The 54,392-nt window shown below is 71.3% G+C and carries 56 protein-coding genes, 1 pseudogene and 1 riboswitch (2 of these 58 only partly in view); of the genes and pseudogenes, 24 read left to right on the plus strand and 33 right to left on the minus strand.

What is annotated here, in order from left to right; genetic code table 11:
- Both ACH47Z_RS16200 and ACH47Z_RS16205 read right to left on the minus strand, forming a co-directional pair.
- On the minus strand, nt 1–85 hold the start of the coding sequence (locus tag ACH47Z_RS16200) for a M20 family metallopeptidase (protein ID WP_399073911.1). 1,151 nt of this gene lie to the left of the window's left edge; 85 of the gene's 1,236 nt are visible here — the first part of the coding sequence; the start codon lies at nt 83–85; its stop codon lies beyond the left edge, outside the window.
- Between the two features lie 775 nt (nt 86–860).
- A complete protein-coding gene (locus tag ACH47Z_RS16205) occupies nt 861–1,265 on the minus strand; it encodes an ATP-binding protein (protein ID WP_399073913.1) in 405 nt (134 codons plus the stop codon).
- A gap of 184 nt (nt 1,266–1,449) precedes the next feature.
- Between ACH47Z_RS16205 and ACH47Z_RS16210 the strand changes: the two genes are divergently transcribed.
- The 3 genes from ACH47Z_RS16210 to ACH47Z_RS16220 all read left to right on the plus strand — a co-directional run bounded on the left by ACH47Z_RS16210 (nt 1,450) and on the right by ACH47Z_RS16220 (nt 2,895).
- Entirely contained in the window at nt 1,450–2,301 is an 852-nt protein-coding gene (locus ACH47Z_RS16210; protein ID WP_399073915.1) for a helix-turn-helix domain-containing protein, read from the plus strand.
- A gap of 8 nt (nt 2,302–2,309) precedes the next feature.
- Entirely contained in the window at nt 2,310–2,507 is a 198-nt protein-coding gene (locus ACH47Z_RS16215; RefSeq protein WP_399073917.1) for a DUF397 domain-containing protein, read from the plus strand.
- Between the two features lie 142 nt (nt 2,508–2,649).
- On the plus strand, nt 2,650–2,895 hold the full coding sequence (locus tag ACH47Z_RS16220) for a GNAT family N-acetyltransferase (RefSeq protein ID WP_399073919.1): 246 nt from the start codon (nt 2,650–2,652) through the stop codon (nt 2,893–2,895).
- Here ACH47Z_RS16220 and ACH47Z_RS16225 read toward each other — a convergent pair.
- From ACH47Z_RS16225 to ACH47Z_RS16240, 4 genes are read right to left on the minus strand one after another with little or no spacing between them, the layout of a single operon-like run.
- Complete coding sequence (locus ACH47Z_RS16225) at nt 2,892–4,046, minus strand: hypothetical protein (RefSeq protein WP_399073921.1); 1,155 nt, start codon at nt 4,044–4,046, stop codon at nt 2,892–2,894. The two genes, ACH47Z_RS16220 and ACH47Z_RS16225, sit on opposite strands and share 4 nt — an antisense overlap.
- A 38-nt stretch (nt 4,047–4,084) precedes the next feature.
- On the minus strand, nt 4,085–5,023 hold the full coding sequence (locus ACH47Z_RS16230) for an N-acetylneuraminate synthase family protein (RefSeq protein ID WP_399073923.1): 939 nt from the start codon (nt 5,021–5,023) through the stop codon (nt 4,085–4,087).
- A gap of 14 nt (nt 5,024–5,037) precedes the next feature.
- Nucleotides 5,038–6,276, minus strand: a complete 1,239-nt coding sequence (locus ACH47Z_RS16235; protein WP_399073925.1) for a cytidylyltransferase domain-containing protein — start codon at nt 6,274–6,276, stop codon at nt 5,038–5,040.
- Nucleotides 6,277–6,293: 17 nt separating this feature from the next.
- Complete coding sequence (locus tag ACH47Z_RS16240) at nt 6,294–7,604, minus strand: DUF6716 putative glycosyltransferase (RefSeq protein WP_399073927.1); 1,311 nt, start codon at nt 7,602–7,604, stop codon at nt 6,294–6,296.
- 198 nt (nt 7,605–7,802) lie between these two features.
- Here ACH47Z_RS16240 and ACH47Z_RS16245 point away from each other — a divergent pair, with 198 nt between their 5' ends.
- Genes ACH47Z_RS16245 through ACH47Z_RS16255 form a run of 3 tightly spaced genes read left to right on the plus strand, consistent with a single transcriptional unit; the run spans nt 7,803 to nt 11,286 of the window.
- A complete protein-coding gene (locus ACH47Z_RS16245; protein WP_399073929.1) occupies nt 7,803–8,780 on the plus strand; it encodes a glycosyltransferase family 2 protein in 978 nt (325 codons plus the stop codon).
- On the plus strand, nt 8,777–10,114 hold the full coding sequence (locus ACH47Z_RS16250; RefSeq protein WP_399073931.1) for an alpha-2,8-polysialyltransferase family protein: 1,338 nt from the start codon (nt 8,777–8,779) through the stop codon (nt 10,112–10,114). The genes ACH47Z_RS16245 and ACH47Z_RS16250 overlap by 4 nt, the downstream gene beginning before the upstream one ends.
- A 26-nt stretch (nt 10,115–10,140) precedes the next feature.
- The gene (locus tag ACH47Z_RS16255) at nt 10,141–11,286 is read left to right on the plus strand and encodes an acyltransferase family protein (RefSeq protein WP_399073933.1); all 1,146 of its coding nucleotides are present in this window, start codon (nt 10,141–10,143) and stop codon (nt 11,284–11,286) included.
- 6 nt (nt 11,287–11,292) lie between these two features.
- On the opposite strand, the gene ACH47Z_RS16260 is transcribed toward ACH47Z_RS16255, so the two are convergent.
- A complete protein-coding gene (locus ACH47Z_RS16260) occupies nt 11,293–11,943 on the minus strand; it encodes a TetR/AcrR family transcriptional regulator C-terminal domain-containing protein (RefSeq protein ID WP_399074233.1) in 651 nt (216 codons plus the stop codon).
- A gap of 55 nt (nt 11,944–11,998) precedes the next feature.
- On the opposite strand from ACH47Z_RS16260, the gene ACH47Z_RS16265 reads away from it, so the two are divergent.
- Entirely contained in the window at nt 11,999–13,375 is a 1,377-nt protein-coding gene (locus tag ACH47Z_RS16265) for an FAD-dependent monooxygenase (protein ID WP_399074235.1), read from the plus strand.
- 10 nt (nt 13,376–13,385) lie between these two features.
- Here the strand turns inward: ACH47Z_RS16265 and leuE are convergent, their stop codons facing one another.
- Nucleotides 13,386–14,036, minus strand: a complete 651-nt coding sequence (leuE, locus tag ACH47Z_RS16270) for a leucine efflux protein LeuE (protein WP_399073935.1) — start codon at nt 14,034–14,036, stop codon at nt 13,386–13,388.
- Between the two features lie 48 nt (nt 14,037–14,084).
- Nucleotides 14,085–15,665: a methylmalonyl-CoA mutase gene (locus ACH47Z_RS16275; protein WP_399073937.1), complete on the minus strand. Its 1,581-nt coding sequence runs from the start codon at nt 15,663–15,665 to the stop codon at nt 14,085–14,087.
- 80 nt (nt 15,666–15,745) lie between these two features.
- On the opposite strand from ACH47Z_RS16275, the gene ACH47Z_RS16280 reads away from it, so the two are divergent.
- Nucleotides 15,746–16,579 (plus strand): L,D-transpeptidase family protein, encoded by an 834-nt coding sequence (locus ACH47Z_RS16280; protein WP_399073939.1) that lies wholly within the window; start codon nt 15,746–15,748, stop codon nt 16,577–16,579.
- A gap of 236 nt (nt 16,580–16,815) precedes the next feature.
- Here ACH47Z_RS16280 and ACH47Z_RS16285 read toward each other — a convergent pair whose 3' ends face one another.
- From ACH47Z_RS16285 to ACH47Z_RS16330, 10 genes and pseudogenes are all read right to left on the minus strand, one after another.
- Nucleotides 16,816–17,913 (minus strand): hypothetical protein, encoded by a 1,098-nt coding sequence (locus ACH47Z_RS16285; protein ID WP_399073941.1) that lies wholly within the window; start codon nt 17,911–17,913, stop codon nt 16,816–16,818.
- The gene (locus ACH47Z_RS16290) at nt 17,913–18,575 is read right to left on the minus strand and encodes an RNA polymerase sigma factor (RefSeq protein ID WP_399073943.1); all 663 of its coding nucleotides are present in this window, start codon (nt 18,573–18,575) and stop codon (nt 17,913–17,915) included. The genes ACH47Z_RS16285 and ACH47Z_RS16290 overlap by 1 nt, the downstream gene beginning before the upstream one ends.
- Before the next feature lie 267 nt (nt 18,576–18,842).
- Entirely contained in the window at nt 18,843–19,400 is a 558-nt protein-coding gene (locus tag ACH47Z_RS16295) for a hypothetical protein (RefSeq protein WP_399073945.1), read from the minus strand.
- 94 nt (nt 19,401–19,494) lie between these two features.
- Nucleotides 19,495–20,106 carry an RNA polymerase sigma factor gene (locus ACH47Z_RS16300; protein ID WP_399073947.1) on the minus strand — a complete coding sequence of 204 codons (612 nt, stop codon included), beginning with the start codon at nt 20,104–20,106 and terminating at the stop codon, nt 19,495–19,497.
- A gap of 185 nt (nt 20,107–20,291) precedes the next feature.
- Nucleotides 20,292–20,528 (minus strand): annotated as a pseudogene (locus ACH47Z_RS16305) (hypothetical protein); the annotation flags it as partial.
- Between the two features lie 202 nt (nt 20,529–20,730).
- The gene (locus tag ACH47Z_RS16310) at nt 20,731–21,234 is read right to left on the minus strand and encodes an SMI1/KNR4 family protein (protein ID WP_399073949.1); all 504 of its coding nucleotides are present in this window, start codon (nt 21,232–21,234) and stop codon (nt 20,731–20,733) included.
- 229 nt (nt 21,235–21,463) lie between these two features.
- Entirely contained in the window at nt 21,464–21,850 is a 387-nt protein-coding gene (locus tag ACH47Z_RS16315) for a hypothetical protein (RefSeq protein WP_399073951.1), read from the minus strand.
- 113 nt (nt 21,851–21,963) lie between these two features.
- Nucleotides 21,964–22,518 (minus strand): hypothetical protein, encoded by a 555-nt coding sequence (locus ACH47Z_RS16320; RefSeq protein WP_399073953.1) that lies wholly within the window; start codon nt 22,516–22,518, stop codon nt 21,964–21,966.
- 91 nt (nt 22,519–22,609) lie between these two features.
- Nucleotides 22,610–23,323: a DUF4328 domain-containing protein gene (locus ACH47Z_RS16325; protein WP_399073955.1), complete on the minus strand. Its 714-nt coding sequence runs from the start codon at nt 23,321–23,323 to the stop codon at nt 22,610–22,612.
- Between the two features lie 139 nt (nt 23,324–23,462).
- Nucleotides 23,463–25,085 carry a glycoside hydrolase family 20 protein gene (locus tag ACH47Z_RS16330; RefSeq protein ID WP_399073957.1) on the minus strand — a complete coding sequence of 541 codons (1,623 nt, stop codon included), beginning with the start codon at nt 25,083–25,085 and terminating at the stop codon, nt 23,463–23,465.
- Nucleotides 25,086–25,238: 153 nt separating this feature from the next.
- Between ACH47Z_RS16330 and ACH47Z_RS16335 the strand changes: the two genes are divergently transcribed.
- The 8 genes from ACH47Z_RS16335 (at nt 25,239) to ACH47Z_RS16370 (ending at nt 31,300) form a co-directional block, all read left to right on the plus strand.
- On the plus strand, nt 25,239–25,793 hold the full coding sequence (locus ACH47Z_RS16335) for a 2-oxo-4-hydroxy-4-carboxy-5-ureidoimidazoline decarboxylase (protein ID WP_399073959.1): 555 nt from the start codon (nt 25,239–25,241) through the stop codon (nt 25,791–25,793).
- 113 nt (nt 25,794–25,906) lie between these two features.
- Nucleotides 25,907–26,287, plus strand: coding sequence for a succinate dehydrogenase, cytochrome b556 subunit (gene sdhC / locus ACH47Z_RS16340; protein ID WP_399073961.1), 381 nt, complete (start codon nt 25,907–25,909; stop codon nt 26,285–26,287).
- A gap of 5 nt (nt 26,288–26,292) precedes the next feature.
- Nucleotides 26,293–26,775 carry a succinate dehydrogenase hydrophobic membrane anchor subunit gene (locus ACH47Z_RS16345; protein WP_399073965.1) on the plus strand — a complete coding sequence of 161 codons (483 nt, stop codon included), beginning with the start codon at nt 26,293–26,295 and terminating at the stop codon, nt 26,773–26,775.
- 19 nt (nt 26,776–26,794) lie between these two features.
- Nucleotides 26,795–28,549, plus strand: coding sequence for a succinate dehydrogenase flavoprotein subunit (gene sdhA, locus ACH47Z_RS16350; RefSeq protein WP_399073967.1), 1,755 nt, complete (start codon nt 26,795–26,797; stop codon nt 28,547–28,549).
- On the plus strand, nt 28,549–29,313 hold the full coding sequence (locus ACH47Z_RS16355; RefSeq protein WP_356030199.1) for a succinate dehydrogenase iron-sulfur subunit: 765 nt from the start codon (nt 28,549–28,551) through the stop codon (nt 29,311–29,313). Before sdhA ends, ACH47Z_RS16355 begins: the two co-directional genes overlap by 1 nt.
- 104 nt (nt 29,314–29,417) lie before the next feature.
- Nucleotides 29,418–29,828, plus strand: coding sequence for a VOC family protein (locus tag ACH47Z_RS16360; RefSeq protein ID WP_399073970.1), 411 nt, complete (start codon nt 29,418–29,420; stop codon nt 29,826–29,828).
- Nucleotides 29,829–29,875: 47 nt separating this feature from the next.
- Entirely contained in the window at nt 29,876–30,622 is a 747-nt protein-coding gene (locus ACH47Z_RS16365; RefSeq protein WP_399073972.1) for a TetR/AcrR family transcriptional regulator, read from the plus strand.
- Nucleotides 30,623–30,712: 90 nt separating this feature from the next.
- Nucleotides 30,713–31,300 carry a Uma2 family endonuclease gene (locus ACH47Z_RS16370; RefSeq protein WP_399073974.1) on the plus strand — a complete coding sequence of 196 codons (588 nt, stop codon included), beginning with the start codon at nt 30,713–30,715 and terminating at the stop codon, nt 31,298–31,300.
- 12 nt (nt 31,301–31,312) lie between these two features.
- On the opposite strand, the gene ACH47Z_RS16375 is transcribed toward ACH47Z_RS16370, so the two are convergent.
- Nucleotides 31,313–32,857 carry an ABC transporter substrate-binding protein gene (locus ACH47Z_RS16375; RefSeq protein ID WP_399073976.1) on the minus strand — a complete coding sequence of 515 codons (1,545 nt, stop codon included), beginning with the start codon at nt 32,855–32,857 and terminating at the stop codon, nt 31,313–31,315.
- A 237-nt stretch (nt 32,858–33,094) separates the two neighbouring features.
- Nucleotides 33,095–33,334: an SCO4848 family membrane protein gene (locus ACH47Z_RS16380; RefSeq protein WP_399073978.1), complete on the minus strand. Its 240-nt coding sequence runs from the start codon at nt 33,332–33,334 to the stop codon at nt 33,095–33,097.
- Nucleotides 33,335–33,425: 91 nt separating this feature from the next.
- Here ACH47Z_RS16380 and ACH47Z_RS16385 point away from each other — a divergent pair, with 91 nt between their 5' ends.
- Nucleotides 33,426–34,646 carry a D-alanyl-D-alanine carboxypeptidase family protein gene (locus ACH47Z_RS16385; RefSeq protein ID WP_399073980.1) on the plus strand — a complete coding sequence of 407 codons (1,221 nt, stop codon included), beginning with the start codon at nt 33,426–33,428 and terminating at the stop codon, nt 34,644–34,646.
- Here the strand turns inward: ACH47Z_RS16385 and ACH47Z_RS16390 are convergent.
- The gene (locus ACH47Z_RS16390) at nt 34,594–35,523 is read right to left on the minus strand and encodes a YihY/virulence factor BrkB family protein (RefSeq protein WP_399073982.1); all 930 of its coding nucleotides are present in this window, start codon (nt 35,521–35,523) and stop codon (nt 34,594–34,596) included. The genes ACH47Z_RS16385 and ACH47Z_RS16390 overlap by 53 nt on opposite strands.
- A gap of 116 nt (nt 35,524–35,639) precedes the next feature.
- Here ACH47Z_RS16390 and ACH47Z_RS16395 point away from each other — a divergent pair, with 116 nt between their 5' ends.
- Nucleotides 35,640–36,905 (plus strand): FAD-binding protein, encoded by a 1,266-nt coding sequence (locus tag ACH47Z_RS16395; protein ID WP_399073984.1) that lies wholly within the window; start codon nt 35,640–35,642, stop codon nt 36,903–36,905.
- A 15-nt stretch (nt 36,906–36,920) separates the two neighbouring features.
- On the plus strand, nt 36,921–37,658 hold the full coding sequence (locus ACH47Z_RS16400; protein ID WP_399073986.1) for a decaprenylphospho-beta-D-erythro-pentofuranosid-2-ulose 2-reductase: 738 nt from the start codon (nt 36,921–36,923) through the stop codon (nt 37,656–37,658).
- 6 nt (nt 37,659–37,664) lie between these two features.
- Here ACH47Z_RS16400 and ACH47Z_RS16405 read toward each other — a convergent pair whose 3' ends face one another.
- From ACH47Z_RS16405 to ACH47Z_RS16415, 3 genes are all read right to left on the minus strand, one after another.
- Entirely contained in the window at nt 37,665–38,249 is a 585-nt protein-coding gene (locus tag ACH47Z_RS16405; protein ID WP_399074237.1) for a 2'-5' RNA ligase family protein, read from the minus strand.
- A 127-nt stretch (nt 38,250–38,376) separates the two neighbouring features.
- Entirely contained in the window at nt 38,377–39,456 is a 1,080-nt protein-coding gene (gene trpS / locus ACH47Z_RS16410) for a tryptophan--tRNA ligase (RefSeq protein ID WP_399073988.1), read from the minus strand.
- Between the two features lie 540 nt (nt 39,457–39,996).
- Nucleotides 39,997–41,448 (minus strand): glycine hydroxymethyltransferase, encoded by a 1,452-nt coding sequence (locus ACH47Z_RS16415; protein WP_399073990.1) that lies wholly within the window; start codon nt 41,446–41,448, stop codon nt 39,997–39,999.
- Nucleotides 41,449–41,480: 32 nt separating this feature from the next.
- Nucleotides 41,481–41,569, minus strand: a riboswitch (ZMP/ZTP riboswitch).
- A gap of 92 nt (nt 41,570–41,661) precedes the next feature.
- On the opposite strand from ACH47Z_RS16415, the gene rocD reads away from it, so the two are divergent.
- Nucleotides 41,662–42,873: an ornithine--oxo-acid transaminase gene (rocD, locus tag ACH47Z_RS16420; protein WP_399073992.1), complete on the plus strand. Its 1,212-nt coding sequence runs from the start codon at nt 41,662–41,664 to the stop codon at nt 42,871–42,873.
- Here rocD and ACH47Z_RS16425 read toward each other — a convergent pair.
- The gene (locus ACH47Z_RS16425; RefSeq protein WP_399073994.1) at nt 42,870–44,054 is read right to left on the minus strand and encodes a glutathionylspermidine synthase family protein; all 1,185 of its coding nucleotides are present in this window, start codon (nt 44,052–44,054) and stop codon (nt 42,870–42,872) included. The genes rocD and ACH47Z_RS16425 overlap by 4 nt on opposite strands.
- A 14-nt stretch (nt 44,055–44,068) precedes the next feature.
- Nucleotides 44,069–44,419, minus strand: coding sequence for a hypothetical protein (locus tag ACH47Z_RS16430; RefSeq protein ID WP_399073996.1), 351 nt, complete (start codon nt 44,417–44,419; stop codon nt 44,069–44,071).
- A gap of 119 nt (nt 44,420–44,538) precedes the next feature.
- Between ACH47Z_RS16430 and ACH47Z_RS16435 the strand changes: the two genes are divergently transcribed.
- Complete coding sequence (locus tag ACH47Z_RS16435; RefSeq protein ID WP_399074239.1) at nt 44,539–45,369, plus strand: DMT family transporter; 831 nt, start codon at nt 44,539–44,541, stop codon at nt 45,367–45,369.
- 23 nt (nt 45,370–45,392) lie between these two features.
- Here the strand turns inward: ACH47Z_RS16435 and ACH47Z_RS16440 are convergent, their stop codons facing one another.
- Nucleotides 45,393–46,781 carry a PLP-dependent aminotransferase family protein gene (locus tag ACH47Z_RS16440; protein ID WP_399073998.1) on the minus strand — a complete coding sequence of 463 codons (1,389 nt, stop codon included), beginning with the start codon at nt 46,779–46,781 and terminating at the stop codon, nt 45,393–45,395.
- 47 nt (nt 46,782–46,828) lie between these two features.
- On the opposite strand from ACH47Z_RS16440, the gene ACH47Z_RS16445 reads away from it, so the two are divergent.
- From ACH47Z_RS16445 to ACH47Z_RS16455, 3 genes are read left to right on the plus strand one after another with little or no spacing between them, the layout of a single operon-like run.
- Nucleotides 46,829–47,329, plus strand: a complete 501-nt coding sequence (locus ACH47Z_RS16445) for a carboxymuconolactone decarboxylase family protein (protein ID WP_399074000.1) — start codon at nt 46,829–46,831, stop codon at nt 47,327–47,329.
- Complete coding sequence (locus tag ACH47Z_RS16450; RefSeq protein ID WP_399074002.1) at nt 47,326–47,766, plus strand: carboxymuconolactone decarboxylase family protein; 441 nt, start codon at nt 47,326–47,328, stop codon at nt 47,764–47,766. The genes ACH47Z_RS16445 and ACH47Z_RS16450 overlap by 4 nt, the downstream gene beginning before the upstream one ends.
- On the plus strand, nt 47,763–48,488 hold the full coding sequence (locus tag ACH47Z_RS16455) for an isocitrate lyase/phosphoenolpyruvate mutase family protein (RefSeq protein ID WP_399074004.1): 726 nt from the start codon (nt 47,763–47,765) through the stop codon (nt 48,486–48,488). The genes ACH47Z_RS16450 and ACH47Z_RS16455 overlap by 4 nt, the downstream gene beginning before the upstream one ends.
- 6 nt (nt 48,489–48,494) lie before the next feature.
- Here ACH47Z_RS16455 and ACH47Z_RS16460 read toward each other — a convergent pair whose 3' ends face one another.
- The 5 genes from ACH47Z_RS16460 to ACH47Z_RS16480 form a co-directional block, all read right to left on the minus strand.
- Nucleotides 48,495–49,448, minus strand: coding sequence for an ABC transporter substrate-binding protein (locus ACH47Z_RS16460; RefSeq protein ID WP_399074006.1), 954 nt, complete (start codon nt 49,446–49,448; stop codon nt 48,495–48,497).
- 1 nt (nt 49,449) lies between these two features.
- Entirely contained in the window at nt 49,450–51,378 is a 1,929-nt protein-coding gene (locus tag ACH47Z_RS16465; RefSeq protein ID WP_399074008.1) for an ABC transporter permease, read from the minus strand.
- Nucleotides 51,378–52,502, minus strand: coding sequence for a glycine betaine/L-proline ABC transporter ATP-binding protein (locus tag ACH47Z_RS16470; RefSeq protein ID WP_399074010.1), 1,125 nt, complete (start codon nt 52,500–52,502; stop codon nt 51,378–51,380). The genes ACH47Z_RS16465 and ACH47Z_RS16470 overlap by 1 nt, the downstream gene beginning before the upstream one ends.
- Complete coding sequence (locus tag ACH47Z_RS16475) at nt 52,499–54,055, minus strand: GMC family oxidoreductase (protein ID WP_399074012.1); 1,557 nt, start codon at nt 54,053–54,055, stop codon at nt 52,499–52,501. The genes ACH47Z_RS16470 and ACH47Z_RS16475 overlap by 4 nt, the downstream gene beginning before the upstream one ends.
- A gap of 62 nt (nt 54,056–54,117) precedes the next feature.
- Nucleotides 54,118–54,392: the end of an aldehyde dehydrogenase family protein gene (locus tag ACH47Z_RS16480; RefSeq protein WP_399074014.1), read on the minus strand. 1,246 nt of this gene lie beyond the right edge of the window; only the last 275 of its 1,521 coding nucleotides appear in the window; the start codon falls outside the window, past its right edge; its stop codon occupies nt 54,118–54,120.

The following is a 54,392-nucleotide window of genomic DNA, read 5'->3' on the forward strand; positions in this document are numbered from 1 at the left end:
ACGCGACGAGTTCGGCGTGCAGGGCTTTGCTCAGCGCGCCGGGGAGCACATCCCCCGCGAGGCCGGACTCGGACTCTAGGGACATCAATTGCTTCACCCTCTGAAGGGTAGGACGCCCGGGTGGTCAACTACCCCTCGATCAACAAAAGTTCAGCCCGTTAGGGGAAGAAAATCTGACCGGCGGACGCATGGCGGCGGACTCGGATGGGTAAAACCACTGTTTTCTCCTTCCACGGATACCATGCCCCACCACAGTCCTGCTCGACTTGTCCAAGAACCGGACCTCAGAGCACACCGCGACTACTGCCGGGTTACGGCGTCGTGCCAGAGGGTGATGACCGGCCCTTGGACAGCCGCATCGCGGGGATTCCCTCCCCCCGGGCCGGTTCCGTGCTGTAGCCCAGGAGGGTGCAGGTGCCGGTGTCGCACGGCAGGCAGAGGCCGCTGGTCGCATCCGCTGAGGTACGACGGCCCCCCGCAGAGCCCGGCGCCCGGCCCTGAGGCACCGGCGCCTGTGGCTCCCGGGCGCCCTGACCAACGTCGTCCGGCCAGGGGCGGGCGTCGGGGTTCTTGGCGAGGCAGCGCCGGACCCGGTCGGTCAGCCCCGTGGGCAGGCCGGTGAGGTCGGGCGGGCCCATGGTCCGGCCAGCAGCACGTTGGACGCGAAGCGGCGTGCCCGGCTTCGACGGCTCTCAACCGAAGGGATGGCACCCCCACCGTTGACCAGACCCCCGATTGGCCGATCCGTTCCAGACACCAGCACCAAACCCGCAGGTCAAAGGGCGGCGACAGGGAGGTGCCGCGGAACAGATCCGCCCATCAGCCGTCAGCCGCCGATCCCGCGGCCCAACAGCCACTGCTCAAGCCGTCATCAGCTCACACCACACGTACTTACCCCGGTTCCCGAACCGGGCCGACGGCTGCCACCCCCACACCTCCGCACACGCCACGACCAACCCCAGCCCCCGCCCGTCCTCCAACTCCGCGACCTCCTCCAGCGGACGCGGCGGGTCGGGCGGCGCCGGGTCGGTGTCCCATGCCCCGATCCACACCATGCCCTCCGGGGAGCGGCGGACCCTGAGCGCGGCCGGCCCTTTCGTATGCCGTACGGCGTTGGAGACCAGCTCCGTCGCCAGTAGCTCCGCCGTGTCCACCAGGCCGATCAGCCCGTGCAGGGTCAGGATCAGGCGCAGGGTGCGGCGGCAGACGGTGACCGCTCTGAGGTCGTTGGGGATGTACAGCGTGTAGTCCCAGGTTTCGGGCATGCGGCATCAACTCCGTTGAGATAAGGGGGATTTGATTTCACGCAGGGTGGCAACGCCGCAGACGCGGTGCACTTCCGCTGCGTGTGCGGTGCGTCACCGACGGTAGGGCCACAATTTGGGACCGCGCAAGTCGTTGCCGTAATCTGCCCCTCGAAAGAGGGCAGTTGAGCGCGGGGAGGAAGGCATGGCGCGCAGGAAAGAGCCCACCGCACGGCACGAGCGCCTGGGTGCCGAGCTACGGAAGCTGCGTGAAGCCGCAGGCCTCAAGGGGCGGGAAGCCGCTGCGCTGCTCGGGACGGACTCGGCGCAGGTGAGTCAGATCGAGTTCGGGACGGCGGGTGTCAGCGCGGAGCGCGTACGACGGCTCGCCGCTCATTACGCCTGCACGGACCACGAACTGGTCGATGCCCTGGCGGCGATGGCGACCGACCGGACAGAGGGCTGGTGGGAGGAGTACAGAGGCCGTCTGCCCACGTCGTTCCTGGACCTGTCGGAGCTGGAGTACCACGCCGCCTACCGGTGGGACGTGGACTTCCTGCACATCCCGGGCCTGCTCCAGACCGAGGACTACGCGCGGGCGATCTTCTCCCGTCGTGTTCCCGAACTCCCCGAGGGCGAAGTTGAATTGCGGGTCCGGCATCGAATGCAGCGGCGGATCATCCTCGAGCGGGCGGAGCCGGTCCCGTACGAGGTGCTGGTGCACGAGGCTGCCTTGCGGATCCGGGTAGGCGGCCGAATCGCCTCTCGGGCTCAGCTGGCCCGCATCCTGGAGCTCTCCGAAGCAGACCACGTGACCGTACGCGTCATCCCCTTCGAACTGGACGACTTCGCCGACATCACAGCGGCCATGGTGTACGCAGGGGGCCCCGTCACCAAGCTGGACACCGTGGTACGTGACGGCCCCCACGGCTCTCTCTTCATCGATTCCGAAGCACAACTCGGCGTCTTCCGAACACTTTTCCGTAGAGTTGAGGGTGTTTCACTCGACCCCCTGCGGTCGCGAGACCTCATCCACAGATTGGCCAAGGAACTGTGAGGCGCACGGTGACCACCCCGGACAACTGGCGGAAGTCTTCCTACTCCGGCAGCGGCGACGGCAACGCCTGCGTAGAGATCGCCACCGCCCCCTCCCACATATCCATCCGCGACTCCAAGGCCCCCACCCTCGGCACCCTCACCTTCCCCACTACCGCCTTCACCCCCTTCCTCCACGCCCTGAAAGACAGCACGGTGGAAGAATGACAAAAGGTGGACGCCGAATGGGCGGACCGCATTCGTCGGGCGTGCTCGCGCGAACGCAGCCTCGTGGTCACCGCGACGGTGCACCCTTCCCGAGCATCCGGTCGACCATGCCCCGGCCGGGTACTACCTGACCGGCGTCACCGTGGATCCCGGCTGGCGGCGCCGTGGCACAGGCGCGCTGCTGACCCGGTGGCGCATGGACTGGGTCGGGGAACGGGACCGGGCGGTCTGGTGCTTCATCGCCGCCGACAACCACGTCTCGCTCGACCTGCACCGGGACTTCGGATTCCAGCCTGTGCGGACCGGTGCGTCGTTCCACGGCATCGAGTTCGCCTGCGGTGAGGGCCGGCTGCTGCGAGCGGACCCGCCGCGAGGCCGGGAAGCCTAGGCCAGTCCCAGTCCCACCGTCTCCAGCCGGTGCACATCCCGGGCCGTCCCCGTGACCCCCGACAGAAATCCCTGCGCGCGCGGTGACGCCGTGTCCGTCAGCCAGGCCGGGTCGATGTCGCAGACCGCCACCTTCACTCCCGTGCCCCTCAGCGCGAGCGGCAGGGTGTGGACGACCGTCGACGGGAAGCTGAGAATCGTACGGCCGATCGGGCCTCGGCGGGCGGTCAGTTCCAGGGGGAGGTCCGGGCGGACTATCTCCAGGCCGGTCTCCGCCGCCAGGCGGTGGAGTTTGTCCGCGCTCTCCCTGCGGTGGGCGAAGTAGCGGGTCGCCCCATGGGTCTTCGCCAGGTTCCGGACCGCCTCCAGATAGCGGTCGCCGTCCACCACCCCCGTCTCCACCAGCGACGTGCCGACCAGGTCCGCGCTCTTCGTGATGCGCGGCGGGCCGAAGCGGGACCGGGTCCAGACGAAGTCGTTCGCCGTGACCGTCACGCCCTCCGGCGTCTCCGTCACCGGCATGGACGAGAAGACCTCCACCCTGCGGCCGGCACTCGGCGTCAGGCGACGCCGCGCCGACGACGACACCGGAGCGAACAACAAATCCCTCGCCCCCGGCCGGCCGCCCTTGCGGTGCCAGCGGACCAGGCGTTCGCCGCGCGCCAGTTGGGCCACGAACTCCATCGTCGCCGTGCCGTCGTCCACCACCACCAGGTCACGCGCCCTGGTGATCGTCAGCAGCAACTGCACGTACCGCGAGAACGGGTCCCCCATCACGATCCGGTCGGCCCGGCGGAGCGGACCCGCCAGGCCGCCGATCGTCGAGAAGGGCGCGGTCGTACCGCCCCGTGCCTCCTCCCAGCGCACCCGGTGTCCCTCGTCCCGGGCCAGGTCCGCCATGCGGCGCAGCTGACCCCGGGTCATCGGGTCGGTCGGGGCCAGGACGACCACCGTGAGTTCCGCGCCGGTCCGCGGTGGATCCTCGGCCACCGTCCGCCGTACCTGCGCGGGCACGGACGGCAGCGGGGCCGGGTCCTCCCCGCGCAGGCCGTGCAGATGCGCCCACTCCAGTACGTTCAGCAGCTGGACCGGGCTCTCCACGAAGGCGAGCGTGCGGGGAGGGTGGCCGGGCTGACCGGCGCGGGGGCTCATCGGCGTATGACCGTCCCGTCGTAAGGGGATCACAACACTCAGACGGAGACCGGCTCGCCGGCCGCCGCCGCGATCTCCGCCTCGGCCACCACACCGGCGACGCGGCGCAGCTTCTTCATCGGGGCGAGCTCGGAGTCGTAGACCTTCTTGACGCCGTCGCCGAGGGAGGCCTCGATGGTGCGGATGTCACGGACCAGGCGCGTGAGGCCCTGCGGCTCGACGGAGGCGGCCTGGTCGGAGCCCCACATCGCGCGGTCCAGGGTGATGTGGCGCTCGACGAAGGTCGCGCCCAGGGCGACGGCGGCCAGGGTGGTCTGCAGGCCCGTCTCGTGGCCGGAGTAGCCGATCGGGACGTTCGGGTACTCCTTCTCCAGCGTGTTGATCACGCGGAGGTTCAGCTCGTCGGCCTTCGCCGGGTAGGTCGAGGTGGCGTGGCACATGAGGATGTTGTCGGAGCCGAGGACCTCGACCGCGTGGCGGATCTGCTTCGGCGTCGACATGCCGGTCGACAGGATGACGGCCCGGCCCGTGGCGCGCAGGGCGCGGAGCAGCTCGTCGTCCGTCAGGGAGGCGGAGGCCACCTTGTGGGCCGGGACGTCGAACTTCTCCAGGAAGGCGACGGCCTCGGTGTCCCACGGGGAGGCGAACCAGGCGATCCCCTTCCCCTTGCAGTACTCGTCGATCTGGCGGTACTCGTCCTCACCGAACTCCACGCGGTGGCGGTAGTCGATGTAGGTCATCCGGCCCCAGGGGGTGTCGCGCTCGATGTCCCACTGGTCGCGCGGGGTGCAGATCTCCGGGGTGCGCTTCTGGAACTTGACGGCGTCACAGCCGGCCTCGGCGGCCACGTCGATCAGCTTGAAGGCGTTCTCCAGCTCACCGTTGTGGTTGATGCCGATCTCGCCGCAGATGTAGACGGGACGGCCGGGGCCGACCTCGCGCGAACCGAACGTACGCAGACGGGAGTTGGTGCTCATGGCAGGAGATGTCCTTACTTGGGGAGGGAGTCGAGAGAGGGGCCGAGGATCCAGCTGGCGATCTCTCGGATCGCGCCGTCACCGCCGGGGACGGTGGTGACCGCGCGTGCGGCGCCGCGTACGACGTCGTGGGCGCTCGCGACCGCCACGGGCCAGCCGACGAGGGCGAAGCACGGGAGGTCGTTGACGTCGTTGCCGACGTAGAGCACGCGCTCCGGCGCGATGCCCTGCTCCTCGCACCACTGCTTCAGCGCGAGGTCCTTGCGGTCGATGCCGTGCAGCACCGGGAGCTTGAGCTTCCGGGCGCGGGCGGCGACCACGGGGTTCTGTTCCGTGGACAGGATCAGCATCTTCAGGCCGCTTCTGCGCAGGGCCGCGATGCCGAGTCCGTCGCCGCGGTGCACGGTGACGAACTCCCGTCCTTCGGAGTCGATCAGCACCCGGTCGTCGGTCTGGGTGCCGTCGAAGTCGAGTACGACCGCGTCCACGTCCTCGGCGGTCGGGAGCGCGTCCGGGCGGTCCGCGTCGAACAGCGGGGCCAGGGCCCGCGCCCGCGCCAGGTCGTGCGGGTCGTCGATCTCCAGCACGCGTGCGGGGTCGGTGCGGACCAGTTCGGTGTGGCCGAAGAAGCGGTGCTGGTGCTTGCGGAAGCCGGCCGCGTCCATCGCGTAGGCGGCGCCGGTCTCCAGCAGGTCCTGGGGGCGGTCCTGGCGGCGGGGGCGGAAGGATTTGTCGTGGTTGACGCCGAAGCCGCCGGCCGGCGCGCCGGGAGTGTCCGCGCCGTCCCGCCAGATGAAGCCGTGGAAGGGGGCCACGGTCACCGCCGTGTCCGCGCCGTTCTCCACGACCGCGCCGGCCACGCCGTCGATGTCCTCGCGGACGAGGAACGGGCTGGTGCACTGCACGAGCAGGACCACGTCGACCGGTGCGCCGTGCAGCGTCTCGTGGGCGTCCATGGCGTGCAGGACCGCGGCCTCGGAGGTCGCCGTGTCCCCGGCGATCGCGGCCGGGCGCAGCACGACCTCGGCGCCGGCCTCCCGGGCGGCGGCGGCGATGGCCTGGTCGTCGGTGGAGACGACGACGTCGGTCACCAGCCGGGTCGCCCGGCACTCGCGCACCGCGCGCGCCACCAGCGGGACCCCGCCGACGGGGGCGAGGTTCTTCGCGGGCACGCCCTTGGAGCCGCCGCGCGCGGGGATCACCGCGAGCACCCGGCGCAGTGAAACGCCTTGGCCCGCCTGGGGGTTGGACATCGAGTCTCCTTGGAAGGTCACAGCTCCCCCATCCGCCGGATCACCGGGGCCACGCGCTGCACGCCGTGGCGGTACGCGCCGCGGGCCGCGCGGCGCACGATCTGGCGGACCGGTCCGGGTTCCTTGTCGGCGGCGGGCGCACCGGGCAGCGGGGCGCCGTCGGGGCCGAGGTGGTGGCGGGCGAGGATGCCGGGCAGGTATCCGGGCGCCGTCTCGGGGGTGTAGTAGGGGTTCAGCGGGGGCAGCCCGCCGGGCCGCTGAAGCAGCTTGGCGATGCGCTCGCGGGCGGTGTCGAACGCCGTGCCGTAGGAACCGTCGGCGGCGACACCCTGCCGGGACACCCACTCCTCGTCCGGCACCGGCCGGTGCCCGGCGTCGAGCTGGTCCCAGGAGGCGAGGCACCCGGAGCCGGTGAAGTGGTGGTTGCCGAGCACCTCGCGCACCCCGAGGTCGGTCAGGACGACCGTGGGGACACGGCGGTGCAGGGCCTCCAGAGCGGCCGTGGAGCTGACCGTGACCAGGAGGTCGGTGCGGTCGAGCACCTCGCCCATGTGGCCGTACACCAGACGGAAGTTGGCGGGTACGTCCTTGCCCTGAACCAGCTTCTGGTACGGCAACTCCTCGATGTGGGTGGTGTGTTCACCCGGCTTGGAGCGCAGTTTCAGCAGCACCTCGCGCTCGGGGTGCTTACGGGCGTGCTCGATGAGGCGGTCGAGGAGGTACGTACGGTCCTTGCGGCCGTCCGGGACGGACGGCTGGGCCGCGAACACCACGGTGTACGGCTCGTGTTCACCGGTGTACGGCGCCCCGCCGAGGAAGGGCAGCGCGACCTCGGTGACCCCGGAGGCGTCCGCGCCCACGCCCTCGTACACGGCCCGGAACCGGTCCGCGTCGTGCCGGGAGTTGGCGAGGACGAGGTCGGCGCCGTGCCGCAGCAGCAGCCCGTCGGCGAGCTTCTCGTAGACGACGCCGACGTAACCGGTCACGACCACCGGGCGCCTGCCGGAGCCCCAGGCGTTGCGCAGCCCGTGCAGCATCGCCTGCACCCCGCCGCCGACCAGCGCGAGGACGAGGATGTCGTACGGCTCCCGCGTCATCGCGCGCAGGAACTCGACGCCGGTGACCTCGCGCAGGGAGTCCGCGCGGACGCCGACCTCCCTCAACTGGCGGGCCGTCGGGGTGGCGCGCCCCCGCAGGAGGTAGCCGTCGAGGCCGATCTCGGCGTCGGCGGGAGCGAGGCGCTGCGCGGTGAGGGCGCCCCATTTCCACCGGGTGTCGGAATCGGCGAGGACGGCGACCCGCAGGGACTTCGTAGCACTTGCTGGCACGCCGAAGACGCTAGGAAGCCATTCCGAGGTTCCGCCCAACCAGAATGCAACAAACGGTTAACAGCACGCCGCCGAATGGGGAATCGGCTCGTCAAATCGCCGGAAATAAGCCCGGTTCACAGCTTCGCCACGCGTCGTTCACCCAGTATCAAGGAAGGCGTCAAGACGAATGACGGGCTTCCCCCTAACGTCCCTGACGTGGTCAAGCTCTCCGTCATCGTGCCGTTCTACAACGTGCAGCAATACGCGCCCGACACGCTCAGAAGCCTGAAGGCGAACGCGCGTGAGGACTTCGAATTCATTCTCGTCGACGACTGCTCTCGCGACGGGACACCAGAGATTCTCGCGCGCGCGGAGCGCGAGCTGCCCGGGGCGGTCCACGTCCGGCACGAGCAGAACGGAGGGCTGGCGACCGCACGCAACACCGGGATCGACCGGGCGCGCGGCGAGTACCTGACCTTCCTGGACGGCGACGACTGGCTCGCCCCCGGCTACTTCGCCCAACTGGTCGCGGCCATGGAGGAGCTGGGCTGCGACTTCGTCCGCACCGACCATGTGCAGTGCACCGGGCGCTCCCGCCAGGTGCACCGGGTGCCGGTCGGGCGGCGAGGTGTGGTGATGAACCCGCGCGAGGCGATCCTGCCCGCCGACCGCTCGACCTCCGTGGACTACGCGTACGCGTGGGCCGGCGTCTACCACCGCCGGCTGGTGGACAAGGGGCTGCTGCACTTCACCCACGGGCTGCGCACGGCCGAGGACCGGCCGTGGATCTGGAAGCTGCACCGCGAGGCGGAATCCTTCGCCGCGGTGAGCCTGCTCGGTGTGTTCTACCGGCGCGGGGTCGCCTCGTCGCTCACGCAGATCGGCGACGTACGACAGCTTGATTTCATTCGCGCGTTCGACCAGGTCGTCGCGGAAACCGCCCAGGATCCGCAGGCCGATGAACTGCTGCCGAAGGCCGTCCGCACCTATTGCGCCATCATTTCCCATCATCTGGGATCCATCGAAAGGTTCGAGCCCGCGGTGGCGAGAAAACTGAAATCCATGAGTGCCGCGGCACTGCGGCGCATGCCGCAGGACGTGCTGGACGACGCGCTGGACTCCATGGACATCCAGCGCGCCTCCAAGCTGCGCCGGCTGCGCCGCCGTCCGGCCCCCGCGGGAGCCGCCGCGTGACCACCCAGATCTTCCAGGCGTCGACGCTGTACGGCACGGTCACGCTCGCCGCCGCCCTGGACTCCGGCGGCTTCCGCCCGGCCGACCGGCGGATCCTGCTGGTCTGCAACAACTCCACCACCCCGGAGACGACGCCCGGCCTGGACCAGGCGCCCGGCTTCGAGAAGCTGCGCGACCGCTTCGACGACGTGATCTCGTACAACGAGACCATCCACCCCTTCCACCCGGGCGGCTGGGCACCCCGCGTGGACGACATGCCGCTGTGGGAACGCTTCCTGCGGCACGAGTGGCGACTGGGCGACGACGACGTGGAGTTGGTCGTCGAGTCGATCCAGGTCAACCCCTCCCTGGCGCTCGGCCAGATCTTCAACGGCGCCCCGGTGACGGTCTACGCCGACGGCCTGATGAGCTACGGCCCCACCCGCAACAAGATCGACCCGCTGGTCGGCACCCGGGTGGACCGCGTCCTGCACCTGGACCTCGTGCCCGGTCTGCAGCCGCTGCTGCTCACCGAGTTCGGCGTGCCCGGCGAGCTGGTGCCGACGGCCGCCTTCCTCAAGGTGCTCGCCGAACTCGCGCCTGTGGACGTGGAGTTGCCCGAGATCGAGGAGCCGGCGCTGCTGCTCGGCCAGTACCTCTCGGCGCTGGAGATCCTTGACCTCGAGCAGGAGGAGAACCTGCACGTACGGATGCTGAGGGGCGCGGCCGCGCTCGGGCACACCAAGGTGGTGTTCAAGCCGCACCCGTCCGCACCGGCGAGCTTCACCCGCTCCCTGGAGCAGGAGGCCGAGAAGCTGAAGGTCGAGCTGACCGTGCTCGACACCCCGGTGCTGGCCGAGGTGCTGTACCAGCGGACGCGTCCCGCGCTGGTCGTCGGCTGCTTCTCCACCGCCCTGCTCACGGCCAGGGCGCTCTACGGCCTCCCCGTCGCCCGCCTCGGCACCGAACTGCTGCTGGAGCAGCTCACGCCGTACGAGAACAGCAACCGGATCCCGGTCACCATCGTCGACGCGCTGGTGCCCGAGCTGGGCGACCGGGCGGCGGTGACGGAACAGCGCGCGGGCATGGACGTCGAGGCGCTCGGCCCGCTGGTGCACGCGGTGGGCTTCGCGATGCAGCCGAAGATCCTGCCGAGGCTGCGCCCGGAGGTCGAGGGGTATCTGGCGAAGCACCAGAACCCGCGCATCCTGCGCTACTTCAAGCGCCGCCGGCTGACCTCGCTGGCACTGCCGGGCGGGGTGCCCGCCCAGCTGGCGTTCATCCCGCGCAACGCCACGGTCCGCCGGGTGGCCCGCAAGGCCCGCAGCCTGCGCCGGGGCACCGCCCGCAGTTGATCCGTTCCAGGAAGGACATGACCTCCATGGCAGCGTCATCCCCCGGCCTCGACCTCGCCGCCACCCCGGGCCCGCCCGGTCCGCTCATACGGCAGAAGACGGCCGACTCCGCCGCCAGGGGCGGGAGCCGTCTGCTTGCCCTGGACGGACTGCGGCTGGTGGCCGCGCTGATGGTCTGCCTCTACCACTACGCCGGGCGCGGAGGCACCGTCTCCGAGTCCTGGCACGGCGACCCGCGGCACGTCTTCCCGACCGTGTACCACGCTGCCGTCTACGGCAACCTCGGCGTGGAGCTCTTCTTCGTCATCAGCGGCTTCGTGATCTGCATGAGCAGCTGGGGCCGCACCCTCGGCGACTTCTTCCGCTCCCGGGTCGCGCGCCTGTACCCCGCCTACTGGGTGGCCCTGGTCCTGGTCACGGGGGCGTCCCTGGCCATGCCCTACGTGGTCCACGCGGTCCGGCTGGACGAGTTCCTGGTCAACCTGACGATGCTCCAGCAGCCGATGGGCGCGACCCGGGTCCTCGGCGTCTGCTGGACGCTCTGGGTCGAGGTGCGCTTCTACGTCCTCTTCGCCCTGCTCGTCGTCCTGCGCGGGGTGACCTACCGCCGGGCGGTGCTGTTCGCCTGCGTGTGGACGCTGGCGGCCGTCCTGTGCCACAGCACGGACAACGCCCTGCTGCACCAGGTGATCATGCCGGAGTACGCCCCCTACTTCATCGGCGGTCTCGCGCTGTACCTGATCCACCGCTTCGGCAGCGACCTGCTCACGTGGGGCATCGTCGCCATGTCGTGGCTGCTGGCGCAGCGGGAGGCCACCGTCGGCCTGTGGGGCCACCACCCCCACCGCGACCCGTACGTCGTCATCCTGATCGTCACCGTCGCCTTCGCGGCCGTCGCCGCCGTGGCCCTCGGCTGGACCCGCTGGGCCTCCTGGCGCTGGCTGGTCACGGCCGGCGCACTGACGTACCCGTTCTACCTGGTCCACGAGCACCTGGGCTGGTTCGTCATCCGGGTGCTGCACCGGGGCCTGGGCCTCGCGCCGTGGCCGACGTTCGGGGTGACCGTGCTGGGCATGCTGGTGCTGGCCTGGCTGATCCACCGGTTCGTGGAGAAGCCGTTCGGGCCCCGGCTGAAGCGGGCGCTCAAACCGGTGCGGCTGCCGGTCGGCTGATGCCGGTCAGCTGATCCCGTACCGCGCCCCGATCCCCGCGACCACGACCGCCAGTCCTTCCTCGAACTGGCGGTCGTAGTCGTCGAAGAGCAGTTCACCGGCCGCCGCCGCGAGCGGGAACTCCGCCAGCAGCCGGGCCCGCTCCGCCACGTCGTACCCCTCCCGGCGCTCGCCCGGCAGGGGTTGTACGCCCTGTTCCTCGGTGACGAAGCCGAGTGTGTACGCGGACGCCGTGCGGCCCGCGTCGACCGCCTGGGTGAGGGTGAACCCGGCGTCCGTCAGCAGCCGCAGGTTCGCCTCCAGGGCGGGGGCGTGCTCGGTGCCCGTGAAGCGGGAGCCGCTGAAGACCTTGGCGCCGTCGCGGTAGCCGAGCAGGGCGCCGCGCAGCCCCCGGTTGATCCTGAGCAGCCGCTCCTGCCAGCTGTCGTCCGGATCCGGCTCGGTGGCGGCGAGCATCCGCCGGTACATCTCCGTCGCCATCTCGTCGAGCAGCGCCTGTTTGTCCTTGAAGTGCCAGTACAGCGCGGGCGCCTTGACGTCCAGCTCCGTGGCGATGGCGCGCAGGGTCAGGCCGTCCAGGCCGGTCTCGTTCAGCAGCCGCAGCGCGGTGTCGGCGACGCGGCGGCGGTCCAGGGGGGCGCGTTTCACGCTTGACAGCTTAACAACGTTAAGGGCACGCTCGTGAGCGACGGAACTTAACGACGTTAAGGAGATACCCGTGGACGTCCTGATCGTGGGCGCCGGCCCGACCGGCCTGACCCTCGGCATCGACCTGGCCCGGCGCGGCGTGCAGGCGCTGGTGGTGGAGCGGGCCGACGCCCTGTTCCCCGGCTCGCGCGGCAAGGGGATCCAGCCCCGCACCCAGGAGGTCTTCGACGACCTCGGCGTCCTGGACGCCGTCCGGGCGGCGGGCGGCCCCGTCCCGGTGCGGATGATCTGGAAGAACGGCGAGCGGCTCGGCGAGCAGCCGATGTTCGAGCCGGTCGAGCCGGACGAGGGCGCGCCGTACGCCGAGCCCTGGATGGTCGCGCAGTGGCGGACGCAGGAGGTGCTGTACGCGCGGCTGCTGGAGCTGGGCGGGAAGGTCGCCTTCGGGCACGAGGTGACCGGCCTGACGCAGGACGCGGAGGGGGCGGACGTGGAGTTCGCCGACGGTACGAGGCTCCGCGCGAGGTACGTCGTGGCGGCCGACGGCGGTCGCTCGGTGGTGCGGCGCGCGGTGGGGGTCGGCATGACCGGCGAGACGGTCGACCCGGCGCCGTTCGTGGTGGCGGACGTACGGCTGAAGGGCCTCGACCGCGACCACTGGCACGCGTTCCCGGCGGCCGACGGCAGCGGGGTCATGCTGTGCCCGCTCGCCCACTCGGAGGACTTCCAGCTGGCGGCGCGCTTCCCGGAGGGCACGGAGACCGACCTGTCCCTCGACGGCATCCGCGAGATCGTCGCCACGTACACGCATCTGGGCGCCGACGATGTGACGGAGCTGCGCTGGGCGTCGGACTTCCGGCCACGGGCGGCCCTGGCGGACCGCTTCCGGTCCGGCCGTGTCCTCCTCGCCGGCGACGCGGCCCACGTCCACTCCCCGGCGGGCGGCCAGGGCCTGAACACCAGCGTCCAGGACGCCTACAACCTGGGCTGGAAACTGGGCGCGGTGCTCCGGGACGGCGCCCCGGAGTCCCTCCTGGACACCTACGAGGAGGAGCGGCGCGCGAACGCGGCGGCCATGCTGAACCTGACGACCGGGGTGCACCGCGGGGAGGTACGGCGGGGGAAGGCGACGATGCAACTCGGCCTGGGCTACCGGGAGTCGAGCCTGAGCGTCGACACCCGGGAGGCAGCGACCGGGCTCCGGGCGGGTGACCGCGCTCCGGACGGCACGGTGAACGGCGTACGGCTCTTCGACGCGTTCCGGGGGCCGCACTGGACGCTGCTGGGCGCGGACATCCCGGTCGCCGGCGTGAGGTCACTCCCGACGGCCCCGGCGTCGTACGGCCCCGGCGTCTTCCTGATCCGCCCGGACGGTTACGTCGGCTGGGCGGGCGGGACGACGGAAGGACTCCGGGCCTACCTGCCCCAGGTCGGCCTGTGAGGTCTGTCGTCTACGAGCCGGCCAGCGACAGCTTGACCGCGAACCCGAGGAACAACGCCCCCGCCGCCGAAGTGGCCGTGGCGGACAGCCGCTTCCGGCGCCGGAACGCGGCAGCGAGACGCGTGCCGCCGAATATCAGCGTGCTGAGGTACAGGAAGCTGGCCAGCTGGCCGAACGCGCCGAGGATGGCGAAGGAGAGGGCCGGGTACGCGTAGCCCGGGTCGACGAACTGCACGAAGAAGGCGACGAAGAACAGGATCGCCTTGGGGTTGAACAGGCTGACGACGAGGGCCCGCCGGAAGGGCCGTTCCTCGGTGCCGGCAGTAGGCGCGGAGTCCTCCGCAGCCTTCTCCCGCCGCGTCCGCCACACCTGCCAGGCGGACCGCAGCATCCCGACCGCCAGCCAGGTCAGATACCCGGCACCGGCGTACTTCACGATCCCGAACAGCACGGCGTTGGCCTTCAGCAGGGAGGCGACACCGGCGGCGGACAGCGTCATCAGCACGGTGTCCCCGCAGAACACGCCCGCGGCGGCCGTGTACCCGGCCCGCACACCGCGCCGGGCGGCGACGGACAGCACATACAGCGAGTTGGGACCGGGCAACACCACGATCAGGGCGAGGCCTGCCAGATAGGTGGGGAGATCAATGACGCCGAACATGAAATCGAGTGTCGCACGGAGGTCTGACAACGCCCCCTGCCCGACCGCTCAGAAGACGTCGCTCGGCTCGTAACTCCCCCACACCTCCCGCAGCGCGTTGCACACCTCCCCCACCGTCGCGCGGGCCCGCAGCGCCTCCCTCATCGGATACAGCACGTTGTCGTCTCCCTCGGCCGCCTTCTTCAGCGCGGCCAGGGACGACTCCACCGCCCCCTGACCCCGCTCCGCCCGCAGCCGCTTCAGCCGCTCCACCTGGCGGGCCTCGATCGCCGGGTCCACCCGGAGGGGTTCGTACGGCTCCTCCTCGTCCAGCCGGAAGCGGTTGACGCCCACGACCACCCGCTCGCCGGAGTCGGTCTCCTGGGCGATGCGGTACGCGTTGCGCTCGATCTCGGCCTTCTGGAAGCCCTGCTCGATCGCCGCGACCGCCCCGCCGAACTCCTCGACCCGGCGCATCAGATCGACGGCCGCCTCCTCGACGTCGTCCGTCATCCGCTCCACGGCGTACGACCCCGCGAACGGGTCGACCGTCGCGGTCACGTCCGTCTCGTACGCCAGCACCTGCTGCGTCCGCAGCGCCAGCCGCGCGCTCTTGTCCGTCGGCAGCGCGATCGCCTCGTCGAAGGAGTTGGTGTGCAGGGACTGGGTACCGCCGAGGACCGCGCCGAGGGCCTGGACGGCGACCCGGACCAGGTTCACCTCCGGCTGCTGGGCCGTCAGCTGGACGCCCGCCGTCTGCGTGTGGAAGCGGAGCATCAGGGACTTGGGGTTCCGCGCCCCGAACTCCTCCCGCATCACCCGGGCCCAGATCCGGCGCGCGGCGCGGAACTTGGCGATCTCCTCCAGCAGCGTCGTACGGGCCACGAAGAAGAAGGACAGCCGGGGCGCGAAGTCGTCCACGTCCATGCCCGCCGCCACCGCCGTACGGACGTACTCGATGCCGTCGGCGAGCGTGAACGCGATCTCCTGCGCGGGCGAGGCGCCCGCCTCGGCCATGTGGTAGCCGGAGATCGAGATCGAGTTCCACCTCGGGATCTCGGTGGTGCAGTACCTGAAGATGTCGGCCGTGAGCCGCAGCGACGGTTTCGGCGGGAAGATGTACGTTCCCCGCGCGATGTACTCCTTCAGCACGTCGTTCTGGATCGTGCCCGTCAGCCGGTCCGCCGGTACGCCCTGTTCCTCGGCCACCAGCTGGTACAGGAGCAGCAGCAGGGCCGCCGGGGCGTTGATCGTCATCGACGTGGAGACCTGGTCCAGCGGGATGCCGTCGAACAGCACCCGCATGTCCTCGACCGAGTCGACCGCCACGCCCACCTTGCCGACCTCGCCGTGCGCGAGGGGCGCGTCGGAGTCGTGGCCCATCTGGGTGGGCAGGTCGAAGGCGACGGACAGGCCGGCGGTGCCGTGCGCGATCAGCTGCCGGTAGCGGGCGTTGGACTCGGCGGCCGTACCGAAACCGGCGTACTGGCGCATGGTCCAGGGACGGCCGGTGTACATGCTCCGATAGACCCCACGAGTGAAGGGGTATTCGCCCGGTTCACCCAGCTTCCGCGCCGGGTCCCAGCCGGCCAGGTCGCCCGGCCCGTAGACCGGCTCGATCGGCAGACCCGACTCCGACTCACGCCCCATGGATACCTCCGCAGTACGTTTTGTCCCCTCTCACCATGCCCCGTAGTTCGGCGGCGGTCACGCGGGGAAACATCCCCGGCATGAGGATCAGAGGCACCAGGGGCCCGCTCGCCGCCGTACTCGTCTCCTCCGCCGCCCTCGCCGCCCTGGCCGGCTGCACCGTGCAGCCGCCGCCGGGCGCCGACGGCAAGCCCGGCCCGCCGGTGTGGCACGTCCAGCCACCGTCGCCCCGCGTCCCCGCCCCCACCCGAACGGCCCAGGCCCCCGCCGTCGTACCGGCGTCCCCCGTCCTGTGGGCGCGCGGCGCCATCGGGTCGGGCGTGCGGGAGCTCCAGGCCCGGCTGCGCCAGCTGGACTGGCTGTCCGAGGGGCCGACGGGGTCGTACGACGCTCCGACCGAGCGGGCCGTCCAGGGCTTCCAGGGCAAGCGCGGGCTGCCGCGGACCGGGCGGACCGACACCGTCACCTGGCAGCGGCTGGTGGCCATGACGCACACCCCCGCCGGCTGGGAGCTGTACCTGATGGGCGGTCAGCCGGCCGGCGCGCCCGACCCGCGCTGTCTGACCGGGCGCGTGCTGTGCATCGACAAGACGACGCGGACGCTGCGCTGGATGATCGACGGGCGGACCGTGTCGACCATGTCGGTGCGGTTCGGCGCGCAGTACACCCCGACCCGGGAGGGCGTCTTCCACATCTACTGGAAGGCCCGCACCTGGACGTCCACCCTCTACCACTCGCCGATGCCGTACGCGATGTTCTTCAGCGGCGGCCAGGCGGTGCACTACTCGTACGACTTCGCGGCGCGCGGTTACGCGGGCGCCTCGCACGGTTGCGTCAACGTCCGCGACGAGGAAGCGATCCAGCAGCTGTTCGCGCAGGTGCGGGTGGGCGACGAGGTCGTCGTCCACTGGTGACGCGGGGAACAGGGAGATACGGGCGCGGGCGGGACCGGGGGAACGTGTCCCGCCCGCGCCGGGTGCACGAGCCGTGGGTACGGGGGGAACCCCGGCTCAGTGCGACGGCCGATGACCAGTCGGCTCACTCAGTACTGCGTCACAGGCCCCAGAAACGTCACACCCCCCGCCGAAAAATTTTCTCGGACCACGAAACCGCAGGTCAGAGGCGTGTCGCGGGGGCGTGAGGAGAGGCGTCAGGACGCGGTGTACGTCGGGCTCGGCGACGGAGCCGGTGTGGTGCCGACCGTCCGGGCCGGGGGCTGGGGGCCGAAGCCGGGGGCGGCGGGTGCGCCGCTGACACGGTGCCGGCCCTTGCCGGGGTTGCCGTTGCCGTCACCACCCTGACCCTGGCCGGGGTGACCGCCGTCGTCACCGCCCTGGCCCTCGTCGCCACCGCTCCCCTGGCCGTTGCCCTTGCCCTTGCCCTTGCCCTTGCCGACGCGCTTCCCCTGGCCGTCGCCACCGTCGCCGTTCGTGGTGCCGCCGCCCGAGCCGCCGCCGGCCAGGATCACCTTGCAGTAGCCGCTCACGTGCGAGGTCCCGCCCGCCAGGTTCTCCAGCGCGCGCATGCGGCCGGAGTTTGGCTCCTTGCCGTCGCGCAGTTCCCGGCAGGCCTTGGCGATGTCCTGCGGACCGCCGCCCGGCGCGCCCGCAGAGCCCCCCGGGCCCGGACTGCCGCCGCCGCCGACACCGTTGTCCGGTCCGCCGGCCTTGCCGGAACCACCCGGGGTCCGGCTCGGCATGCCGGTGCTTGACGGCGCCGACGGCGAGGCGGAGGTCGGCGGCGAACCGGAGGTCCGGCCGGCGGAGACGGAGGCGGCGGGATCGGGGTGCTCGCTCCCGAACCTGGGCAGCACCCCGCCGCCGACGGCCATGGCGACCCCGCCGAGCATGCCCACGCTCACCCCTGCCGCGAGCGCCAGACGGACCCGGCGGGGGCGGCGCGGACGGCGGCCCGGGATTCCGGTACGGGCCGTGCGGGCCGGGGCGCCGATGCGGATCAGGCCCGCGTCGGCACCGGAGCGGGGCAGACCGTGGGCGTCCTCGGCGAGGGCGGCGGCGGTCCGCTCGGCCTCGGCGGCCTCGCGGGCCTTGCGGAACGCGGCCAGGGCGGCCTGTTCGCCGGGGAGTTCACCGGTGGGCGGAGCCGCCTGCGCGGACAGCGCGCCGAGCGCCCGGGAAAGGCGTTCGGCCTGGTCACGGGCGCGGGCGTCGACGGCTTCCAGCGGCTCACCGCGCAGCAGACGTTCCGCCGTCTCACGGTTCAGCCACTTGTCCTGCTCGTCGGCCATCACATGTCCTTCTGCGTCCGCGTTCGCGTATGCGTCACAGTGGCGGACGACACCGCGCCCCGGCGCGGTTCTCGCTGGGGTGGGAGCGCGTCGAGGGCGCCGGCCGATTCCGGATCGTCGCCGAGCAGCTCCGCGAGCCGCTTCAGACCGCGGTGCGCCGCGGTGCGTACGGCACCGGCGCGTTTGCCGAGGGTCTCGGCGGCGGTCTTGGCGTCGAGGCCGACCACCACGCGCAGGACGACCGCCTCGGCCTGGTCCTGCGGGAGCCGCGCGATGAGGGAGAGAGTGCTGTCGGTGGCGAGGGCCTCGATGGCCTCGCCGGCCGTGTCGGACTCGGCGGCCCGGCCGGTCAGCTCCGTCTCGTCGCCGCCTATGGCGGGGCGGCGGCCGCGCATCCGTATGTGGTCCAGGGCGCGGTTGCGGGCGATCCGGGCGGCCCAGCCGCGGAACCGGTCGGCGTCCCCGCTGAACCGGTCGAGGTCACGGGCGATCTGCAGCCAGGCCTCGGAGGCGACGTCCTCGGCGTCCGGATCGCCGACCAGCGTGCGGACGTATCCGAGCAGCCGCGGTTGCACGGCGCGATACACCGTACGAAATGCGGCCTCGTCTCCGTTCTGTGCCGCACGCACCGCGGCGGTCAGCTCCGCGTCGTCCCCCAGCACCGCACTCCCTTTACGCCCTGGTCTCTGGTCGGCGCGAAAGGCACGTTACGGCGTGAAAGCGGTCCTCGTCCATGTCTGTCGACTGGTCTGTAGACGATGCAACTAACTCGTGACCGGGTCCTCAAGTGCGCAGGGTGAGGGCCGGGCGGGAGCGGGGTGTGACAGAAAACGCACTCACGGCGCTGTAGGAGGTACGGGCCGTGCGCGGCCCGTCCGCGCGACGGCCGGGGCCTCTCCTGTGGGGGGTGGCGGCCCCGGCCGTTGCCACTACTTCTTCCTTTTCTTCTCGTGGGTCGGCTCGGGCTTCGGGGTCGGCTTCGGACTCGGGGTCACATCGCGGGACTTATTGCCCCGATTGCCGGAATCGTCGTTCTTCTTGCCTTGCGCGCGTTCCGCTCGGGCACCGTGGGCCTTGCCCCGGCCCTTGGCGGTGTCCGGGTGGTCCGGGTGCGCCGAGGGCGCGGCGGCACCGGCCCGCCGCGGGGCGCTCGTCACCGGGTGCGCGGGCCGCCGGTCGCCGTGGTCACCGCCGCCCGACGAGGAGTCGGCCGCGCCGATCGCCGCGATGGCGACACCGCCCAGCGTGAGGCTCGCGAGGAACACCGAGAGCGTGGCCTTCACCGACAGCCGCAGGCGCCCCGGCCGTCGGGGCCGCCAGTCGTCCCGGCGCCGGGTGCGCGCCCGGTGCGGACCCGCGTCCCGTGCGGTGCGGAACGCGGTCACCGCGCGCTGCTCGGCGTCGGGGTCGACGGGGGCGGTACGGATGGCGGCGGCGAGGCTCGCTTCCAGCCCGGCGGTGTCGGGGACGGTGTGCCGTTCACCCATGTCAGTTCCCGTCCCTGTCTGAACTGTCTGTCACACGATTCATACGGCCCGCAGAGGCAAGCGTTCATGCCGTCGGTGTTCATGCCGTCGGCGTTCATCCGTGCGGCGAGCCGAAGCCCTCGTCCGCGGCGTCCCGTACGCCCAGTTGGCGGGCGAGACGCTTCAGCCCCCGGTGCGCGGCCGTCCGTACGGCGCCGGGCCGCTTGCCGAGGACGCGTGCGGCGGCCAGGCCGTCGAGGCCGACGACGACCCGCAGCAGCACGGCCTCCGCCTGGTCGCGGGGCAGCCCCTGGACCAGTTCGAGGGCCCGCTCGGTGGACAGGGACTCCAGCGCCTGCTCATGGGTGCTGTGCGGCCCGGGCAGGTCCAGTACGTCCTGTTCGAGCATGGTCGCCCGGGGCCGTACGCGCTGTCTGCGCAGATGGTCCAGTGCACGGTGCCGGGCGATGATGGCGGTCCAGCCGCGGAAGCCCGCGCCATCACCCTTGAACCGCCCGAGGTCGCGGGCTATCTCCAGCCAGGCGTCGGAGGCCACGTCCTCCGCGTCGTCGCCGACGATGCCGCGCAGGTAGCCGAGCAGGCCCGGCTGGACGATCCGGTACGCGACGGCGAAGGCGGCCTCGTCACCGTCCTGGGCCCGCGCGACGGCCGCTCCCAGTTCGCCGTCGTGCGCCTGCAGGCGCCGGCGTTCCCCTCCGTGGCCCAAGAACCGTCCTCGTCTGTACGAGCGAATCAGCACGACGCGACACGGTGTTCCCGTGTCGCGCGACCCCCAGGGAGATCAGCGCCGACACTCACAGAAATGTCACAGCCCCGGCGCCGGGCCGTATCCAGGCCGAGATCCGGTCCATGGTCGCCCGTGGTACGGGAGTTACGGCGGACCAGCTGACCGACATTCCGCCGCGCCCGCCCGTGCAGCGTCAGCCAGAACGTCTGCAACGAGTCCTCGGGACCGCCCGCCTCGACGCGGTTGAGCACCTTGCCGAGGGGGTTCCACACCCGCCCGTCCGGCATGCGTACGCCCACCGGCTGCCCGAAGTAGGCGCGCTGCTCGGCGTCGAAGTCCACCCACACCGCCCCCGCACGGCGCACCAGCACCTCACCGACGTACGCCCCGAGCCCGCGAACACGTCCAGCTCGGCAACCGGATCCTCGACGTCGTACGCGTCGTCCCGGACCGCGCCGCCCCGGTCTTCGCCGAAGCGGGCCGTTCGCCCGACCTCCCCTTGCCGTGGTGCGCCGAGCAGAAGCGGGGAGTTCGATGGCGGGGCGGTTGTACAGCAACCGACGGCGCGACAGCGAACTCCCGGACAAAGGGGACGCACGCCGATCAGTCGATGCGGTCGCTCAGGCCCAGCACCTGCGGGTCGTCGCCGGGGAAGTCCCAGGGCATGCCCGGCACGTCGATGGTGCGCCCGTACACGCCGGCCAGGAACTCGACGGCACCGACCGGGAACTCCGACCAGTCGCCGTTCTCTCCGCGGACGACCACCGGCCATGCGTCCGGGTCCGCGGGGCTCGTCCTCCAGTAGAAGGAATCCCCCGCATTGGACTCCGCCCAGCTGATCAGGCCTCCCGGCTGCGGAAAGGGAACGTAGCCCTCGGTGTCGCCCATCTCGTACAGATCCTGAAGGATCTCGTCCTCCCTGGCCGCGGACGCCCAGGACGCCTCGGCGCCGGGCCGGGGAACGAACACCGACAGGAAGTCGCCGACGACCAGGACCGGATACGCCTCCGCCAGAGAGCGGAAGTCCGAGGGCAGCGCCGTCCCGAGGGCCGACTCGAGCGCGGCCCAGTCCACACCGCGCCCCCCGGGCACGCGCCACCGTGTCATCGACGGAAGCACGGCCTCCAGCTCACTCCGCCGCACGAATTCCCTGTCCGAAATCTCCACTGGCCACCTTCTTGGTCGACGACCACGGCTTCCCGGGCCGCACCACAGAGGAGTTGTGGCGGGACCCGGCCTGGCACGAGTACCGGGCCTGCTGTCCCGGCGGCCGGCCCGCTCTCATCGGGTACTGGGAAGTTACGGCGGACCCGCAGGCCATGTCGAACTCGTACGCTCAGCGGGCGGCGGTCGCGTCGCGGCACAGCAGGCGCAGCGAGCCGTGGCCGCCGTAGGCGCGCCGGGCCTCGTCGATGGGGTCGAACAGCCGGCCGTCGGGAGTGCGCACCCAGTGCTCACCGCCGGTCGCCCACCACTCGGCGCCGGTCTGGCGGACGATGACCTCGCCGGCGTAGGCGCCGAAGCCGCGCAGCGCGCTCTCGACGGCGGCGTACGGCGGGCTCTCGCGGCGGATGTCCTCGATCATGCGGTCCACCCGCCACAGGCTCTGCGCCGAGTAGTCGAGCCGCACCCGGGCGCCCTCGCGCGCCATCGCCACGGTGTCGGCGGCCCACCGCACCGGCTTCGCCGCGGCATGCGGTCGGGTCTCCTGCTGTGCTGTCATGTCCTGGGCTGTCACATAGGGAAGAGCGACCAGGCCAGGCCATCTGTCACGCCGTTCCGGCCCGTTTCACCAACCGGTCACAGGATCGCCTTACCTGGGAGTAATCGGGGTGCTCACCTGCGCGCCCGTCGCGACACCACCGCCCGCAGCACCCGGCGTCCCTCGACCGACAACTCCAGGGCGCCGCGCAGCCCGTGCTTGCCGTGCTCGGCGACGAGGTCCAGCACGGCCCGCTGGCGGCGCAGCTCCGCGGTGACCAGCGGGGGCAGGTCGTCCGCGTCGCCCGCGCGCCCCGCCTCGAGACCGGTGGCGGCCGATGTGCCGTCGGCCGCGGGGTCGAGCAGCCGGTGGATGCGCAGCGAGGCGACCGAGCAGGCGTCGGCCCAGGGCCGTATCGCGTCGGCGGTGCGCTCGTCCGGGGCCGCGTCCAGCATGCGGCGGGCCAGCCGCGCGGCCTCGTCGTCGGCGGACGGCTCCTCGGCGCCGAGGGCTTCCCTGGCCCGCTTCAGGCCCGGGCCCCAGTCGGAGCCGTCGGCGAGGCTCGCCCACAGCGGGCGCAGCAGGTCGTCGTCGGCGCCGAGCAGCGGCAGGCACCGATCCAAACAAGCCAACCCGCTGGCAGCGAGTCCGCGTTCGTCGGCCTGCGCGATCCGTTCCACCAGGCTCATGAAAGCCTCCCTCGCCGGGGCGCCGCCTTTACGGAGCCCGCACTTCCCCTTACTGCGTGCGATGGCGCGGGAGTGTCACAGCAGTAAGGTTTCAGCCAAGGGCCGGGGCCGGGGCCAGTACCTGACCCGCGAGGGCCTTGCGGTGCTGCATCCGGGTCAGCCGGACGACCACCACGATGGCGAGGGCGGCGGCCGCGACGTCGACCGCGTCGGAGAACAGCACCTGCCCGGCGGCGTTCCGCAGCAGGGTCGCCGTGTGGGCGTGATCCATGCTCAAGGACGCGAGCCGGCCGGTGAGGATGCCGACGATCCACAGCGTCCACCAGGCGTTGACCCACCCGTGCCCGGCCCGCGCACCCCAGGGCACGCTGGCGTCCCAGGTCTCCAGGACGATCCGGCGCGGGAACCACAGGTTGACGACCGGGCAGAACCAGCCGCCGATCACCCAGCCGCGCCGCATGCTGTGCGCGGACTGGTCGAACGCCTCGGCGTTCACTCGCACCCGCCACAGCCAGCACAGATAGACGACGGCCGTCGCCATCAGCGTCCACGCCTGGGTGTGGCCGGCGGCGTTGTAGAGAGTGTCGGCGTGTTGGGCCCGGTGCAGCACGCCCTCGCCCCTGGCGCCGTCGGCGATGTCACCGGCGACGTTCATCTCCACCACGTCCGCGGCGCAGGCGAACAGGTCCGTGGCGATGGCGAGTCCCAGCAGGGCGGCGGTGGCCCGGCCGAGCGCCACGGGTGAGCGGAGCACGGCACCGGGCACGAACGGCGGTGCGGGCGGCGCGGGCATGGGTGAGGTCATGAAGAGGTCCCCCCGGGATGACGACGGCGACAGATGCGCGGCCTCCCCCGGCCGCGCACGCGAGCACCGGAACATACGGCCGGTCGGTGCCGCGCGTCCACCCGGTTGCGGTCGGCTCGGTTCGGTCGGCCCGGTTCCGTCAGCCCAGCCGGTTCGCCAGCGCCTGGAAGTCCTGCCAGGACAGCGCGGGCTTGCCCGGGTCCCACAGCTTCTGCACCGTGGCCCGCAGCGGCAGCCGGATCCCGGCCGCGACCTGCGCCTCGGTCTGGGCGTGCGGGAAGTCGCACCACACCGCGAACGTCCCGCCGAGGATCTGGCCGTCGTACCGCGCCGGTACGGCGGCCGTGCCGCGCAGCACCCGTGGGTTCCACTGCTCGTAGATCCGCTGCCCGGTCGGGTAGACGAAGGTCTGCGGCTGGCCGAGGACGTAGTAGAGGAACTCGTCGTTGTAGTTGACGACCTTCCGGCCCGTGCTCAGATAGTCCGCCGGCTGCCGCGCGCCCAGCTCCTTGCCGGTCCAGTACGCGACCTGGAGGTCCTTGGCCGCCTGCACGGACGTACCGCGGTAGAAGCCGTCGTTCCAGGCCCGCATGGTCCTGCCGTGGGCGCGGACGGTGCCGGCGCGGTCGTTGAGCCAGCCGGTGGCGAGGTCGGCGACGGTGCCGGAGGCGCCGTACTTCTGCCGCGCGGCGGCCGCGAGCTGCGGATACAACGCCTGCGGGTCCTTGACCGTCAGCGCCTGGTACTCGTCGCCGCCGAGATGCCACTGGTTGCCGGTGAACAGGCCCGCGTACTCGTTCAGCAGATCGTCCAGGAGCTTCGCGGAGGCCGCCTTGGAGATGTCGATGGCGCCCTTCGTCGGCACCCCGTTCGCGTTACGCAGCTGCAGGTCCGGGTGCGCGGCGAGGACGGCCCCCAGATGCCCCGGCGAGTCGATCTCGGGCACGACCGTGATGTGCCGGCTGTTCGCCAGGTCCACGATCCGCTTGACCTGCGCCTTGGTCAGATGGTCTTGGGAGACGATCTCGGGGTGGCTGCTGGACTCGATCCGGAAGGCCTGGTCGTCGGAGAAGTGCAGCCCCAGCTCGTTGAACTTCAGGTCCCCCAGCTCCCGTATCCGGTCCTCGATCCAGGACTCGGAGAACGGTTTGCGCGCGATGTCCAGATTGAACCCGCGCACCGGTTTGGCCGGTTCGTCCCGTACGACCCCCTCCGGTGCCGTACCGCCGCCGTGGGCCTCCTGCTTCAGCGTGCGGGTGCCGTAGAAGACACCGGCCTCGCCGGGCCCGCTGATGTCGACCCGCCCCTCGCGGACGGTCATGGTGTACGACTCCTGGTTCCCGCCCCCGCCGCCGAGCGCGAGCCGGACGTCCCCCGCCCGTACGTCGTCCTTCTCCCCCGCGTAGGTGAGCCCGAGCTCCCCGGCCATCAGCCGCCCCGTGTCGGCCAGTCCGGCATCGCTCACCACCACCCGGTCGCTCCTCTGCGGCTTCCACCCCGGTCCGCGCGCCGCTGTGAAGGCGCGCACCGCGGGTATCGTCCGCGGCGCCCGGGACAGCGGATACGACCGGCTGGGCGAGGGACTCGCCGCGGAGGCGGCCGCCGTACCGGAGTCGCTCCCGGCCACCGCCTTCCCGCCACCGGAGGAGGCCCACACGCCGACACCCGTGCCGAGGGCAACGGTCCCGACGAAGGCGGCGGCCACCACGGCCCGCTTGCGTATCACCTGCTGCGCCGAAGCGCGGCGCCTGTGCTGGGTCACCCTGCCAACGTACGACCGTTCCGCCGTTCACCCGTCATCGAGGCGTTCCGAAACTCTTCCGTTCGGGTGAATTTCAGGCATCACACCGACACACCGTGACCACTCTCGATAACCTGACGACACACCTTTCACAGCATCCCCTGCCGCACCCATGTGACGCGAGGACCCACGCTGCCCGCCCACCGTCCCCCCTCTCTCCCCAAGCCCCTCGACGCCTTCAACACGGCACCCGCCGACGAGGCCCGCGCCCTGCTTCTGCACTGTCTGGCGAGCCTGCGCTGGTCCCACCGCATCACGGACCACCGCCCCTACCCCGACCTGGACGCCCTCCTGGCCGCGGCGGACGAGGCGGCGTACGACCTGTCACCGGCGGATCTGTCGGAGGCCCTGGCGGGAGAGTCGCTCCCGGAGCTTCCGGAGGGCACGTACTCGGTGGCCCACATGGCCCTGAGCGCGGCCCACGCGGCCTACGAGGCCCGATTCGGACACGCGTTCGTCATCTCTCTGGGCGACGTCCACCCGGACGAGGCCCTCGACCACATCCTCGAAGGCATCCGATCACGATTGACAAACGATCCGGAGGAGGAGCGGGTAGTGGCGGCAGAGGAACTCCGGCGCCTGGCCAGAGGGAGACTCGCAGCCTGCTTGCGGAACCCCGGCCGTAACCCATCCGGTGCCAGTTTGATCACACAGGTAGGCCCCCCGTAAGCGTCGCCGCGCCGCATGGATACCATGCAGAGGGCCGGTGGACCGTACCCGGCCGGGCCCGACCGACAGTGAAGCCGGCGCGGCCCTAGTCCCCGCTCCCGGAGGGTTCTTCCGTGCCGGCTGGAACGCTGTACCGCGGCCGGGAAGGAATGTGGTCCTGGGTGGCTCACCGAGTCACCGGCGTCCTCATCTTCTTCTTCCTGTTCGTTCACGTGCTGGACACCGCTCTCGTGCGTGTCTCCCCCGAGGACTACGACAAGGTCGTAGCCACGTACAAGACGCCGGTCGTCGCGCTGCTGGAGTATGGCCTCGTCGCCGCCATCCTCTTCCACGCGCTCAACGGCCTGCGCGTCATCGCCGTCGACTTCTGGTCGAAGGGCCCGCGCTACCAGAAGCAGATGTTCTGGACCGTGATGGGTGTCTGGGTCGTCCTGATGGCCGGCGCGATCTACCCCGTGCTCGGCCACGCCGCTCGTGTCCTGTTCGGGAGCTGACGCCGATGTCCGTCACTGAAACCCCCGCGTCCGGTATCGGCCCCGTCGAGGGCGGCACCGGCTACACCGTCGACAACCCGGCCCCGCTGATCGAGGCCCCGCGCAAGCGCACGAAGAAGACCCCCAAGTCGACCCGGGGCAACTTCGAGCTGGCCGCCTGGCTGTTCATGCGCCTGTCCGGCGTCGTGCTGGTCGTCCTGGTCATCGGCCACCTGCTGATCCAGCTCGTGCTGGACGGCGGTGTCTCCAAGATCGGCTTCGCCTTCGTGGCCGGCCGCTGGGCGAGCCCCTTCTGGCAGGTCTGGGACCTCCTCATGCTCTGGCTCGCCATGCTGCACGGCGCCAACGGCCTGCGCACGGTCATCAACGACTACGCGGAGCGTGCCGCCTCCCGTATGTGGCTGAAGGCTCTGCTCTACACCGCCACGGTGTTCACCATCCTGCTGGGCACGCTGGTGATCTTCACCTTCGACCCGAACATCCGCTAGGCACGGGGCTGCGAGAATCATGAAGATCCACAAGTACGACACCGTCATCGTCGGCGCCGGTGGCGCGGGCATGCGCGCCGCCATCGAGTCGACGAAGCGCAGCCGCACCGCCGTGCTGACCAAGCTCTACCCCACCCGCTCCCACACGGGCGCCGCGCAGGGCGGTATGGCCGCCGCGCTCGCCAACGTGGAGGAGGACAACTGGGAGTGGCACACCTTCGACACGGTCAAGGGCGGTGACTACCTGGTCGACCAGGACGCCGCCGAGATCCTGGCGAAGGAGGCCATCGACGCCGTCCTCGACCTGGAGAAGATGGGCCTGCCGTTCAACCGCACCAAGGACGGCACCATCGACCAGCGCCGCTTCGGCGGTCACAGCCGTAACCACGGCGAGGCCCCGGTCCGCCGGTCCTGCTACGCCGCGGACCGCACCGGCCACATGATCCTCCAGACGCTGTACCAGAACTGCGTCAAGGAGGGCGTGGAGTTCTTCAACGAGTTCTACGTCCTGGACCAGCTGATCACCGAGGTCGACGGCGTCAGGAAGTCGGCCGGTGTCGTCGCGTACGAGCTGGCCACCGGTGAGATCCACGTCTTCCAGGCGAAGTCGGTCATCTACGCCTCCGGCGGCACCGGCAAGTTCTTCAAGGTGACCTCCAACGCGCACACGCTGACGGGTGACGGCCAGGCGGCCTGCTACCGGCGCGGCCTGCCGCTGGAGGACATGGAGTTCTTCCAGTTCCACCCGACCGGCATCTGGCGCATGGGCATCCTGCTGACGGAGGGCGCCCGTGGTGAGGGCGGCATCCTCCGCAACAAGGACGGCGAGCGCTTCATGGAGAAGTACGCGCCGGTCATGAAGGACCTCGCGTCCCGTGACGTCGTCTCCCGCTCCATCTACACGGAGATCCGCGAGGGCCGCGGCTGCGGTCCCGAGGGCGACCACGTCTACCTGGACCTCACGCACCTCCCGCCGGAGCAGCTGGACGCCAAGCTGCCCGACATCACGGAGTTCGCGCGCACCTACCTCGGTATCGAGCCGTACACGGACCCGATCCCGATCCAGCCGACCGCGCACTACGCCATGGGCGGCATCCCGACGAACGTCGAGGGTGAGGTCCTGTCGGACAACACCACGGTGGTCCCGGGCCTGTACGCGGCCGGCGAGGTCGCCTGCGTGTCCGTCCACGGCGCCAACCGTCTGGGCACCAACTCGCTGCTGGACATCAACGTCTTCGGCCGCCGCGCGGGCATCGCCGCCGCCGAGTACGCCCACAAGGCGGACTTCGTCGAGCTGCCGGAGAACCCGGAGGCGTTCGTCGTCGAGCAGATCGAGCGGCTGCGCGAGTCCACCGGCAACGAGCGGGTGGCCACGCTCCGCAAGGAGCTGCAGGAGACCATGGACGCCAACGTCATGGTGTTCCGCACCGAGCAGACGATCAAGACGGCCGTCGAGAAGATCGCCGAGCTGCGCGAGCGCTACAAGAACGTCTCGATCCAGGACAAGGGCAAGCGGTTCAACACGGACCTGCTGGAGGCCATCGAGCTGGGCAACCTGCTCGACCTGGCCGAGGTCATGGCCGTCTCCGCCCTGGCCCGCAAGGAGTCCCGCGGCGGTCACTACCGCGAGGACTACCCGAACCGCGACGACGTCAACTTCATGCGCCACACCATGGCGTACCGCGAGGTGGGCGACGACGGCACCGAGTCCATCCGTCTCGACTACAAGCCGGTCGTCCAGACCCGCTACCAGCCGATGGAGCGTAAGTACTGATGGCTACCCCCGTTCTGGACAAGGTGGAGGCGGAGGCCGCGGCCTCCTCGCACCTGATCACGGTCACCTTCCGGATCCGCCGGTTCAACCCGGAGGTCTCGGCGGAGGCGACCTGGGAAGACTTCCAGCTGGAGATCGACCCGAAGGAGCGTGTCCTCGACGGCCTCCACAAGATCAAGTGGGACGTCGACGGCACCCTCACCTTCCGCCGCTCGTGCGCGCACGGCATCTGCGGCTCGGACGCGATGCGGATCAACGGCAAGAACCGCCTTGCCTGCAAGACGCTGATCAAGGACATCAACCCCGAGAAGCCGATCACGGTCGAGCCCATCAAGGGCCTGACGGTCCTGAAGGACCTGGTCGTGGACATGGAGCCGTTCTTCCAGGCGTACCGGGACGTCATGCCGTTCCTGGTCACCAAGGACACGAACGAGCCGACCCGTGAGCGCCTCCAGTCGGCCGAGGACCGCGAGCGCTTCGACGACACCACCAAGTGCATCCTGTGCGCCGCGTGCACGTCGTCCTGCCCGGTGTTCTGGAACGACGGCCAGTACTTCGGCCCGGCCGCGATCGTGAACGCCCACCGCTTCATCTTCGACAGCCGTGACGAGGCGGGCGAGCAGCGCCTGGAGATCCTCAACGACCGCGACGGTGTGTGGCGCTGCCGTACGACCTTCAACTGCACGGACGCCTGCCCGCGCGGTATCGAGGTCACCAAGGCGATCCAGGAAGTCAAGCGCGCCCTGATCACGCGCCGCTACTGAGCCTGTCCGGCATGGTGCCGGCGAGGGCCCCGTTTCCCACCCGGAAGCGGGGCCCTCGGGCGTTTTGGCCGGGTTTCCCCATCGGCCGGTTCTAATCTGACGACATGTCAGACGATGAGTCGTACGAGCTGCTCGGCTTCGACAACGTGCTGCTCCCCGTCGGGGATCTCGGGGAGGCGGTGGGGTTCTACGAGCGGGCCGGGTTCGGGGTGGGGTTCCGCTTCGACGAGGGCGGGATCGCCCTGCTGAGGGTCGGCGGGGAGACACCGGGGATCCTGCTGCGCGCCGACGAGGAACTGCGGCACCGGACGCCCCCGTGGCCCTCGGCCCGGGTGTGGCTGGAGGTGGCGGACGCGCGGACGGCGGCCCGAAGACTGACCGCCGCCGGGATCACGCCGCTGGACGAGGCGTTCCCGACGGCCACCGGGTGGACCGTGGAGATCGCCGATCCGTGGGGGAACGTCCTCGGCTTCACGGACTACACCAAGCGCCCGGAACTGGGACGCAGGGGCTGACGGGGAGCTGATGGGGGCCTTACCGGCACTGGCTAGGCTCTTCTCTCGTGCCCGCGAAGAACGACGGCCCCGAGGCGGCCGGCTCCCCCAGCAGCAAGTCCGAGCAGACCCGCGCGCTGATCCTGGAGACCGCGATGCGGTTGTTCCAGGAGCACGGGTACGACAAGACCACCATGCGGGCCATCGCCAGGGAGGCCGGGGTCTCCGTCGGCAACGCCTACTACTACTTCGCGGGCAAGGAGCACCTGATCCAGGGCTTCTACGACCGGATCGCCGCCGAGCAGCAGGCGGCCGTGCGGGAGGTCCTGGACCGGGAGACCGATCTGGAGGCGCGGCTCGCGGGCGTGCTGACCGGGTGGCTCGACATCGCCCGGCCGTACCACGAGTTCGCCGTGCAGTTCTTCAAGAACGCCGCCGATCCCGACAGCCCGCTCAGTCCGTTCTCACCGGAGAGCGCACCCGCGCGTGAGCAGGCGATCGCCATCCACCGGGAGGTGCTGGCCGGGTCGAAGTCCAAGGTTCCGGCCGAACTCCGGGACGTCCTGCCGGAGTTGATGTGGCTCGCCCAGATGGGGCTGGTGCTGTACTGGGTGTTCGACCGGACCGAGGGGCGCGAGCGGAGCTACCGGCTGGCGCGGCGCGGGGCCCGGCTGACCGCGCGTGGGGTCGCGCTCGCCCGGTTCCGGGTGCTGCGGCCCCTGGTCCTGGAGATCCATGAGCTGTTCACGGACTTCCTGCCGGGCATGACGAGGGCGCTGCCTGATCCGGGGCGGAAGGGCCGGGAGGGCGAGTGATCACCTTCGGGTGAACGCGCGGGAACGGGACACCCGGGGTGCCGCCTGCCTACGATGATGCTCTCGACACCAGCCCACGGGAGGCACCCGATGTCCGCAGCAGCCGTCGAGCGGCCCCATGGCGAGCGTCCGCTGATCGCGGAGGCCAACCGGCTCATGGAGCGCAACCCGGGCTACCGAGTCGAGATCATCGGAGGCCAGATTCTCGTGAGCCCAGCACCGGACGGCCCCCACTCCGAGGCCCTGATGCTCTTCGCAGCTCCTTTCCTGCAGCTGGGTCTCGTGAGAGCACTGCCGGGAATCGGCCTCTGGCTGCCCTCCGGTCCGGAGGACTACGTCATCCCCGATCTGTCCGTGGTCGACGACGACTACCGCGACCACCTGGTGGAGAACAGCTGCTACGACCCGACCTGCTTCCGCCTGGTCATGGAGGTGACCTCCAGCAACTGGAAGACGGATCTACGCGACAAGGTCACCTGTTACGCCAAGGCCAAGGTCCCGGTCTACGTCATCATCGACCGCCGCCACCAGCGCCTCCATCTCCTCACCGAGCCGGTGGCCGACCGCTACAAGGCCCACGGCATCCACATTCCCGGCGAACTCGTGGCCCTTCCCGAATCCGTCGGAGGCAAGGTCACCCTGGATGTGGCCCAGCTCCTCCAAGCCGGCCACAGCTAGGCCTCCTGCCCGTCAGATCCAGTTCAGCCGCCACAACCGGAACACGCCCGTGCCGTCGTCCAGGTACTGGCCGCCGCCCACGTCCTCGGTGCTGACGACGAACTCCTTGCGCTGCCACAGCGGGATCAGCGGGACGTCCTGGGCGACGTCGGCCTGGATGTCCTTGAAGTCGTTCGTGGACCGGCTGCGGTCGGCGTACTGCTGGCTGTCCTGGATGAGATGGTCGACCAGCTTGTTGCTGTAGCCGGTGTTCATCGTGGAACCGGTGCCGACGAGCGCGGCGCCGAAGGTGTCCGGGTCGGGATAGTCGGCCACCCAGCCGACCGCCCACGCGTCCATCTTCCCGGCGGCCCAGCGCTTCTGGAAGTCGGTCCACTCATAGCCCTGGACGTCCACCTGGAACAGGCCGCCCGCCTCCAGCTGCTGCTTGAGCTGCGCGGCCTCCTCCTTGCCCGCGCCCCGGCCGATGCCGTACCCGAAGGTGAAGCGCACCGGGAGGCTGACGCCGGCCTGGGTGAGCAGTGCGCGGGCCTTGGCGACGGACTGCGTCGGGTAGTCGTCGAAGAACGACGTGGTGTGGCCGGTGATGCCGGTCGGGATCAGCGAGTACAGCGGGTCGACGGTGCCCTTGTAGACCCTCGCGGCCAGCTCCTCGCGGTTGACCAGCCAGGCCATCGCGCGGCGCACCCGCACGTCGCGCAGCGGGGAGCTGGCGCGGGTGTTGAGGTACAGGTTGCGGGTCTCGGAGCTGTCGGACTCGGTGACGCGCTTGTTGGGGTCGCTCGGGTTCAGCTGCGCGAGCACGTTCGGCGGCAGGTTCCGGGTGGCGACGTCGACCTGCCCGTCCTTCCAGGCGCTGTCCAGCTTCGCCGAGTCGGTGTAGTAGCGCAGCTCGACCGGGCGGCCGGTGCCGCTGATGTCGCCCTTGTAGTGCCCGTTCGGCGCGAGGACGGCCTTCTCGTTGCCGGTGTACGACGACAGCGTGTACGGACCGGTGCCGTCGACGTCGGTGCCCTTGCGCAGGGCGTCGGCCGGGTACTTCTCCTTGTCGACGATCGACCCGGCGCCGGTGGCGACCTTCAGCGGCCAGGTGGCGTCGGCGGAGGACAGGTGGAAGGTGACCGTGGTGGCGCTGTCGGCGGTCACCGAGCCGAGCGTGGAGAACAGCGACGCCGGGCCGACATCGGAGTTGATCTTCTTGACCCGGTCGAAGGAGTACTTCACGTCCTCGGCGGTCATCTTCCGGCCGCTCGGGAAGGTGATCCCGTCGCGCAGCGTGCACTGGTACGTCCGCAGGCCCGCGCCCTGGAAGGCGCAGCTCTGCGCGGCGTCCGGGACCGGGGTGACCCCGCCCGGCTCGAACGTCAGCAGCGACTGGAAGACGTTGCTGAACAGGGCCCAGGAACCGGCGTCGTACGCGCCCGCCGGGTCCAGGTCCGTGACGGCGTCCGTCGTACCGACCGTGATCGTCTTGTCCTTGTTCTCCTGCGACGGCAGCAGTTGCCAGCCGCCGATTCCCACGACCGCGAGCACGAGCAGCGTCACGAGAATGCGCATGCGAACAGATCGCATGGTGGTGCCCTCCCCAGGCCCCCTACAGGCCCTACCCCTGGCCAGCACGATTTCGCCAACTCCCCCAAGTGGCGCGGCTCACCTAATCACACCGTTTGAGCTGGGGGAAGGGCTTTCTGACCAGATGAGCAAGAACTTACCGAGGTGTTGTTTCCCCCGGGTTTCACAGCGCCTTCACAGGCGTGGGAGCGGTTCCGGCCAGGTCTGCGGGAGGGGGGTCCGCTATGACGTCCGGCGCAGCGCGCGCACGCCGCGCAACCCGATGACCCCGATGACCGTCCCCAATACGAAGGAGACGACGGCCAGCAGCAGGTGGACCCAGAAGTACGCGGTCGGATGACCGTGGTCGAAGGCGAGTCCGCTGGCGTCCTTGACGAGGTTCTTGACGAAAGTGATCCAGATGAACCAGCTCCACACCCCGAAAGCGAGCAGGAACCAGGAGATGCGGCGGCTGAGCGTCATGGAGTCAGTATCGCCGTCCGCTGTCCGGTTCCGTGTCGGGGGTGGGGCCGGGAGCGGGACTTCCCGGTCGTGTCCGGGTACGTTTCCGATCGTGCCCGCACCGAAGAAGACCGGCCGGCGATCCTTGCTGGTCACCTCCGCCACACTGCTGTCCCTGTCCGTCACCGCGCCCGCCGCGCTCGCCGCCCCCACCCCTAAGGCCAGCCCTACGGCCACGCCCCCGGCCCGGATGTCCACCGTCGGCGGCGCACGGCTCGGGCAGCCCGGCACCCAGGTGAACCTCGCCCCGGGCGTCCCGGTGCTGCCCAAGGACCTCACGGCCCGCTCCTGGATCGTCACCGACGCCGAGTCGGGCGAGGTGCTGGCCGCGCACAACGCGCACTGGCGGCTGCCTCCGGCGAGCACGCTGAAGATGCTGTTCGCGGACACCGTGCTGCCCCGCTTCCCCAAGGGCACCACGCACAAGGTGGTGCCGTCGGACCTCGCGGGCATGGGCGACGGCTCCAGCGTGGTCGGGATAAAGGAGGGCAGCACCTACAGCGTCCACGACCTGTGGCTCGGGGTGTTCCTGCGCTCGGGCAACGACGCCGTGCACGTGCTGTCCTCGATGAACGGCGGGGTCGGGCAGACCGTCAGGGACATGCAGGACCACGCCGACGAGCTGCAGGCCCTGGACACGCACGTGGTGACCCCCGACGGCTACGACGAGGCGGGGCAGCTCTCCTCCGCGTACGACCTGACGCTGTTCGCCCGCTCCGGGCTGCAGAAGAAGGACTTCCGGGACTACTGCTCGACGGTGCGGGCGAAGTTCGGCTCCGGCGAGATCCGCAACACCAACCGGCTGCTCGCCGGTGACTCCGACGTGCCCGTCTACCAGGGCATCGCGGGGGTGAAGAACGGCAACACCACGCACGCGGGCGCCACCTTCACCGGGGTCGCCGAGCGGAACGGCAGGGTGCTGCTCATCACGGTGATGAACCCGGAGAAGCACGAGCACAACGAGGTCTACAAGGAGACGGCGAAGCTGTTCGACTGGGGCTTCCAGGCGGCCGGCAAGGTCCAGCCGGTGGGCGAGCTGGTGCCGCCGAAGAGCGCCGTGCCGAGCCCGGGGCCGAGCGGTTCCGGGAAGCCCTCCGGGAGCGGCGGGACCAGTGCCAGGCCGGTGGCCGGTGCCGCCGGCGACTCCGGCTCCGGGGTCGGCACCGCCGCCGCCATCGCGGGCGGGGTGCTGGTGCTGCTCGCCGGCGCGGCGTTCCTGGTCAACCGTCGCTGGCCGCTGCCGGACCTGATGCGCCGCCGGAACCGTCCTTGACCTCGGCGGCCTCGGCCGGCTCGGTCTCCCCGTTCCGCGTCGCCGTCCAGGAGGCGCAGAACAGGACCAGTTTCGCCGTGAAGTTGATCCACAGCAGCAGGGCCACGGGGACACCGAACGCGCCGTACATGCTCTTCGCGGCGACGCCCTGGATATAGCCGCTGAGCAGCAGCTTCAGCAGTTCGAAGCCGACCGCGCCGAGCAGGGCGGCCACCACCAGGCGGCGGCGCGGCGGTTCGACGCCGGGCAGCAGGGTCAGGACGTAGAGCAGGACGAGGAAGTCGGCGAGGACGGCGACGGCGAACGCGGCGATCCTCAGCAGCACGCTCCCCCAGCCGTACTCGGCGAGGCCGAGGTGGCGCGAGACCAGGCCGACGGCGGCCGAGGCGAGCGTGGACGCGGCGAACGTGAGCAGCACGGCCCCGCCGAGGCCGACGAGGATGCCGGCGTCCTTGGCCTTGGCGAGGAACGGGTTCTCCGCCTTCTCCGGCAGCTCCCACACCGTGCGCAGGCAGTCGCGCATCTGGCCGACCCAGTTGACGCCGGTGAGCAGCAGCAGGGCGCCCGCGATGATGCCGACGGTGCCGGCGTTGTGCACCAGCGAGGTGATGTCGAGCTGGTCCGAGACGACGCCCGGGAACTGCTCGGCGACCTTGTGCTCGACGCTCATCTGCCGGGACGGGCTGAGCGTGGCGGCGATGATCGCGGCGGCCACGGTCAGCAGCGGGAACAGCGCCAGGAAACTGACGAACGTCATGGCGGCGGCCAGCCGTGACCACTTCACCCGGTCGAGGCGCTCGTAGCAGTGCCACGCGTGCGTCTCCATCAGGCGGGTGACGATCGGCCCGATGCCGGGGAGTCTCTTCAGCCAGTCCATGATCGGTTCCTGCCCCTGCCGGCGCGCTCGTAAGACATCCCACTAATCACCCATTGTGTGCAGCGGGCGAATGTTCAGAAACTAACCACCCATAGCGGGACGATACGGTCATCGACATGCCTGCAGACACGGTTTCCGTCATCCGTCCGCGGACGTACGAGGAGGCCGCGGCCGCCGTCCGCGCGTGCGGGGTGCGCGGTGCCGTCGCCCGGGGCGGCCCGGACCGGGCGCACGGGGACGCGGCACGGAACGCGGGCGGCGCCGTCCTCGACATGACCGGCCTCGACCGCGTCCATGTCGTCGACGCGGCCGAGGGCATCGTCCTGTGCGACGCCGGCGTCACGCTGCACCGGCTGGCCGAGGTCCTGCTCCCGCTCGGCTGGTCGGTGCCCGTCCTGCCCGCCGCCCGGCACGTGACCGTCGGCGGGGCGATCGGCGCCGACCTGCACGGCGCCGACCACCCGGTCGCCGGTTCCTTCGGCCGCCAGGTGCTCGCCCTGGAGCTGCTCACCGCCGACGGGGAGGTCAGCGCGGTCCGCCCGGGCACCGAGCTGTTCGAGGCGACCGCCGGCGGGCTGGGCCTGACCGGGGTGATCCTGACGGCCACCATCCGGCTGCTGCCGGTGGAGACGGCGTACCTGACCGTCGACACCGAACGCGCCCCCGGCCTCGACGAGGTGCTGGCCCGCCTGACAGCCACCGACCGGGACGACCGCCGTTACGCGGCCGCCCGGATCGACCTGACGACGCGAGGCGCGGCCACCGGACGCGGGATCCTCACCCGCGCCGGCCACACCCCGCTCGACGCCCTCCGCGCCACGGGCACGCGCGCGTGGCGCCCACTCCTCCCCTTTCACCTCCCGCCCCTCGACTCGCTCCTCCCCGCCACCATCCGGTACCGCAGGGCGCCACGCGCGCGCACCGGCGAACTCCGGCCGCTGTCCGTCTACTTGACCCCGTCGGACACCTTCCCGTACGTCCGCGGCGGCCGCGTGCGCTACCAGTTCGCCGTCGGCCACGGCCAGGAGGAGACCCTGCACCGCGTCGTGCGGCGCCTCGCGGGCCGGCGGCTCCCGTCCTGCCACGCCGTCCTGCAGCGGCTCGGGGACGCCGGGCCCGGCTGGCTCTCCCTCACCGCGCCCGGCTGGTCGCTGTCCCTGGACCTCCCCCTCGCGCTGCCGGGGCTCCCCGGCTTCCTCGACGGACTCGACGAGGAGGTCGCCGCGGCCGGCGGCCGGGTCGGCCTCGCCCGGGACTCCCGGCTGCGCCCCGACCTGCTCACCGCCATGTATCCCCGCGCGGCCGACTTCCGCGCCCTGCGCGCCCGGCTGGACCCGCGCAGAGTGTTCGCCTCCGACCTGGCCCGCCGACTCGCCCTCTAGCACCTAGGAACTGACGTGAAGGACGCCTTCGGTCTCCCCCAGTCCCTGCTCGTCCTCGGCGGCACGTCCGAGATCGCGCTGGCGACCGCGCGCCGGCTGGTCGCCCGCCGCACCCGCACGGTGTGGCTGGCCGGCCGCCCCTCGCCCGCGCTGGAGGAGGCCGCCGCGCGCCTGCGCGCGCTCGGTGCGGACGCGCGCACGGTCGGCTTCGACGCCCTCGACCCCGACTCCCACGAGACCGCCCTCGGCAAGGTGTTCGCCGAGGGCGACATCGACCTGGTGCTGCTCGCCTTCGGCATCCTCGGTGACCAGGCCCAGGACGAGCGCGACCCGGCCCGCGCCGTGCGGGTCGCCCAGACCAACTACACCGGGGCCGTCTCCGCCGGCCTGGTCGCCGCCCGCGCCCTCCAGGCGCAGGGCCACGGCTCCCTGGTGGTCCTCTCCTCCGTCGCCGGGGAACGCGCCCGCCGCGCCGACTTCATCTACGGCTCCAGCAAGGCCGGCCTCGACACCTTCGCCCAGGGCCTCGGCGACGCCCTGCACGGCACCGGCGTCCACGTCATGGTCGTACGCCCCGGATCGGTCCACAGCCCGGAAACCCCGTTCGCCACCACCCCGGAGGCGATCGCGACCGCCATCGAACTGGGCCTGCGCCGCCGTTCGGAGACGGTGTGGGTACCGGGCGTGCTCAGGGTGGTGATGTCGGCGCTACGGCACACACCGCGCGGGCTTTTCAGGAGGCTGCCGATCTGAGCGGTCCTACCGGCTGGCGATCGTCCCGCGTTCCATGCCGACGCTCCCCGCCTGCGGAGGCACCACCGCTCCCCCGAACGTGTACTCCCGCAGCTTGCGCCAGACCTCGTCCGGGCCCTGTTCGTAGAGGGCGAAGCCGGTGCAGGGCCACTCGGCCTCGAAGACGGACAGCTCCTCGAAGGCGCGGTCCATCGCGGCCTCGTCGATGCCGTGGGCGACGGTGACATGCGGGTGGTACGGGAACTGCAGCTCGCGCGCCACCGGCCCGGAGGCGTCCCGCACCCGCTGCTGCAGCAGGCCGCAGTCCTCGGCGCCCTGGACGACGCGGAGGTAGACGACGGGCGTCAGCGGACGGAAGGTGCCCGTGCCGCACAGCCGCATCGGGAACGGGCGGCCGGCCGCGGCGACGTCGACGAGGTGCGCGTCGACGGCCGGCAGGTCGGCCGCCTCGACCTCGGTCGGCGGCAGCAGCGTGACGTGCGTGGGGATGCCGTACGCCGCGGCGTCGCCGAAGCCCGCGCGCCGCTCCTGGAGCAGGCTGCCGTGAGGCTCCGGGACCGCGATCGACACGCCGATCGTTACGGTCCCCACGTCGTCTCCTGTCGTCTTCTCGGCCGACTCGTCCGGGCCGTCGGTTATCGACTGTACGGCCACGGATGTCCTGTGGGCAGGCGCAAAGGAAGTGATGTGCAGCGCTCCGTCCGGTGCGGCAGCCGGCTCAGTGCTTCGCCGGCAGGAAGCCCACGCGGTCGTACGCCTGGGCGAGGGTCTCCGCGGCGACGGCGCGTGCCTTCTCCGCGCCCTTGGCGAGGATCGAGTCGAGCGTCTCGGAGTCGTCCAGGTACTGCTGGGTGCGCTCCTTGAACGGCGTCACGAACTCGACCATGACGTCGGCGAGGTCGGTCTTCAGGGCGCCGTACATCTTGCCCTCGTACGCGCGCTCCAGGTCGGCGATGGACTTGCCGGTGAGCGTCGAGTAGATGGTGAGCAGGTTCGACACGCCCGGCTTGTTCTCCGCGTCGTAGCGGATCACGGTGTCGGTGTCGGTGACGGCGCTCTTGACCTTCTTGGCGGTGGTCTTCGGGTCGTCGAGCAGGTTGACGAGGCCCTTCGGCGTGGAGGCCGACTTGCTCATCTTGATCGACGGGTCCTGGAGGTCGTAGATCTTCGCCGTCTCCTTGAGGATGTACGGCGACGGGATCACGAAGGTCTCGCCGAAGCGGCCGTTGAAGCGCTCGGCCAGGTCGCGGGTCAGCTCGATGTGCTGGCGCTGGTCCTCGCCGACCGGCACCTCGTTGGCCTGGTACAGGAGGATGTCGGCGACCTGGAGGATCGGGTACGTGAACAGGCCGACGGAGGCCCGGTCGGCGCCCTGCTTGGCGGCCTTGTCCTTGAACTGGGTCATCCGGCCGGCCTCGCCGAAGCCGGTCAGGCAGTTCATGATCCAGGCGAGCTGGGCGTGCTCGGGGACATGGCTCTGCACGAAGAGCGTGCAGCGGTCCGGGTCCAGGCCGGCGGCCAGCAGCTGGGCGGCGGCGAGCCGGGTGTTGGCGCGCAGCTCGGCCGGGTCCTGCGGGACCGTGATCGCGTGCAGGTCGACGACCATGTAGAACGCGTCGTGGGTCTCCTGAAGGGCCACCCACTGGCGGACGGCGCCGAGGTAGTTGCCGAGGTGGAACGAGCCGGCGGTGGGCTGGATGCCGGAGAGCACGCGCAAAGAACCCAGCGTGGCGGAGCCACTCCTTTGAGGGTGGTGGTGGGCGACGGGCGGGCGGTCAGCAGAGGCCATGGTGCCCATTCTCGCAGGTGCGGGAGAGCGGTCCGAAACGGATGGGAAACAGCCGCGCACCGATCCCGTCCCGGGGTGTACCGAGGGTGACCAGCCGGATCTGGCGCCGGTCGTCACGGGGGACACGGGGGCGGACCCGGGCGCTGCGCTCCGGCGAGCCGGATTTCACCCGTCCGCGTGAGCTGCCGCGGCCGGACCTCACGGGCACCGAGCGGGTGCCGCAGGTCTGGCCGGACGGGCGGTTGTCCGGCGGTGCGGGTCACCGTGCTGTGAGGTCTGACGGGGGTCGGCGGGTGGCCGTAGACGCATCGGGCACCGGCGGCGGTGTTCCGGGAGGCTGAGCGGACGCGCCTGCTGGGGCCGGCGGTGGCGGCGAGCGAGCCCGGTGCCCGGGACCGGGTGCCGGAGGGGTGTGGTGGGCGGCGGCCGGGCTGGTCGCCGGGGCCGACGGCGGGCTCCTGGCCGGCCGTCGGGCGGCCCGGAGAGGTGCCGGGCCGGCCGACGGCGACGAGCCGCGTCAGGAGCCGATCGACCTGTGCCCCGGGGCGGTCAGCCCAGGTCGACCTCGGGGTAGAGCGGGAAGCCGGCCACCAGGTCGGTCGCCCGCTGGGCGATCTCCTGGGCGACCTTCTCGTCCAGCACGTGGGCGGCCTTGGACGGGGCGCCCGACTTCGTCGTGCCCGGCTCGGTGGTGGTGAGGACGCGGTCGATCAGGCCCGCCACCTCGTCCATCTCCGCCGTGCCCAGGCCACGGGTGGTCAGGGCGGGGGTGCCGATGCGGATGCCGGAGGTGTACCAGGCGCCGTTGGGGTCGGCCGGGATGGCGTTGCGGTTGGTCACGATGCCGGAGTCGAGCAGGGCCGACTCCGCCTGGCGGCCGGTGAGGCCGTACGACGTCGCCACGTCGATCAGGTTGAGGTGGTTGTCCGTGCCGCCGGTCACCAGCGTGGCGCCGCGCCGCATGAGGCCCTCGGCCAGCGCGCGGGAGTTGTCGACGATCCGCTGGGCGTAGTCCTGGAACGCGGGCTGCCGGGCCTCGGCCAGGGCGACCGCCTTGGCGGCCATGACGTGCGGGAGCGGGCCGCCGAGGACCATCGGGCAGCCGCGGTCGACCTGGTCCTTGAGGGAGTCGTCGCACAGCACCATGCCGCCGCGCGGGCCGCGCAGCGACTTGTGGGTGGTCGTGGTGACGATCTGGGCGTGCGGGACCGGGTCGAAGTCGCCGGTCAGGACCTTGCCGGCGACGAGGCCCGCGAAGTGCGCCATGTCGACCATGAGCGTCGCGCCGACCTCGTCGGCGATCTCGCGCATGATCCGGAAGTTCACCAGACGGGGGTACGCCGAGTAGCCCGCGACGATGATCAGCGGCTTGAAGTCGCGGGCCTGGGCGCGCAGCGCGTCGTAGTCGATGAGGCCGGTGGCCGGGTCGGTGCCGTAGGAGCGCTGGTCGAACATCTTGCCGGAGATGTTCGGGCGGAAGCCGTGGGTGAGGTGGCCGCCGGCGTCCAGGGACATGCCGAGCATGCGCTGGTTGCCGAAGGCCTGGCGCAGCTCGGCCCAGTCGGCCTCGGAGAGGTCGTTGACCTGGCGGGCGCCGGTCTTCTCCAGGAAGGGCGCCTCGACGCGGTCGGCGAGGACGGCCCAGAAGGCGACGAGGTTGGCGTCGATGCCGGAGTGCGGCTGGACGTAGGCGTGCCGGGCGCCGAACAGCTCACGCGCGTGCTCGGCGGCGAGGGCCTCGACGGTGTCGACGTTGCGGCAGCCGGCGTAGAAGCGGCGGCCGACGGTGCCCTCGGCGTACTTGTCGCTGAACCAGTTGCCCATCGCCAGCAGCGTGGCCGGGGAGGCGTAGTTCTCGGAGGCGATCAGCTTGAGCATCTCGCGCTGGTCGTGGACCTCCTGGCCGATGGCGTCGGCGACACGCGGTTCGACGGCACGGATCACGTCGAGGGCGGCGCGGAAGGCGGTGGACTCGGTGGAGAGGGGCTGCTGCTCTGGCATGAGGACCTCCGGACGGCGTGTGTACAGCGTTCACGTTCGGCCCAGGCGCACGGCACACATCACACTCGGGCCGCTCCCTGATGGTCCGTCCCATCCCAGCGCGCCAGTCACGGCCCGCCGGTCAGCCTACCGGGCACACCGGCTCCGACAGGCCCCACGTCCACCATGCGAGCGAGGATGGAAGGGGGACGGCCCTCGTATCCGGGAGAGATCATGACCACCGCCGAAGATCTCATCGCCGCCGCCGACGCGCACTGCGCGCCCACCTACGATCCGCTGCCCGTCGTGGTCGCCACGGCCGAGGGGGCGTGGCTGACGGACGTGGAGGGCCGTAGGTATCTGGACATGCTGGCCGGGTACTCGGCGCTCAATTTCGGCCATGGCAACCGGCGGCTGATCGAGGCGGCGAAGGCCCAGCTGGACCGGGTGACGCTGACCTCCCGCGCCTTCCTGCACGACCGGTTCGCGGCCTTCTGCGCCGAGCTGGCGGAGCTGTGCGGGATGGAGATGGTGCTGCCCGCGAACAGCGGCGCGGAGGCGGTGGAGAGCGCGATCAAGACGGCCCGGAAGTGGGGGTACCGGGTCAAGGGCGTGCCCGCGGAGATGGCGAAGATCGTGGTCGCGGGCGGCAACTTCCACGGCCGTACGACGACCGTGATCAGCTTCTCGACCGACCCGGAGGCCCGCGCGGACTTCGGGCCGTACACACCGGGCTTCCAGATCGTGCCGTACGGCGATCTGACCGCGATGCGGTCGGCGCTGACCGAGAACACCGTCGCGGTGCTGCTGGAGCCGGTCCAGGGCGAGTCCGGGGTGATCGTGCCGCCGGAGGGCTATCTGCCGAAGGTGCGGGAGCTGACCCGCGAGCGGAACGTGCTCTTCGTCGCCGACGAGATCCAGTCGGGGCTCGGCCGCACCGGGCGGACCTTCGCGTGCGAGCACGAGGGTGTGGTGCCGGACATGTACGTGCTGGGCAAGGCGCTGGGCGGCGGGATCGTGCCGGTGTCGGCGGTGGTGTCGAGCGCGGCGGTGCTCGGGGTGTTCCGGCCGGGCGAGCACGGCTCGACGTTCGGCGGGAACCCGCTGGCCTGTGCGGTGGCCCTCGAGGTGATCGCGATGCTGCGCACCGGCGAGTTCCAGGCGCGCGCGGCCGAACTGGGCGAGCGGATGCACCGGGCCCTGGCCGCGCTGCCGGCCACCGGCTCGGTGACGGCGGTACGGGGACGGGGGCGCGGGCTGTGGGCGGGCATCGACGTCGCGCCCGGGCTCGGCACCGGCCGGCAGGTCGCGGAGCGGCTGCTGGAGCGCGGGGTGCTGGTGAAGGAGAGCCATGGGGCGACCATCCGGCTCTCGCCGCCGCTGGTGATCGGTGAGGCCGACCTGGCCTGGGGGCTGGAGCAGCTGTTGGCCGTCCTGGGTGTCTAGAGGATCACGTGGGGCAGGAAGCGGGCGTACTCGTCCGTGATCAGGCCCGACGACTCCCGGATGCCCAGGCCCGCCGGTTCGTCGCGGACGACCCAGGCGCCCAGGACGACGTGGTTGCCGTCGAAGGCGGGGAGCGGGGCGAGTTGCTGGTAGCAGCAGGGTTCGTCGCGGAGTGCGGCCGGTGCGCCCGGCTGGTGCACGGTGACGCCCTCGCCCTCGCGGCCCAGCAGGGGCTTGGCGACGTAGCCCTCGGTCCCGGCCAGTTCGCGGGGGCCGTCCAGGTAGGCGGGGAGGAGGTTGGGGTGGCCGGGGTACAGCTTCCAGAGGATCGCCAGCAGGGCCTTGTTGCTGAGCAGCATCTTCCAGGGCGGTTCGATCCACAGGGTGCTGCCGGTGCCGCCGCCGTTGTCGAGGGTGCCCAGGACGTGCCCGGCGAAGGCGTCGGTGGTGAGCCACTCCCAGGGGTAGAGCTTGAAGATGCCGCGGATGAACCGGAGTTGGTTGTCCACGAAGCGGCCGGAGAGGGTGTCCCAGCCGATCTCCTCCATGGCCAGCCAGTCGGTGTCGAGCCCGGCCTGCTCGGCGGTCTCCTTCAGATAGGCGACCGTCATCAGGTCCTCGCCGAGTTCGTCGGCCGAGGAGTGTGCGAAGTGCAGCGGGGCGCCCGGGGGGAGGAGCGCGGCCTGGGTCCGCCAGGCGTCGACGAGGCGTTCGTGCAGGGAGTTCCACTGGTCGGCGCCGGGGAAGCGGTCCTCCATCCAGAACCACTGTGGGGAGGCGGCCTCCACCAGTGAGGTCGGGGTGTCGGCGTTGTACTCCAGGAGCTTCGCCGGGCCGGTGCCGTCGTAGCGCAGGTCGAACCGGCCGTAGATGGAAGGGAGTTCGGCCCTGCGCCGCCAGGCCTCGGTGACGACGGCGGCGATGCGCGGGTCGGTGATGCCGAGGTCGGCGAGGCGGTCCTCGGCGACGATGTGCTCGGCGGCCGCGAGGCACATGCGGTGCAGTTCCGCGACGGTCTCCTCCAGCGCCTCGACCTCGTCCAGGGTGAAGACGTAGTGGGCGCTCTCGTCCCAGTAGGGGCGCAGCGAGCCGTCGGGGTGGCGGGTGAGCGGATAGACGAGCCCCTGCTCCTCGACGATCCGCTGCCAGCCGGGGCGAGGGGTGATGCTACGGCGTTCCATGCGATGGCTCCCGCTCAGCCGCCGGAGCCGTGGTGGCCGCCGCCGAAGCCGCCGCGGTGGACTCCGTCATGGTCACTGGAGGAACCGCCGGAGCCGGAGCCCTTGCGGGGCTTGGTGAAGGAGCCGCCGTCCACCCAGGAGCCCTTCTTCTTGCCGCCGTAGTACCAGTCGGCGTTCACGGCCGCCTTGGTGGTCTTGCAGTTCTTGTCGGAGACGACCTTGTAGCCCTTGGCGAGGTTGTAGCTGCCGCGGTCGACGCAGCGCTTGTCCGGCTCGGACGAGCAGGCGGTGAGGGCGGCGGCCAGCAGGCCCACGCCGCCGAGGACGACCGTGCCGGAACGCAGCCGGCGGCGGGTGTCAGCCATGATCGTGTCTCCCCCGTGTGTTCGTCGGACTGTCGGCTCAGCCTAGAGAACGGTAAGAGCGCAGACCGCAGTGGGTGACCGGATCGACCTTCTCCTAAAGTCCCTTTGTGCTCTTTGGAATGGTGTGCGCCCTTGGCGCGGCGGTCTGCTTCGGTACCGCGACGGTGTTGCAGGCGGTGGCCGCGCGGACGGCCGGTACGGGCAAGGGGGGCGAGGCCGCACTGCTGCTGCGGGCGCTCAGGCAGTGGCGGTACATCGCCGGGCTGGCGCTGGACGGGCTCGGCTTCCTGTTCCAGATCGCGGCGCTGCGGTCCCTTCCCATCTACGCGGTCAGCGCCGCCCTGGCGTCGAGCCTGGCGGTGACCGCGGTGGTCGCGGCACGCCTGCTGAAGGTGAGGCTGAGCGGCACGGAATGGGGTGCGGTGGCCGTGGTCTGCGCCGGGCTCGCGATGCTGGGACTCGCGTCCGGGCCGGAGGGCAGGGAAGACGGCTCCGACACCTTGAAGTACGTGATGCTCGCCGTGGCGGCCGGCATGCTGCTGCTCGCCCTCGCGGCCGGCCGCCTGTCCGGACCGGCGCGGGCACTGGCGCTCGGCCTCGGCGCCGGTTTCGGGTTCGGGGTGGTGGAGGTGTCGGTCCGCCTGATCGACAGCCTCGCACCGGTGACCCTGCTCACCAACCCGGCGACGTACGCCCTGGTGATCGGCGGAGGCGCCGCGTTCATACTCCTGACCTCGGCCCTGCAACGCGGTTCGGTGACCACGGCCACGGCCGGCATGGTGATCGGCGAGACCATCGGCCCCGCGGCGGTGGGCGTGGTCTGGCTGGGGGACCGTACGCGGGACGGTCTGACCTGGCTGGCGGTGCTGGGCTTCGCCGTTGCGGTCGCGGGAGCGATGGCCCTCGCGCGCTTCGGGGAGGCGCCGGTGGTGGAGGAGCAGTCCGTCTGAGGCGGGCTTCGGCTCGTTCGGTGCTACGGCAGCACCCTGCACAACGCCTCCAACGCCCCCGCCCACGCGCTGTCCGGCGGTGTCGCGTACCCCACCACCAACGCGTCCATCTGCTCGGCGACGGCCTCCGGATGGCGGTAGACGGAGAGGCCGTGGAGGGCCAGGCCCTGCCAGGCCGCGGCTTGGATCACGGACTGTTCCAGGCCCGGGGGGAGGCGGAGGACGGCGTGGAGGCCTGCGGCGATTCCCGTGACCGTGACCTCCGGGGCGCGGGCGGTGACCGAGGCGGCCAGGGCGTCGCGGCGGCGGCGGTAGCGCAGGCGGGAGGAGCGGACGTGGCGGTCGTAGGCGCCGGAGGTGAGGAACTCGGCCAGGGTGAGCTGTTCCAGCGCTCCCACGGTGTCGACGCCGCCCTTGGCCGCGGCGGCCTCCTCCGCCAGGGACGGCGGCAGCACCATCCAGCCCAGTCGCAGTCCGGGCGCGAGGGACTTGCTGGCGGTGCCGAGGTAGACGACGCGGTCGGGGTCGAGGCCCTGGAGCGCGCCGACGGGCTGGCGGTCGTAGCGGAACTCGCCGTCGTAGTCGTCCTCCAGGATCAGGCCGCCGGTGCGTCGCGCCCAGTTCACGACGGCGGAGCGCCGGTCGGGATGGAGGGGCATGCCCATGGGGAACTGGTGCGCGGGGGTGAGCAGGACAGCCCCCTCGGTGGTCAACGGGCGTGGATCCGTGCCGAGTTCGTCGTACGGCAGCGAGGGGGTGGCGAGGCCGGCGTCCCGCAGCAGTGCCCGGTGCGGGGCGAGGCCGTACGACTCCACCGCCACCGTCCGCACCCCACGCGCCCGCAGCACCGTGCCGAGGATGCGCAGGGCCTGCGAGAAGCCCGCGGTGATCACGACGGTCTCCGGGGCGGCGCGGACGCCCCGTGCGCGGGCGAGGTAACCGGCGAGGGCGGTGCGCAGCTCGGGCCGGCCGCGCGGGTCGCCGTAGTCGAGGGCGTGGAAGGGGGCGGTGGCCAGGGCACGACGGGCGGCCTTGAGCCACTCGGTGCGCGGGAAGGCGGCCAGGTCGGGGGTGCCGGGGATGAGGCTGTGGGCGGGGCGGGCGGGTTCGCGGTGGTGGCGGGTGGCGGCGGCCGGCGGGACCACCGCATGGTCCGTCACCCGGGTGCCCGAGCCCTGCCGGGCGGTCAGCCAGCCCTCCGCCACCAGGTCGGCGTAGGCCTCGGCGACGGTGTTGCGCGCGATGCCGAGGTCGGTGGCGAGGCTGCGGGAGGAGGGCAGCCGGGTGCCGGGAGCCAGCCGGCCGGTGCGGACGGCGTCGCGCAGGGCATCCGTCAGGCCCCGGCGCAGGCCGCCGGAGCCGGTCGGTTCGAGGTGCAGGTCGACGCCCAGAGTGGCCCAGGATTCCGCCATGGGAATGGACCATACTCCTGGGCAGCCTCGCTCCTAGGGTTGAGGACATGAGCACCGCAGAGGAAACCGTCGAATACGCCACCGAACACGCACCGCGGCTGCGCTGGGCCCAGCACGCCCCCGAGGTCTACAAGGCGATGATCCGCCTGGACACCGCGGCCAGGCAGGGGCTGGACCCCAAGCTGTACGAGCTGGTGAGGATCCGCGCCTCGCAGATCAACCGCTGCGCGTTCTGCCTCGACATGCACACCAAGGACGCACTCGCGGCCGGCGAGAGCGTGGAGCGGATCGTGCAGCTCAGCGCGTGGGAGGAGTCGCGGCACTTCTACACCGGGAAGGAGCTGGCGGCGATCGAGCTGACCGAGGCGATCACCGTGCTCACCGACGGCTTTGTGCCGGACGAGGTGTACGACAGGGCCGCGAAGCACTTCGAGGAGGCCGAGCTGGCCCAGCTGATCGCCGCGATCACGGTGATCAACGCGTGGAACCGGTTCGGCGTGACCACCCGGATGACCCCGGGCCACTACCAGCCGGGGCAGTACAAGTGAGCCGTACCCAACTGCTGGACCCGAAGGTCGGGCAGGCGATGTCCGCGCTCAGCGCGACCGCCAAGAAGGGGCTCGGCGATCCCGCCCTGGCCGAACTGGTCATGATCCGTGCCTCGCAGATCAACCACTGCGCGTTCTGCCTCGACATGCACCTCCGGCTCGCCCGGAAGAACGGGGAGTCGGAGGAGCGCGTGCAGCTCCTCAACGCCTGGGAGGAGACCGAGGACCTCTACAGCGAGCGGGAGCGGGCCGCGCTGGCGCTCACCGAGGCGGTCACCCTGCTCACCGACGGCGTGTCGGACGAGGTGTACGAGCGGGCCGTGCGACACTTCACCGAGGCCGAACTCGCCCATCTGATCGGCCTGATCACCGTCATCAACGGCTGGAACCGTCTGATGGTCAGCCGTCGCGTCCCGCCAGGGGGGTACCGGCCGTGACCGACCAGGTCGATGTGTTCCGCGCGCTGCATCTCGGACGCGCCCAGGGCGATCCGCTGGTCCTGCCCGGCCCCTGGGACGCGGCCAGCGCCCGGGTGTTCGTGGAGGCCGGGTTCCCGGCGCTGGCCACGCCGAGCGCGGGGGTGGCCGCGTCGCTCGGGTACGAGGACGGGTCGGTCCCGGCCGACGAGATGTTCGCCGCCGTCGCCCGGATCACCCGGGCCGTGGACGTGCCGGTGTCGGCGGACATCGAGCGCGGGTACGGCCTCGCGCCGAAGGAGATCGTGGAGCGGCTGCTGGAGGCCGGTGCGGTCGGCTGCAACCTGGAGGACTCGGCGGACGGTGCCTTGAAGGACCCGCGTGAACAGGCCGACTTCCTCGCCGAGTTCGTGTCGGCCGCCGCCGGGCGGCTGTTCCTCAACGCCCGCGTCGACACCTTCCTGCACGGCGAGAAGGACCCCGAACGGGCCATCGAGCGGGCCGCGTTGTACGTGGCGGCGGGCGCGGACTGCGTCTATCCGATCTTGGCCCCGGCGGCCGTACTGCCGCTGCTGCGGTCCGGGATCCAGGGCCCGCTGAACATCGGCGCCCGCCTGGACGGCAAGGGCCCCTCGCTCGCCGAACTCGGCGAACTCGGGGCCACCCGCATCACGTTCGGACCGGGACTCCAGCGCTGGGCGACGCTGGCCCTGCAGGGGATGGCCGAACACCTGAAGAAGTAGGCGCGGTCAGGACAGCCACTTCTTCCACACATCGGGGTGGCTGTCCACCCACTTCTTCGCCGCGTCCCCGGGCGACAGCTTCTGGTCGGCGATCACCAGGGAGACCTCGTTCTGGTCCTCGGTGGTCCACCGGAACTTCTTCAGGAAGGCCGCCGCCTTGCCGCCGGACCGGGCGAAGCCGGCGTTGAGGTACTTCTGCAGCGGGGTGTGCGGGTAGGAGCAGGCGACCTTCGCCGGGTCCGCGTCGCAGCCGTCCTTGTACGGCGGGAGCTTCACCTCCGTCATGGGGACCTTCTTGAACAGCCACTGGGGCGCGTACCAGTAGGTCAGGAACGGCTTCTTCTCCTTGGCGAACTGCTTCATCTGGGTGATCTGCGCGGCCTCGGAACCGGCGAAGACGACCTGGTAGTTCAGCTTCAGGTTGTTCACCAGGGCCTTGTCGTTGGTGACGTAGGACGGGGAGCCGTCCATCAGCTGGCCCTTGCCGCCGCTCTCCGCCGTACGGAAGAGGCCGGCGTACTTGTTGAGGTTCTTCCAGTCCGTGATGTCCGGATGCTGCTCGGCCAGGTACGTCGGCACGAACCAGCCGATGTGGCCGGTCACCCCGAGGTCGCCGGCGCGGGCGATGGTCTTCTTGTCCTCGACGTACCGCTTCTCCTGGTCCGGGTGGCCCCAGTCCTCCAGGATCGCGTCGACCCGGCCCTGACTGAGGGCGTCCCACGCGGGCACCTCGTCGACCTGGACGGTGTCGACGCGGTAGCCGAGCTTGTGCTCCAGGAGGTACTGGGCAACGGCCACGTTGGACTGCGCGCCGACCCAGGACTGCACGGACAGGGTCACGGACTTCGCGCCCTGGGCGTTCGCGAAGGGCGAGGCCTGCTTGGTCATGTCGGCCGCGCCGCAGCCGGTGGCCAGCCCCAGGACGGCGACCGCGGCCGGGATGGTCGTACGAACGCGCATGTCAGGCTCCCTTCCTCGGACGGCGCTCGGCCGGCTGGGTCACCCGGTCCAGCATCAGGCCCAGGCAGACGATGGCGGCACCGGCGACCAGGCCGGTGGCGAGGTCGCCCTGGGCGAGGCCGAAGGCGACGTTGTAGCCGAGGGCGCCGCCGCCGACCAGACCGCCGATGATGACGACGGCCAGCACCAGGACCACGCCCTGGTTGACGGCGAGCAGCAACGCGCGCCGGGCGAGCGGGAGTTGGACCTGCCACAGTTGCTGGCGGCCGGTCGCGCCGAGCGAGCGCGCCGACTCCAGCGCGGCCGGGTCGACCTGGCGCAGGCCCTGCGCGGTGATCCGGACGACGGCCGGCAGCGCGTAGACGACGGCCGCGGCGACGGCGGGCGCGCGGCCGACGCCGAACAGCGCGACGACCGGGATCAGGTACACGAACTGCGGCATCGTCTGGAACACGTCCAGCACCGGACGCAGCGCGCGCTCCACGCGGTCGCTGCGGGCGGCGGCGATGCCGGTCGCGAAGCCGAGGACGAGCGTGACGGCCACGGCGGCCAGCACCTGGGAGAGGGTGTCGAGGGCCGGGGCCCAGACCCCGAGCACGCCGATCGCGGCCATCGCGAGGACGGCGGTCAGGGCGGTGGCCCAGGTGCCGATCAGCCAGGCCAGGGCGGCGACGATCAGCAGCACCGACCACCAGGGCAGCCACTGCAGGCCGCCGCGGACCGGGTCCAGGATCCAGGTGGTGAAGTGGCCCGCCCAGTCGGCCGTACCGCCGACGACCGGGACGCCGGAGTAGAGGTGGGCGGTCATCCAGTCGACGGCGCGGTTGACCGGTGCGGCGATGCCGAGACTCCAGCCGGTGGGCCAGTCGAGGCCGTGCAGGAGGCGGGTGGCCAGGGCGACCGCGACCGTGACGGCGAGGGCGTACGGCCAGCCGATCGTCCGGGGGCGCGTCGTACGGTCGCCTCCCGCCGCCGCGGTCACCCGGTCCAGGACGATGGCGAGCAGCACGATGGGGATGCCGGCCGCGAGGGCCTGGCCGACGTCGACCGAGGCGAGCGCCTGGTAGACGCGGTCACCGAGGCCGCCGGCGCCGATGACCGAGGCGATGACGGCCATGGACAGCGCCATCATGATCGTCTGGTTGAGGCCGAGGAGGAGTTCTCCCCGGGCCAGCGGGACACGGGCGGTCAGCAGCCGCTGGCGGCGGGTGGCGCCGAGTGACTCCACGGCCTCCAGGACCTCGGGGTCGGCGCCGCGCAGGCCGAGCGCGGTGAGGCGGGCCATCGGCGGGGCGGCGTAGACGACGGTGGCGAGCACGGCCGCGGGGACGCCGATGCCGAAGACCAGGACGACGGGGAGGAGGTAGGCGAAGGCGGGCAGCACCTGCATGGTGTCCAGGACCGGGCGCAGGGCGCGGTCCAGGCGGTCGGAGAGGCCGGCGGCGAGACCGAGTACGGCTCCCACGGCCACGGAGGCGAGCACGGCTACGACCATGAGCGCGAGGGTCTGCATGGTCGGCACCCACATGCCGAGCGCGCCGCAGGCCAGGAAGGCGAGTGCCGTGCCGGCGGCCAGCCGGACTCCTGCCACGCGCCAGGCGACCAGGGCGCCGAAGACCGTGACGCCGGTCCAGCCCGCGGCGAGCAGGGTGAGGTAGACGGCGCGGACGGAGAGGACGACGACGTTGCTGACGTAGCCGAAGAAGTACAGGAACAGGGGGTGGGTGTCCCGGTTGTCGATGACCCAGTTGCTGGCGCCGGCGAGGGGTTTGGAGAGGTCGACGGTCAGGTGGTGGGGCCAGGTTCCGCCGTGCAGAAGGGGCAGCAGTACGGCGGTGAGGAGCGCGAGCAGGAGCAGTTTCGCTGCGGCTCGGTTCCTCAGGAGCGCGGGTTTGCCGGTGCGGGAGGCCGGGACGGTGAGCGTGGCCATCAGACGGCCTCCGGGCTGGTGCGGGGGCCGGACGGGGTCGCCGCGGCCGGTGAGCCTGCTACGACGTCCAGCAACTGCTCGTGGTCGACCACTCCGAGGCACCTGCCCTCGTCCATGACCCGGGCCGGTGACCCGGTCCGGGCCACCGCCTCGATCGCCTCCGCGACGGTGGCCTCCGGGCTGACCGCCGGGCCGTTGCCCGTCTCCTCCGCGGCCGCGGGACGCATCGCCGTACGGACCGTCATCACCTGCTCGCGCGGCACGTCCCGGACGAACTCGCGGACGTAGTCGTCGGCCGGGGCGCCCACGATCTCCTCCGGCGTGCCCAGTTGGACGACCTTGCCGTCGCGCATGAGGGCGATGCGGTCGCCCAGCCTGAGGGCCTCGGTGAGGTCGTGGGTGATGAAGACCATCGTGCGGCCCTCCTCACGGTGCAGGCGGGCCACCTCGTCCTGCATGTCACGGCGGATGAGGGGGTCCAGGGCGCTGAACGGCTCGTCGAACAGGAGGACCTCCGGATCGACCGCCAACGCCCGGGCCAGGCCGACCCGTTGGCGCTGGCCGCCGGAGAGCTGGCTGGGCTTGCGCTTCTCCATGCCCTCCAGGCCGACCTTGGCGACGAACTCGGCGGCGCGCTCGCGGCGTTCGGACTTGCCGACGCCCTGGATCTCCAGGCCGTAGGCGACGTTGTCGAGGACCGTGCGGTGCGGGAGCAGGCCGAAGTGCTGGAAGACCATGGCGGCGCGGTGCCGGCGCAGTTCGCGCAGGCGGGTCCTGTCCATGGCGCGGACGTCCTCGCCGTCGATGGCGATGGTGCCGGCCGTCGGTTCGATGAGCCGGGTCAGGCAGCGGACCAGGGTGGACTTGCCGGAGCCGGACAGGCCCATGACCACGAAGACCTCGCCCTTGCGGACGTCGAAGGAGACGTCCCGGACGGCCGCCGTACAGCCCGTGCGGGCGCGCAGGTCGGCGGGGTCCAGCACACTGAGCTGCGGGTCGGCGGGGATCCGCGCCGGCTTCGGGCCGAAGACCTTCCACAGCCCGGAGACGGAGAAGACGGGCGTGTCGGTGCCGGTGCCGGTGGGCGGCTTGCGGGTCGGGACGGTGGGAGTCGTGGCGGTCATCGCACATCACCGCCAACCGGGCCGACGGCCTTCTCTCCGATCAGGTCCACCGCCCTCTCCCCCACCATCAGCACCCCGATCATCGGGTTCACCGCGGTCATCGTCGGGAAGACGGAGGCGTCGGCGATGCGGATGCCCTCCAGGCCACGGATCCTCAACTCGGGGTCCACGACCGCGAGTTCGTCGTCCACCGCGCCCATCTTGCAGGTGCCGGCCGGGTGGTAGACGGTGTGCGCGACCTTGCGGGCGTACTCGCTCAGTTCCTCGTCGCCGGTGACCTCCGGGCCGGGGGCGACCTCGCGCTTGAGCCAGCCCGCGAGAGGCTCGGCCCGGGCGATCTCGCGGGCGATGCGGATGCCGTCGACCAGGGTCCGGCCGTCGTAGTCGTCCTCGTCGGTGAAGTACCGGAAGTCCAGCGCGGGCTTCACCTCCGGGTCGGCGCTGGTCAGGTACAGGCGGCCGCGGGACCTCGGCTTGGGGATGTTCGGGGTCATCGAGACGCCGTACCGCGGGCGTTCGTAGCCGAGGCGCTCCGGGTTGTCCGTGAACGGGATCTGGTAGAAGTGGAACATCAGGTCGGGGCCCGGGTTTTCGGGGTCGCGCCGGACGAACAGGCCCGCGTCGGAGTCCATCGCGGAGTTCTCCGGGATCGGCCCGTGGGTCTCCCAGACGATCACCGACTCGGGGTGGTCGAGCAGGTTCTCGCCGACGCCCGGCAGGTCGTGCACGACGGGGATGCCCAGCTCCTCCAGGTCCTCGCGGGGGCCGATGCCCGAGTGCAGCAGCAGGCGGGGGGAGTCGACGGCGCCGGCGCACAGGACGACCTCGTTGCGGGCCCGTATCAGCAGCTCCTCGCCGTCCTTGGTGCGCACGTGGACGCCCTCGGCGCGGGTGCCGTCCAGCTCCAGCCGGTACGCCCAGGTCTCCAGGAAGACCGTCAGGTTGGGGCGCTCGTCCATCACCGGGTGCAGGTACGCCACCGACGCCGAGGACCGCTTGTTGTTCTCGGGGTGGTAGGCGAGGTCGAAGAAGCCGGCGCCCTCGGTGAAGGGTGTGCGGTTGAAGCCCTCGACGCGCGGGACGCCGAGGGCGGCCTGGGCGGCGTCCACGAAGTCACGGGCGATGGCGTTCCGGTCCTTCTCGGCCACGGAGACGATGTTGTTCTTCAGCCGGGCGAAGTACGCCTCCATCGGCACCGCGCCCCAGCCCTTGGCGCCGGCCTGCTCCCACTCGTCCCAGTCGGACGGGAGCGGCTTGAAGGAGATGAGGGTGTTGTGCGAGGAGCAGCCGCCGAGGACGCGGGCGCGGCTGTGCCGGATGTGGGAGTTGCCGCGGGGCTGCTCCACCGTCGGGTAGTCGTAGTCGAGGTCGCCGCCGAGCAGGCCCATCCAGCGGCGCAGGGTGAGGACGTCGTCCCGGCCGACGTCGCTGGGGCCGCCCTCGATGACGGCGACCGTGACGTCCGGGTTCTCGGTGAGGCGGGAGGCGATGACGGAGCCCGCGGTGCCGCCGCCGATGACGACGTAGTCGTAGAGGTGGGGGGTGTGGGACATGGAGGTACTCCGGAAGGGCTTGCTGCGTACGAGAGTCAGGGGATTCGGGGGCGGTCGGGGGGTCAGCCGGCGAACCAGCGGACGGGCCGGGGCGCGAGGTTCTGGTAGACGTGCTTGGTCTCGCGGTACTCGGCGAGTCCGGCGGGTCCCAGCTCGCGGCCGGTGCCGCTCCTGCCGAAGCCGCCCCACTCCGCCTGCGGCAGATAGGGGTGGAAGTCGTTGATCCAGACGGTGCCGTGGCGGAGGCGTCCGGCGACGCGGCGGGCCTTCCCGGGGTCGGTGGTCCAGACGGCGCCGGCGAGACCGTACTCGGTGTCGTTGGCGAGGAACACGGCCT

This window comes from Streptomyces sp. NPDC020192 (assembly GCF_044388685.1).
Taxonomy (GTDB): Bacteria; Actinomycetota; Actinomycetes; order Streptomycetales; family Streptomycetaceae; genus Streptomyces.

Excerpts from the sequence above, each read along its gene's own strand:
- ACH47Z_RS16205 (WP_399073913.1), bottom strand. The coding sequence starts at position 1,265 with ATGCCCGAAACCTGGGACTACACGCTGTACATCCCCAACGACCTCAGA.
- ACH47Z_RS16210 (WP_399073915.1), top strand. The coding sequence starts at position 1,450 with ATGGCGCGCAGGAAAGAGCCCACCGCACGGCACGAGCGCCTGGGTGCC.
- ACH47Z_RS16225 (WP_399073921.1), bottom strand. The coding sequence starts at position 4,046 with ATGAGCCCCCGCGCCGGTCAGCCCGGCCACCCTCCCCGCACGCTCGCC.
- ACH47Z_RS16230 (WP_399073923.1), bottom strand. The coding sequence starts at position 5,023 with ATGAGCACCAACTCCCGTCTGCGTACGTTCGGTTCGCGCGAGGTCGGC.
- ACH47Z_RS16235 (WP_399073925.1), bottom strand. The coding sequence starts at position 6,276 with ATGTCCAACCCCCAGGCGGGCCAAGGCGTTTCACTGCGCCGGGTGCTC.
- ACH47Z_RS16255 (WP_399073933.1), top strand. The coding sequence starts at position 10,141 with ATGGCAGCGTCATCCCCCGGCCTCGACCTCGCCGCCACCCCGGGCCCG.
- leuE (WP_399073935.1), bottom strand. The coding sequence starts at position 14,036 with ATGTTCGGCGTCATTGATCTCCCCACCTATCTGGCAGGCCTCGCCCTG.
- ACH47Z_RS16275 (WP_399073937.1), bottom strand. The coding sequence starts at position 15,665 with ATGGGGCGTGAGTCGGAGTCGGGTCTGCCGATCGAGCCGGTCTACGGG.
- ACH47Z_RS16280 (WP_399073939.1), top strand. The coding sequence starts at position 15,746 with ATGAGGATCAGAGGCACCAGGGGCCCGCTCGCCGCCGTACTCGTCTCC.
- ACH47Z_RS16285 (WP_399073941.1), bottom strand. The coding sequence starts at position 17,913 with ATGGCCGACGAGCAGGACAAGTGGCTGAACCGTGAGACGGCGGAACGT.
- ACH47Z_RS16295 (WP_399073945.1), bottom strand. The coding sequence starts at position 19,400 with ATGGGTGAACGGCACACCGTCCCCGACACCGCCGGGCTGGAAGCGAGC.
- ACH47Z_RS16310 (WP_399073949.1), bottom strand. The coding sequence starts at position 21,234 with ATGACACGGTGGCGCGTGCCCGGGGGGCGCGGTGTGGACTGGGCCGCG.
- ACH47Z_RS16315 (WP_399073951.1), bottom strand. The coding sequence starts at position 21,850 with ATGACAGCACAGCAGGAGACCCGACCGCATGCCGCGGCGAAGCCGGTG.
- ACH47Z_RS16320 (WP_399073953.1), bottom strand. The coding sequence starts at position 22,518 with ATGAGCCTGGTGGAACGGATCGCGCAGGCCGACGAACGCGGACTCGCT.
- ACH47Z_RS16325 (WP_399073955.1), bottom strand. The coding sequence starts at position 23,323 with ATGACCTCACCCATGCCCGCGCCGCCCGCACCGCCGTTCGTGCCCGGT.
- ACH47Z_RS16345 (WP_399073965.1), top strand. The coding sequence starts at position 26,293 with ATGTCCGTCACTGAAACCCCCGCGTCCGGTATCGGCCCCGTCGAGGGC.
- sdhA (WP_399073967.1), top strand. The coding sequence starts at position 26,795 with ATGAAGATCCACAAGTACGACACCGTCATCGTCGGCGCCGGTGGCGCG.
- ACH47Z_RS16355 (WP_356030199.1), top strand. The coding sequence starts at position 28,549 with ATGGCTACCCCCGTTCTGGACAAGGTGGAGGCGGAGGCCGCGGCCTCC.
- ACH47Z_RS16360 (WP_399073970.1), top strand. The coding sequence starts at position 29,418 with ATGTCAGACGATGAGTCGTACGAGCTGCTCGGCTTCGACAACGTGCTG.
- ACH47Z_RS16370 (WP_399073974.1), top strand. The coding sequence starts at position 30,713 with ATGTCCGCAGCAGCCGTCGAGCGGCCCCATGGCGAGCGTCCGCTGATC.
- ACH47Z_RS16375 (WP_399073976.1), bottom strand. The coding sequence starts at position 32,857 with ATGCGCATTCTCGTGACGCTGCTCGTGCTCGCGGTCGTGGGAATCGGC.
- ACH47Z_RS16380 (WP_399073978.1), bottom strand. The coding sequence starts at position 33,334 with ATGACGCTCAGCCGCCGCATCTCCTGGTTCCTGCTCGCTTTCGGGGTG.
- ACH47Z_RS16390 (WP_399073982.1), bottom strand. The coding sequence starts at position 35,523 with ATGGACTGGCTGAAGAGACTCCCCGGCATCGGGCCGATCGTCACCCGC.
- ACH47Z_RS16395 (WP_399073984.1), top strand. The coding sequence starts at position 35,640 with ATGCCTGCAGACACGGTTTCCGTCATCCGTCCGCGGACGTACGAGGAG.
- trpS (WP_399073988.1), bottom strand. The coding sequence starts at position 39,456 with ATGGGCACCATGGCCTCTGCTGACCGCCCGCCCGTCGCCCACCACCAC.
- ACH47Z_RS16415 (WP_399073990.1), bottom strand. The coding sequence starts at position 41,448 with ATGCCAGAGCAGCAGCCCCTCTCCACCGAGTCCACCGCCTTCCGCGCC.
- rocD (WP_399073992.1), top strand. The coding sequence starts at position 41,662 with ATGACCACCGCCGAAGATCTCATCGCCGCCGCCGACGCGCACTGCGCG.
- ACH47Z_RS16425 (WP_399073994.1), bottom strand. The coding sequence starts at position 44,054 with ATGGAACGCCGTAGCATCACCCCTCGCCCCGGCTGGCAGCGGATCGTC.
- ACH47Z_RS16430 (WP_399073996.1), bottom strand. The coding sequence starts at position 44,419 with ATGGCTGACACCCGCCGCCGGCTGCGTTCCGGCACGGTCGTCCTCGGC.
- ACH47Z_RS16435 (WP_399074239.1), top strand. The coding sequence starts at position 44,539 with ATGGTGTGCGCCCTTGGCGCGGCGGTCTGCTTCGGTACCGCGACGGTG.
- ACH47Z_RS16440 (WP_399073998.1), bottom strand. The coding sequence starts at position 46,781 with ATGGCGGAATCCTGGGCCACTCTGGGCGTCGACCTGCACCTCGAACCG.
- ACH47Z_RS16445 (WP_399074000.1), top strand. The coding sequence starts at position 46,829 with ATGAGCACCGCAGAGGAAACCGTCGAATACGCCACCGAACACGCACCG.
- ACH47Z_RS16460 (WP_399074006.1), bottom strand. The coding sequence starts at position 49,448 with ATGCGCGTTCGTACGACCATCCCGGCCGCGGTCGCCGTCCTGGGGCTG.
- ACH47Z_RS16465 (WP_399074008.1), bottom strand. The coding sequence starts at position 51,378 with ATGGCCACGCTCACCGTCCCGGCCTCCCGCACCGGCAAACCCGCGCTC.
- ACH47Z_RS16470 (WP_399074010.1), bottom strand. The coding sequence starts at position 52,502 with ATGACCGCCACGACTCCCACCGTCCCGACCCGCAAGCCGCCCACCGGC.
- ACH47Z_RS16475 (WP_399074012.1), bottom strand. The coding sequence starts at position 54,055 with ATGTCCCACACCCCCCACCTCTACGACTACGTCGTCATCGGCGGCGGC.